Origin of the sequence: Shinella yambaruensis, from assembly GCF_050859155.1 — a bacterium.
Lineage (GTDB): Bacteria > Pseudomonadota > Alphaproteobacteria > Rhizobiales > Rhizobiaceae > Shinella > Shinella yambaruensis.
On the sequence record NZ_CP150638.1, the window covers coordinates 3,608,472 to 3,663,481 of the forward strand.

Below are 55,010 nucleotides of genomic sequence, written 5' to 3' on the forward strand. Positions count from 1 at the left end.
TGCGTGCTGCCGAGTGCGATACGTTCGGCATGGTCGGCATCGGCCGCATCTATGAGGACTATGCGAGCGGCCGACGCGTCGACGACGCCGATGTCGCCATGCTCCACGGTCCCGCCGAACTCGGCTATCCCGCCCTCTCGCTTCCACTCGTCAATGTCGAGGCGACGCTCGATCGGCTGGAGGCGAAAGAAACCCTTGAAAAGTATGACATATCAACACTTCGGACCGCTGCAAGGAGGCTCTTCTACAAGGAGCGGACCTGGTCCTCGGTCATAAAATCAGCCGGCGCGGCGGCAAACCGGAAGGGACTTCTGCAACTTCTCCACGCAGCCGCCGTGGACCAGAAGCGCGCGGATGCCCTCGCCCTTCTGCACGTCCTTGCCGATTTTGATGCAAAAACCCCCGTAAAACGAGGAAACTGGACGTTTCGGGCGACATCCCTGTGGCGTTCCGTTGCCGATCAACCCATAGCCTGAGAAAACGTGCAGTTTCCCATTCCGCGTGTGTCACGCTGGAGTCACGCGCATAGCCCCGGAGTCACGCCTATACTTCGCCGCAGGGGCTGAAAGTGAGCGTTGCTCAGGGGGGCACAGGACATGAAAATCGAAAGCGTTGAAACAGAAGACCGGGGCGCGGAACTGATGGCGCTGGCGCGGCTCGTCGCGTTCGCACTGGAATCCGCCAAGTCGCTGGATGCCGAGATCGCCGAGTTCTGCCTGGACAAGGCGCTGCGCGCGGTGCTGGAACAGATCGACGAACCGTCGCGCATGACGCTGACATCGAGCGACATCATGCTGATGAACCGGTCGGCGCTCTGCTGACCGGGTGGATGGGCCGGCCTGCCGGCCGGAGGATAGCCGCCGTCCTCCTCCGCGGCGCTGATCGTGCGGACGGCCCGAACCTGCGGGCCGCCGCCGATCTTCCTAAAATTCTCCGATTGCGAAACGAAAACACACGGTTGCGCTGATCGCGGAACTCTGAAAGGTTCTCTTCTCGAAAAACGCCCCGAAAACGGGCCGAAGGACAGAGGGAGAACAGCATGCGGAAGTTTCTGGCGGGCGGCGTGGCCGCTCTCGCGCTCGTGACGGCGGGCATCGCCCAGGCGGAACCGGTGAAGATCGGCGTCATCACAACGCTGTCGGGCGGCGGCGCGGGCCTCGGCGTCGACATGCGCGACGCCTTCCAGCTGGCGATCAAGCAGTCCGGCAACAGCGAGATCGAGCTCGTCGTGGAAGACGACGCCCAGAAGCCGGAACTTGCCGTGCAGATCGCCGAGAAGATGATCCAGAGCGACAAGGTCGACCTGATGACGGGCATCATCTGGTCGAACCTCGCCATGGCCGTGGTGCCGAACGCGGTTGCGCAGGACGTCATCTACCTCTCGCCCAATGCCGGCCCCTCGGCGCTCGCCGGCGCGAACTGCCATCCGAACTATTTCAACGTCGCCTACCAGAACGACAACTTTCACGAGGCGATGGGCGAATACGACAACAAGGACTACAAGAAGACCTTCATCCTCGCCCCGAACTATCCGGCCGGCAAGGACGCGCTGACCGGCTTCAAGCGCTACTACAAGGGCGAGCTCGCCGGTGAGGTCTATACCCAGGTCGGCCAGACGGACTATGCCGCCGAGATCGCGGAGATCCGCGCGTCCGGTGCCGATTCCGTCTATTTCTTCCTGCCCGGCGGCATGGGCATCGCCTTCATGAAGCAATATGCCCAGTCGGGCGTCGCCATCCCCGTCACCGGCCCCGGCTTCTCCTTCAGCCAGGACGTGCTGCCGGCGATCGGCGATGCCGCGCTGGGCGTCAAGAATTCCGGCACCTGGGCGAAGGACCTCGACAACCCCGCCAACAAGGCCTTCGTCGAGGCCTTCCAGAAGGAATACAATCGCCTGCCGTCGATCTATGCCGCGCAGAGCTGGGACACCGCCAACCTCATCCTCTCGGCCATCGGCAAGGCGAGCGTGAAGGACAAGGACGCCTTCCGCGCCGCGCTGAAGGAGGCGGATTTCGCTTCCGTGCGCGGAAAATTCAAGTTCAACACGAACAACCATCCGATCCAGGACATCTACGTGACCGAGGTCGTGAAGGAAGGCGACGTCCTGACCAACAAGATCATCGCCACCGCCTTCACCGATCACGGCGACGCCTACGCCGACAAGTGCTCGATGTAATCCGCGACCGGACATCCGCCCCCCCCCCCGGGCGGATGTCCCCGCATGACCTTCCGGACCGGCCATCTTGTCCCTCGCCCTCCTGATCGAACAGTTTTTGAACGGGCTCCAGCTCGGCGTGATGCTGTTCCTCATTGCCGCCGGGCTGACGCTGATCTTCGGCGTGATGGGGCTGATCAACCTTGCCCATGGCTCGCTCTACATGGTCGGCGCCTTCGCCTGCGCGACGGTCGCAGCCGCGACCGGCTCCTTCTGGCTCGGCCTCGTCGCAAGCCTTGCCGCGGCGGCAGCCGCAGGGGCATTGATGGAGGTCGCCATCATCCGCAGGCTTTATGCCCGCGACCATCTCGACCAGGTGCTCGCCACCTTCGCGCTGATCCTCATCTTCTCCGAGGGTACGCGCTGGCTCTTCGGCTCCTTTCCGCTCTATCTCGATATTCCGCCCCTGCTGCAGGGCGCCGTGGCGCTGCCCGGCGGCGGGCAATATCCGCTCTATCGCCTCGCCATCATCGGTGTCGGCGTCATCGTCGCCATCGGCCTTTACCTTTTGATCGGCCGTACCCGCCTCGGCATGCGCATCCGCGCCGGCGAATCCGACCGCGAGATGATCGCCGCGCTCGGCATCGACATCCGCTCGCTCTATACGATCGTCTTCGCCTTCGGGGCGGCGCTGGCCGGTCTTGCCGGCGCACTGGTCGGCGCGCTGCAATCGGTGCAGGTCGGCATGGGCGAGCCGGCGCTGATCCTCGCCTTCGTCGTCATCGTGATCGGCGGCATCGGCTCGATCAAGGGTGCGCTGATCGGCGCGATCCTCGTCGGCCTCGTCGATACGATGGGCCGTTTCCTGCTGCCCAAAGCGCTCGCGCTGATGATGCCGGCCACGCAGGCCGGTCCCGTCGGCGCCGCGCTCGCCTCCATGCTCATCTATATCGTGATGGCGCTCATCCTCGCCTTCCGGCCGAGCGGCCTTTTCTCGGCGAGGACATGACCATGGGAGCCCGCGAAACGACGGTCAACGTCCTCCTCGTCCTCCTGCTGCCGGCCGTCGCGCTCACCGCGCTCTTCATCGGCGAGGCCTTCTACATCACGCTTGCCACCCGCATCGCGATCCTGGCGCTGGCGGCGGTCGGGCTCAACATCGCGCTCGGGCTCGGCGGCCTCGTCTCCTTCGGCCATGCCGCCTTCTTCGGCCTTGGCGGCTATGTGGCCGGCGTGCTGGCTACCCATGCCTTCAACATGGAGCCCGTCGCCTTCGGCCTGCCGGGCACGACCGCCATGCCGGTCATCTGGCTCGTCGCGATCCTCCTTTGCGGCCTCGTCGCACTGCCGATCGGCCTCGTCAGCCTTCGGACATCCGGCGTCTACTTCATCATGATCACGCTCGCCTTCGCGCAGATGATCTATTATTTCGCGATCTCCTGGCCGGCCTATGGCGGAGAGGACGGCCTGTCGCTCTCCATGCGCAACGGCTTTCCCGGCCTCAACACGGCAAAGCCCTTCCCCTATTTCGTCGTGGTCTTCGTGCTGCTGCTCGCAGGCCTTCTCCTCTTCCACCGCCTGCGGGCCTCCCGCTTCGGCGCGGCGCTGGAGGCCGCGCGGCAGAACCCGGCAAGGCTCGCCGCCATCGGCATCTCGCCTTTCGCGATCCGTCTCGTCGCCTTCGTGCTCTCGGCCATGATCACCGGCCTTGCCGGTGCGCTGTTTGCCGATCTCAACCGCTTCGTCAGCCCTTCCATGCTGTCCTGGCACATGTCCGGCGAATTGATCGTGCTGATCATCCTCGGCGGCAAGAACCGCCTGTTCGGCCCGTTGGCCGGCGCGGCGCTGTACGTTCTCTTCGAATATGCGCTGGGTGGCCTGACGGAGCGCTGGCAGCTCTTCCTCGGCCTCGTCCTGCTCGCCGTCGTCTTTTTCGCGCGCGGTGGGCTGATCGGCCTTCTTGCCGGGAGGCCACGCCATGGTTGAACCGGTCCTCGACGTCAAAGGCCTCGAAAAATCCTTCGGCGCGCTGAAGGCGACGAACGGGGCGAGCCTCGATCTCAGGCCCGGGGAGATCCACGCGCTGATCGGCCCGAACGGCGCGGGCAAGAGCACGCTGATCAACCAGATTTCCGGCGCGCTCGCGCCCGATGCCGGCAGCATCCGCTTCCTCGGCACCGACATCACCATGCTCGACACGGCGCGGCGCGCCCGCATGGGCCTTGCCCGCACCTTCCAGATCTCCTCGCTCGCCCAGGAGTTTTCCGCGCTGCGCAACGTCATGCTCGCCGTGCAGGCGCGGCAGGGAACAAGCCTGCGCTTCTTCCGCCCCGTTGCGAGCGACGTCTCGCTCACCGAACCGGCAATGCGGATGCTGTCGCGCGTCGGCCTGGCCGACCGGGCGAACGTACCCGCCGCGGCGCTGTCCCACGGCGAACGCCGGCAGCTCGAGATCGCCGTTGCGCTTGCGATGGAGCCGAAAGCCTTCCTGCTCGACGAGCCGATGGCCGGCATGGGGCCGGAAGGCTCCAAGGCGCTGACCGGCTTTCTCGACGGGTTGCGTCGGGAAGCGCCGATCCTGCTGGTGGAGCACGACATGGACGCCGTCTTCGCGCTTGCCGACCGCGTGTCCGTGCTGGTCTACGGCCGCATCATCGCGACAGGCAGCGTCAGCGAGATCCGCAACGACCCCGAGGTGCGCCGGGCCTATCTGGGGGAGCCCGCATGAGCCTGCTCGTGCTTGAGGAGATCGAAACCTTCTACGGCGCTTCGCAAGCCCTGTTCGGCGTATCGCTGGCCGTGGGCGAGGGGGAGGTCGTGGCGCTGATGGGCCGCAACGGCATGGGCAAGACGACGACGATCCGCTCGATCCTCGGCCTGACGCCCGCCCGTGCCGGCCGCATCGCCTTCGGCGGCAAAGCCGTGACTTCCCTCCTGCCGCATCGCATCGCCCGGCTCGGCATCGGCCTGGTGCCTGAGGGGCGCCGATGCTTCGCCAACCTGACGGTTGAGGAGAACCTCCTCGCCTCCGCCCGGCGCGGCGCCTGGACGCTGGCGAAGGTCGTCGATCTCTTTCCCCGGCTCGGCGAGCGGCTGGGCCAATATGCCGATACGCTGTCCGGCGGCGAGCAACAGATGCTGGCGATCGGCCGCGCCCTGATGACCAATCCGAAGCTCCTCATCCTCGACGAGGCGACCGAGGGTCTGGCGCCCGTGATCCGGCAGGATATCTGGGCGGCGATCCGGCGGCTGAAGGCCGGGGGGCAGTCGATCCTCGTCGTCGACAAGACGCTCTCGGAACTCCTGCCGCTCACCGATCGCTGCTGCGTGCTGGAAAAGGGCCGCACCGTGTTTTCCGGCCCGCCGCAGGCCTTTACCCGCGACCTGCAGGACCGCTATCTCGGCGTCTGAAAACGGAGGACGGCATGCTCGGCTACAGGATCACCGACTGGGACGACGCCTACGAGAACGGCGGCAATATTCCGGGCGGCATGCGCTGGCCCGCCGCCTGGGTGGAACCGGCGCAGCAGATGCGCACGGCGCTTGCCGCCGAAGGCCGGGCAAGACTCGACCTTGCCTATGGCGAGGGCGAACGCAACCGCCTCGACCTCTTCCTGCCCGAGGGCGCGCCACGCGGCCTCGTCGTCTACGTGCACGGCGGCTTCTGGCTGCGGCTCGACCGGAGCTTCTGGTCGCACCTTGCCGCAGGCGCCCTCGCCCATGGCCACGCCGTCGCCATGCCCTCCTACACGCTCTGCCCGGCCATCCGCATCGGCAGCATCGTGCGGGAGATCGCAGCGGCGATCGAAACGGCGGCGGGACTGATCGCCGGCGAGCTCCGCCTGATCGGCCATTCAGCGGGCGGCCAGCTCGTCAGCCGAGTGGTGTCGCAGCCCTCGCCGCTTTCCGCCGAAACGCTCGCCCGCATCCGCCACGTCCTCTCGCTCTCCGGCCTGCACGACCTGCGCCCGCTCATGCATACCGCCATGAACGAACGGCTGTACATCGACGAGGCGGAGGCCATCGCCGAGAGCCCGGCCCTGCTGCGTCCTGTCGAGGGCACGCGGCTCACCTGCTGGGCGGGTGCCATGGAGCGGGCGGAGTTCCTGCGCCAGAACGCCCTGCTCGCCAACATCTGGACCGGCCTAGGCGCCACGACGGCGACCGTCGTCGAGCCGAACCGGCACCATTTCGACATCGTCGACGGCCTCGCCGATCCCGAGCATCCCCTCACCAGAACCTTGCTGTCGCCCTGACCAGATGAGCACGCTTGCCGCCTATGGCGGCCTTTTCCTCGCCGCGCTCGTCGCCGCCACCATCCTGCCGGCCCAGTCGGAAGCGGTGCTCGGCGGCCTGCTGGCCACCGGAACCTATTCCTCCGCGCTGCTGATCCTCGTCGCCGGCACCGGCAATGTCCTGGGGTCGGTCGTCAACTGGCTGCTCGGCCGCGGCGTCGAGCGGTTTCGCGGGTCACGATGGTTTCCGGTCAGCGACGGAAACCTCGATCGGGCCGGGCGGTGGTATCGCAGATACGGCTGGTGGAGCCTGCTCTTGAGCTGGATGCCGATCATCGGCGACCCGCTGACGGTGGCGGCCGGTATCATGCGCGAACCCTTCCTGCGCTTCCTGATCGTCGTTTCCATCGCCAAGTTCGGCCGCTACATCGTGCTCGCCGCCCTCGTGCTGCACTGGCTCTGAAATTTTTTCCGGAAGGAATGGAATGGGCGTCGCCCGGCTTTCGTATACTGGGGCATGAACGGAAAGACACCCGGCTTCAACGTGATCGGACAGCTCGCGGCGCTCAGGCGCTACGCGCTCTCCCTCGTGCGCAATCCGGACGAGGCCGAGGACCTCGTGCACGATGCGCTGGTCAAGGCATATGAGCGGCAATCGACCTTCCGCACCGGCGCCAGCGTGCGCAACTGGCTGATGTCGATCCTGCACAATGCGCATGTCGACCGCCTGCGCCAGCGCCGCTCGCAGGAACGCCGCCACGATGCAGCGGCGGAACTGGCGGAGGCGTCCGTCCCGGCGAACCAGGACCATTCGGTGCGCCTGACGCAGCTGCGCAACGCCTTCTTCGCCCTGCCGGAAGACCAGCGCGAGGCCCTGCACCTCGTCGCGATCGAGGAGCTTTCCTATCAGGAGGCGGCCGAAACGCTGGGCATTCCTGTCGGCACGCTGATGTCGCGCGTCGCCCGCGCCCGCCAGCGGCTGCGCGCCTTCGAACAGAGCGGCGCGGCCGCTCCCGTCACACATCTCAGGCTCGTCGGAGGCACTGGCGATGACAAGCAATGATCCCATTCTCGAAACCGATCTCAACGCCTATGTCGACGAGCAGCTCGCCGTCGGCCGGCGCATCGAGGTGGAGGCCTATCTTTCGGAACGGCCGGAGGTCGCGGCGCAGGTCATGAAGGACCTGCGCGTGCGCGACGAGCTTCGCTTGGCGCTCGCCGACCACCGCACGGTGATCCGGCAGGAAACGCGCGAGGCCGCGCGGCTTCTGGAGCGCTCGCTGTCGCGCCGCCGCATCTTCTCCGTCTTCCGCCGCGCCGCAGCCATCGCCCTGTTCGTTGCCGCCGGCTGGACGGCCCATGCCGTGCTCGGCCCCTTCGGCGCCACCGAGGTCGTGGCCTCCACGCCGCCGCCCGCCTTCGTGGAGGAGGCGGTGCGCGCGCACAAGACGACGCTGCTGCGCGACACGATGGCCTCCCAGCCGGAGACCGAGACCTTCGATCCGGCCGAGATCCGCTCGGCCACCGCGATCGTGCTGCCGGACCTGCCGAAGGGCTGGAGCGTGATCGACACGCAGGTCTTCCCCTCCGCCTACGGCCCGAGCGTCGAGCTGGTGCTGGAACCGCGCAAGGACGAGCGCCTGTCGCTGTTCGCGGTACGCCCCGGCTCGTTCGCCGTGCAGCATGTCCTGCTCTTCCACGCCGACAATGCCCGGGCCGCCTACTGGCAGATCGGCGACGTCGCCTATGCGCTTGTGTCGGAAAGCCGCAAGGCCGACGACCTGGCGCAAACCGCGCGCGATCTCTCGCGCACGCTCTACTGATCAACCGCTTCCAAACCGAAGGAGACATTCGATGGACCCCGTACAACAGCGATTTGGCTACGGCGCGCAGGCGCAGTCGGCCGCCCTCTTCGACGAGGGCCTGCGCCAGCACATGCTGCGCGTCTACAACTACATGGGCGCAGGCCTCGTCATCACCGGCCTCGTCGCCTTCATCGTCGGCTCGACGCCGGCCCTCTACGTGCCGATCTTCTCCTCACCGCTGAAGTGGGTGGTGATGCTGGCGCCGCTCGCCTTCGTCTTCTTCTTCTCGTTCAAGATCCAGACGATGTCGGCCAGCGCCGCGCAGATGACCTTCTGGGCCTTCTGCGCCGTCATGGGCCTGTCGCTCGCCTCGGTGTTCCTCGTCTTCACCGGCACGAGCATCGCCCGCACCTTCTTCATCGCCGCCACCATGTTCGGCACGACGAGCCTCTACGGCTATGTGACGAAGCGTGACCTGTCGAAGTTCGGCTCGTTCCTGATCATGGGCCTGATCGGCGTCATCATCGCCTCGATCGTCAACATCTTCCTCGGTTCGACCGCGCTGCAGTTCGCCATCTCCGTGATCGGCATCGCCGTCTTCGTCGGCCTCACCGCCTGGGACACGCAGAACATCAAGGAACAGTATGCCGAAAACATCGACCAGGAATCGCAGCAGAAGATGGCCGTGTTCGGTGCGCTTTCGCTATACCTGAACTTCGTCAACATCTTCCAGCTCCTGCTGAATTTCACCGGCGAACGCGAGTAGTTTTCGCAAGGGATTTCAAAGAGAACGGCGGGGCAAAACCCCGCCGTTTTCTTTTGTCAGAAGCCTGCACTCCGTTCCCCCCGGCGTCATCCTCGGGCTTGACCCGAGGATCCTGTGTGTTTGGTCTGATGTAAGATGGTTGCGGGAAGGAGGCCGAGAGGATCCAGGCCGCCGTTTGTGACGGCAGGCCGCGGCGTGGCTTGGTCCCTTCCCGCTTCGCCCATCAACCTGAACAGTTGCACGGGGCTGTCGCCACAGACCCCGCACACAGGAGCAGGCGCCATGACGATACACCATACCTTCATCGGCTGCGACATCGGCAAGGACATGATCGACATCTTCGATCCGAAAACGGCCAGGTTCTGCCGCATCCCCAACGAGCAGACCGCGCTGTCCGCTTTTGCCCGTGGTCTCGACCCGGCCACCGACCTGGTCGTCTTCGAGGCGACAGGTCATTGCGACCGGCTGCTGCGCCTGTGTCTTTCGCAGGCCGGCATCGCCTTTGCCCGCGTCAACCCGAAGACGGCCCGGCGCTTTGCCGAAGCGCGGGGACGGCTGGCCAAGACCGACCGCATCGATGCCCGCTCGCTTTGCGAGATGGGAACCATGTTCGGCCTGACGGCCGAGGCGCCGCCTTGCCCGGTGCGCGAGCGGCTGGCGGCCCTTGCCCGCCGCCGGGACCAGCTCGTCGATGCCCGTGCAACCGAGCGCCGGCATCTTTGCGATGCCTTCGATCCCGCCGTCCGCGCCGACATCGAGGCCATGATCGCCATCCTCGGCGAGAGGATCGCCTCGATCCAGGCTGCGATCGACGAGCAGATGAAGAATGGACATCTCGCTCAGCAGGCGCACCGCCTTACCTCCGCGCCCGGCGTGGGCAAGGTGACAGCCTTGACCCTGCTGGCCCATATGCCCGAACTCGGCAGCCTTTCGCCCAAAACAGCCGCAAGCCTTGCCGGCCTTGCCCCCTTCAATGACGATTCCGGCAGGAGATCCGGCCGACGCCGCATCAAGGGCGGCAGGCCACGCGTGCGAAAGGCCCTCTACATGGCGGCCCTCGGCGCCATCAAGGCCTCAGCGCGCCTGCGCGCCTTTCATCAGGCCGTCTCAGCCAGAACAGGCTCCGCAAAGGCCGGCATCATCGCCGTCGCACGAAAGCTCATCACGATCCTCAATGCAATGCAGCGCGACAAAACCAACTTCGCTTGAACACAGTTGCCATATCGCGGGTGCCGTGTGGATCCTCGGGTCAAGCCCGAGGATGACGGAGGAGTGGTTTTCGCACAATATAATGTAAGATTTTACTTACGTATTTTACCATGTTGACAAATCATCCCCGAGCGTCTTTGCTTAGGGCATTCACCAGGGGGGTCCCGACAAGGGGCTGAGATACTGCTGGCATTCGCAGCGCAGTGACCCGTTGAACCTGATCCAGTTCATACTGGCGTAGGGACGGTGCAAGCGCTGTAGAACCCGAAATCCGCAACCCGGATTCCGCCTACGCGTCCTTCCATCATTCCGGCTCTAGGACTGGGTCTCCAACCGCAAACTTGGAGCCTCACGATGAACATTGCCGCCCAGAAGCTCACCCCCACCGTCACGACGGGCGCCCTTCCCGCCTCGCGAAAGATCCACATAGCCGGCGAGCAGCACCCGGAGATCCGCGTGCCGATGCGCGAGATCGCGCTGCACCCGACCTCCGGCGAACCGCCGGTCATCGTCTACGACGCCTCCGGCCCCTATACCGACCCCGCCCATGTCGTCTCGATCGAGAGCGGCCTGCCGCGGCTGCGCGAGGCCTGGGTCGCGGCGCGCGGCGACACCGAGGACTATGAAGGCCGCCACATCCGCCCGGAAGACAACGGCTTTGCCACCGGCGAACGGCTGACGCCGGAATTTCCCGTGCGCAACCGGCCGCGCCGGGCGAAGGACGGCAAGGCGGTGACGCAGCTCGCCTATGCCCGCGCCGGCATCATCACGCCGGAAATGGAATTCATCGCCATCCGCGAGAACCTCGGCCGCAAGGCCGCCAAAGAGGCGCTCATCCGCGACGGCGAGAGCTTCGGTGCCCATATCCCCGACTTCGTCACGCCGGAATTCGTTCGCCAGGAAGTCGCGAGCGGCCGGGCCATCATCCCGGCCAACATCAACCATCCGGAAGCCGAGCCGATGATCATCGGCCGGAACTTCCTAGTGAAGATCAATGCCAATATCGGCAATTCCGCCGTCACCTCCTCCATGGCGGAAGAGGTCGAGAAGATGGTATGGGCGATCCGCTGGGGCGGCGATACGGTCATGGACCTTTCCACCGGCCGCAACATCCACAACATCCGCGAATGGATCATCCGCAATGCGCCGGTCCCGATCGGCACCGTGCCGCTCTACCAGGCGCTGGAAAAGGTGAACGGCATTGCCGAGGACCTCACCTGGGAGGTCTTCCGCGACACGCTGATCGAGCAGGCCGAACAGGGCGTCGACTATTTCACCATCCATGCCGGCGTGCGGCTCGCCTATATCCCGCTCACCGTAAGCCGCGTCACCGGCATCGTCTCGCGCGGCGGCTCGATCATGGCCAAATGGTGTCTCCATCACCACCGGGAAAGCTTCCTCTACGAGCATTTCGAGGAGATCTGCGACATCTGCCGCGCCTATGATGTCTCCTTTTCGCTGGGCGACGGGCTGCGTCCCGGATCGATCGCCGACGCCAACGACGCCGCGCAGTTCGCCGAACTCGAAACGCTCGGCGAGCTGACGCAGATCGCCTGGGCAAAGGATTGCCAGGTGATGATCGAAGGCCCCGGCCATGTGCCGATGCACAAGATCAAGGAGAACATGGACAAGCAGCTGAGGACCTGCGGCGAGGCGCCCTTCTACACGCTCGGGCCGCTGACGACCGACATCGCCCCCGGTTACGACCACATCACCTCGGGCATCGGCGCCGCGATGATCGGCTGGTTCGGCACGGCCATGCTCTGCTACGTCACGCCGAAGGAACATCTCGGCCTGCCCGACCGCGACGACGTGAAGGTCGGCGTCATCACCTACAAGATCGCCGCCCACGCCGCCGATCTCGCCAAGGGTCACCCGGCGGCGAAGATCCGCGACGACGCGCTGTCGCGCGCCCGCTTCGAGTTCCGCTGGGAGGACCAGTTCAACCTCTCGCTCGACCCGGAGACCGCACGCGCCTTCCACGACGAGACGCTGCCGAAGGAGGCGCACAAGGTGGCGCATTTCTGCTCCATGTGCGGCCCGAAATTCTGCTCCATGCGCATCTCGCACGATATCCGGGCCGAGGCGCAGAAGGAGGGGCTGGAGGCCATGGCGGCGAAATATCGCGACGGCGGCGACCTCTATATGCCGCTTGCCGGCGCCCCGGCGGGAGAATGACGATGCGCGTCCTCGTCAAGGGGGCCGGCGTGGCCGGCCTCACGGTCGCCTGGCAGCTCTATCGCCACGGTTTCGACGTCACCATCACCGAGCGCGCCGAAAAGGTGGGCCTCGGGGCCTCCGGCTTTGCCGGCGGCATGCTGGCACCCTGGTGCGAGCGGGAGAGCGCGGAGGAGCCCGTGCTCACGCTCGGCCGCTCGGCCGCCGACTGGTGGGAGGCGGCCGTGCCCGGCCATGTCAGCCGCCGGGGAACGCTGGTCGTCGCCGCCGGCCGCGATGCCGGGGAGCTCGACCGCTTCGCCCGCCGCACGAGCGGCTGGGAATGGCTGGATGCCGCGGCCATCGCCGAGCTGGAGCCGGATCTCGCCGGCCGCTTCCCCAAGGCCCTGTTCTTCCGGCAGGAGGCCCATCTCGATCCGCAACGGGCGCTCTCGGCCCTCACCGCCGGACTGGAGGAGGCGCGCATGCGCTTCCTCTTCGGCGCGGACGGCACGCAGGATGCGGCACGCTACGACCGCGTGGTCGACTGCACCGGCGCGGCCCGGATCGGCCAGCTGCCGGACCTCCGGGGCGTGCGTGGCGAGATGCTCTATGTGGAAACCCCGGAGATCAACCTCTCCCGCCCCGTCCGCCTGCTGCATCCGCGCCAACCGATCTACGTCGTGCCGCGCGGACGAGGTCGCTTCATGGTGGGCGCGACCATGATCGAGAGCGCCGACGGCGGCGGCATCACCGCCCGCTCGCTCATGGAACTGCTGAACGCCGCCTACACGCTGCACCCGGCCTTCAGCGAGGCACGGCTCACGGAAACCGGTGCCGGCATCCGCCCGGCCTATCCCGACAACCTGCCGCGCGTCAGCGAGCACGACGGCACGCTCCATGTGAACGGCCTCTATCGCCACGGCTTCCTGTTGGCCCCCGCCATGGCGGCAGAGGTCGCGCGGCGGCTCCTCGCGGAGCAGGCACAACCCGAAAGGAGGGCGTCATGACCTTCATCATCAACGGCGAGGAACAGGAGATCGCGGCGGCGACGCTCGCCGACCTCCTCTCCGCCCTCGATTATGAGGGCGAATGGCTGGCGACGGCGGTCAACGGCGAACTCGTGCACCGCGAGGACCGCGCCGGCTTCACGCTCGGCGCGCGCGATCGCATCGAGATCCTCTCGCCCATGCAGGGAGGCTGACATGCTGAAGCTCTACGATAAGGAGGTGCGCTCCCGCCTGCTGCTCGGCACCGCCCGCTATCCCTCCCCCGCGATCCTCGCCGAGGCCGTGCGCCGCGCGAAGACGGAGATCGTCACCGTGTCGCTGCGGCGGGAAACCGCCGGCGGCAAGGCGGGTGGCGCCTTCTTCGAGCTGATCCATGCGCTCGGCGTGCATGTCCTGCCCAACACCGCCGGCTGCCACAGCGTGCAGGAGGCCGTGCTGACAGCGAAGATGGCGCGTGAGGTCTTCCGCACGGACTGGATCAAGCTGGAGGTGATCGGCCATCACGACACCCTGCAGCCCGACGTCTTCGGCCTCGTCGAGGCGACGCGCATCCTGACGGGCGAAGGCTTCCAGGTCTTCCCCTATACGACGGACGACCTCGTCGTCGCCGAAAAGCTGATCGAGGCCGGCTGCCGCGTGCTGATGCCCTGGTGCGCGCCGATCGGCTCGGCCATGGGGCCGGTGAACCCGATGGCGCTGCGCGCCTTCCGGGCGCATTTCCCCGACGTGCCGCTGATCGTCGATGCCGGCATCGGCCGCCCCTCGCACGCCGCCGGCGTCATGGAGCTCGGCTATGACGCCGTGCTGCTCAACACCGCCGTCGCCGGCGCCGGCGATCCGGCGGCGATGGCCGAAGCCTTTGCGCTAGCCATCGATGCCGGCCGCCTCGCCCATGCCGCCGTGCCGCTGGAGCCGCGCGACATGGCCGTTCCCTCCACCCCCATCATCGGAAAGGCCGTCTTCTCATGACGCTCGATCCCTTCTACCTCATCGTCGACAGCGCCGACTGGATCGACAGGCTCGTGCCGGTCGGCGTGAAACTCGTGCAGCTGCGCATGAAGAACACGCCGGACTATCGCCTGCGCGACGAGATCCGCCGGGCGAAAGCCACCTGCGCCGAACATGGCTGCCAGCTCATCGTCAACGACTACTGGCAGATCGCCATCGAGGAGGGCTGCGATTACGTGCATCTCGGACAGGAGGATCTGGCGACCGCCGATGTCGGCGCCATCCGCGCGGCCGGAATGAAGCTCGGCCTTTCCACCCATGACGATGCGGAGCTCGACATCGCGCTTGCGGCAAGGCCCGACTATGTCGCGCTCGGCCCGGTCTGGCCGACGATCCTGAAGAAGATGAAATGGGCGCCGCAAGGCGTCGAACGCCTCCGGGACTGGAAGACGCGCATCGCGCCGCTTCCCCTCGTCGCCATCGGCGGGCTCAACCCGGATCGCCTGTCGGCCGTCTTCGAAAACGGCGCCGACAGCGCCGCCGTGGTGACCGACATCACGCTGAACGCCGATCCGGAGGCGCGCACGCGCGAATGGATCGCGCGCACGGCACGCTGGCGGTGATCACGCCTTCGGCGCGATCTTCCAGAGCCGCCCGGCATTTTCCGAGAGCACGCGGCGCTTGTCTTCCAGGCTGACGCCTGACAGCAGCGCCTGCGTCGCGCCGATCCAGGTGGAAAGCCCGCCGCCGAGCGTGCAGACCGGCCAGTCACTGCCCCAGACCATGCGCTCGAAGCCGAAATGCTCCGCCACATGGGCGAAATAGGGCTTCAGGTCCTCCAGCGTCCAGCCTTCCGCGCCATAGGCGGGGATGCCGGACAGCTTCACCGTGACGTTCGGCCGGCGCGCGATCTCCGCGACCGGCCCCTTCCAGGCATCGAAGCCGCCGCCCTTGATGTCGGGCACGCCGCAATGGTCGAGCACGAAGGAGACGTCGGGCGCAAGGTCCGCCAGCGCGATCGCCTTCTCGATCTGGTGCGGCAGGACGCAGAGATCGAAATTGAGGCCGGTGCCCGCCAGCCGTCCTATGTTCTCGCGAAAGAGCGCGCCTTCGGAGACATCGTCCGGCACGACATGCAGCACGCGGCGGAAGCCGCGCACGAACGGATTGGCGAGGGCCGCCTCGAGATAGGTCGAAAAATCCGGTGATTCCGGCCGGCAGGCGGCGATGGCGCCGACGAGCAGGCTGCCCGCCTCCCTTGCAAGCCCCTCGACCATGGCCGTCTCGCGCGCAATATCGCCCTCCGCCACGTCCACTTCCATATGCAGCGCCGCGACGATGCCGAGGCGGCGCGCTTCGCGCGCATAGGTCTCCTGCGTGAAATCGGCATCAAGCGGCGGCACGCCGGCAAGCCAGGGATAGGACAGCCGGTCCCGGTAGATGAGATGCAGGTGCGTATCGACGATCATGCGCGGCCTCCTCCAAGCACGGCGAACACTGCCATAGAAGAATTGTCCATTCAAATACGAATTGACCGGCGCGCGGCGCCCCGCTTCACCCGGCGGTAAACAGCGTGAGCAACCGCTAAGGCTACCAATCCGGCCCGCCCCTCCTACCTTCCCTTCCAGCAACAGGAGGAACCGCATGAAGATCAGCGCACGCAACCGCCTCAAGGGCAAGATCGTCGAGGTCGTTCTCGGCGCGACGACGGCCCATGTCCGCATCGATGTCGGCGGCTCGATCATCACCGCCGCCATCACCAACGATGCGGTGAACGAACTCGGCCTTGCCGCCGGCCGAGAGGCCTATGCGCTGATCAAGGCATCGGACGTGATGGTGGGCGTCGACGATTAGGATGTGCCGGCGCAATTCCGGGCGCAAGACCGCTTCGCACTTTCACTGGAATTGCTTCATTCGTCGATTTTCTTGCACATACGCACCGGCTCGGTCGCGAAATCGCCCTTCTGCGGCGGCGCGATCGGCTTGAACAGGCTGCGCTCCGGCTTCAGGTCGATCAGCGGCGTGCCGTCGAGGCAGTCGAGCCCGCGCACGAAGAGCCGGTTTCCCTCGATCTTCTCCAGGACGACGATCGACGTGCCGATCGGATTGGGCCGGACGGGCGAGCGCAGCGAGAAGGTGCCGTGCACCTCGCCATTCGAGGCCGGGCTCTGCAGCACGAGGTCGCGGCGCGACTGATGCAGCCAGTAGAGCACCTCCAGCCGCTCGAAACGCTCCGCCCCCTTCAATGCCTGCACCCAGGGCTCGAAGACCTCGATGGTGCAGACCGGTCCGTCGGGGCGCCCCTGGCGCGGCGTTTCCATGCGCGAGGTCCAGGGCGTCGAAATCCGGCCGATGAAGACGACGTGCGCATCCGCGGTCTCCGGCGGGGTGATGGCCACCTCGTTCTCGCGGATCTCATTCAACCGGACCATGCAACGCTCCATCGCTGTATTTCTTGAAATATGACGATACCCTCCGAACGCGATGAGGGAAAGATGCCCGGAGACGGGAAGACGGCGACAGATTGACCACCTTGGCGCAGGCAGCCTCAGCCGGCACCGGACGCCTCGGCATTCCGCGCACGCCAGTCCGTCGGGGAAAGGCCGGCCCGCTTGCGGAAGAAACGCGAGAAATAGGCGGGATCCTCGAAGCCGATCTCCCGGCCGATATCCTCCACCGGACGGATGGTGAAGCGCAGCAGGCGCTTGGCCTCCAGCAGGCGCCGTTCCAGCACCATGTCCTTCACCGTCTGGCCGAAGACCGTGCGCGCCGCCTTGTCGAGCAGGTGCGGCGTCGTCGCCAGCCGCTCGACATAGCGCCCGACCGGCCAGTCCTCCCGGTAGTGCCGGTCGATGGCGCGGCGCAGTTCCAGCCCCAGCGCGACCGCTGGCGAGGCCGCCGCAAAGCCGCCCGGACCGCCAAGCCGCGCCATCAGCGAGAGGACGACGCCGATCAGCCCGGCAAGCACCCGCTCGCTCGCCCCCGCGCCGCCGCGATATTCCTCCATCACCATGGCGAGCAGCGCGCCGATCCGCGTCCAGCCCGGGGCATCCGCCGCGCCGGAAAGCAGCACCGGCGCATCGAGCGCCAGGTCCACCTGCGGCGCCATCGCCCGCAGCTGGTCGTCCGAGATGGAGACGACGATAGCATCCGACTGTTCGCCGACATCGAAGCCGTGCACGACATTGCTCGGCACGAAGCTGATCGCCGGAGCAGAAAAATTCCAAGTCCGATCCTCGATCCGGTAGCGCCCCTCGCCCTTAAACCAGTAGGTGATCTGCCCCATCAGCGGATGCTTGTGCGGCGCGACCTGCCCGAAATGCAGGCTTTTCCGCTCCATCACCGTCTCGACATGGAGGAAGCCGACGTCGAGCGTGCGGCTCGGCTCGCCATAGACGAAGAAGGCAGGAACATCCTTGCGCGCAGTCATGCCGGAAAAAGTACCAGCGAATTGCCGTGTTTGTCCATGGTGCTCCTGGCGGCCCCGACTTAGCGTTTGTCAGGATTTTCAAGGAGGAGCACCCCATGCGCGCGGAAGACCATCGCAGCGACAAGACCCGGCCGTTCACCGGCGCCGAATATCTCGCAAGCCTGCGCGACGGGCGCGAGGTCTATATCAACGGCGAACGCATCGCCGACGTCACCAGCCATCCGGCCATGCGCAATTCCGCCCGCTCCATCGCCCGCATGTACGATGCGCTGCACGACCCGAAGCGCAAGGAGCGCCTGACATCGCCGACCGACACGGGCTCCGGCGGCTACACGCACAAATATTTCCGCGTCGCGCATTCCGCCGCCGATCTCGTCGCCCAGCAGGGCGCCATCGCCGATTGGGCGCGCATGTCCTACGGCTGGATGGGCCGCACGGCCGATTACAAGGCGGCGCTGATGAACACGCTCGGGGCGAATGCCGACTGGTACGGCCCGTTCAAGGACAATGCGCTTTCCTGGCACAGCCGCGCGCAGGAAAGCGTGCTCTTCATGAACCACGCCATCGTCAACCCGCCGATCGACCGCCACAAGCCGGCCGACGCGGTGAAGGACGTCTTCGTGCACATCACGAAGGAGACGGATGCCGGGATTTATGTCTCGGGCGCCAAGGTCGTCGCCACCTCCTCGGCGCTGACGCACTATAATTTCCTCGCCCAGAGCTCGGCCACCGTCACCGAGGACCCGTCGCTGTCGGTCATGTTCATCCTGCCGATGAATGCGCCCGGCGTAAAAATGTTCTGCCGCACCTCCTACGAGCAGACGGCGGCGACAGCGGCCCACCCCTTCGACTATCCGCTTTCCTCGCGCTTCGACGAGAACGACGCGATCCTGGTGCTCGACAATGTCTTCGTGCCCTGGGAGGACGTGCTGGTGCTGCGCGACGCGGCCAAGATCCTGTCCTTCCACCCGGCCTCGGGCTTCATGCACGGCTATTGTTTCCAGGGCTGCACGCGGCTTGCGGTGAAGATGGACTTTCTCGCCGGCCTGCTCGCGAAGGCCCTGCGCGCCACCGGGGGCGATGCCTTCCGCGGCAACCAGGCGATGCTCGGCGAAGTGATCGCCATCCGCCACCAGTTCTGGTCCTTCTCCAACGCCATGGCCTACAACCCGATCCCCTGGGCGAGCGGGGCGGTGCTGCCGAACCTGGAAGCCGCGCTCTGCTACCGCACCTTCATGTCGGAGGCCTATCCGAAGGTCATCGACATCGTGCGCCGCACGGTGGCCTCCGGCCTCATCTACCTGCCCTCCTCGGCAAAGGACTTCTCGAACCCGGAGATCGACCGCTATCTCGCGCAATATGTGCGCGGCTCGAACGACATGGGGCATGTGGAGCGCATCAAGATCATGAAGCTCCTGTGGGATGCGACCGGCACGGAATTCGGCGGCCGCCACGCGCTCTACGAATTGAACTATGCCGGCGCGCCGGAGGAGGTGCGCCTGCAGGTGCTGAAGGGCGCCGAGCGCGGCGGGCGGCTGAAGGAGATGGAGGCGCTGGTCGACCAGTGCATGGCCGACTACGACGAAGGCGGTTGGACCGGCGACACCTGGCTGCCGCCGCTTGGCGGCGATGCCGTCCGCGACGCGGCCGAATGAGGGGGCTGCCATGGACACCGGCATTTCCAGGACCGAGTTCCGCAATGCGATGGCCCGGGTCTGCGCCCCGGTCAACGTGATCACCACCAAGGGCGCCGCCGGGCGTGGCGGCTTCACCGCCACCGCCATGTGCTCGGTGACCGACGAGCCGCCGACGCTGCTCGTCTGCATGAACAGCCGTTCCGCACAGAGCGGGCTCTTCATCGAGAACCGCCGCTTCTGCGTCAACGTGCTGACGCAGGAGCACAAGGCGCTCGCCGCCTCCTTCGCCGGGCGCGAGGCCGATATGGAGGCGCGCTATGCCGATGCGGCCTGGACCGACCTTCCCTCCGGCAACCAGGCGCTGGCCGATGCCATCGTCTCCTTCGATTGCCGGCTGACGGAGGCCCGGCTGGTGGGCACGCACAACATCCTCATCGGCGAGGTCGTGGACATCCGTTGCCGGCGCGACGGGCATGCGCTCCTTTATTTCGACCGCAACTACGTGCATGTGCCAACCCAGGCCGGCAGCTTCGGCGGCTGAAGGCGGCGATAGCCCCTTGACAAGCAGCCTTCTATTTAACATGTTAAATAAAAAATGCCGTGCGCGGGAGGAACCATGCCGCATCTGACAGTGGAATATTCGGCCAATCTGGAAGGCCGCGCGGATCTCGGCGCCCTCTGCGCGGCGCTGCTCGAAACGATGCTGGAAACCGGCCTTTTCGAGATCGGCGCCGTGCGCGTCCGGGCGCTGAGGGCCGACCACTACGCTATCGCCGACCTTCTGCCGGAAAACGCCTTCGTCGACCTCAACCTGCGCATCGGCAAGGGCCGCAGCGCGGAGGAGAAGACGCGCACCGGCGAGGCGCTGTTTGCCACCGCAAGCCGGCTCCTCGCCCCGCTCTTCGAGACGCCGCACTTCGCGCTTTCGCTGGAAATCCGCGAGATCGACGCGGAGCTGAGCTGGAAGAAGAACGCCATCCATCCGCGCCTGCGCGCCAAATAACGGAAATTCCCAGGATACTCTCATGTCGAAACACCAGGAAAACATGGCGAAGGCGGCGGCCTATCTTGCCCGCTTCAAGGAGAAGGGCGTCCTCAACCGCATCGCCGGCGAAGACCTGCCGGCCGAGGGCGGCGCGACCTTCGAGACCATCTCCCCCGTCGACCTCGCGCCGCTCGCCACGGTGGCGAAGGGCACGGCCGCCGATATCGACCGCGCGGCGAAGGCCGCCAGGGCCGCCTTCGCCGACTGGGCCGCCATGCCGGGCGGAACGCGCAAGAAGCTCATGCACAAGATCGCCGATGCCATCGTGGCCCGGGCCGAGGAGATCGCCTTCGTCGAATGCATGGACACGGGACAGTCGCTGCGCTTCATGGCCAAGGCCGCGCTGCGCGGAGCGGAGAACTTCCGCTTCTTCGCCGACCGCGCGCCGGAGGCCCGCGATGGCAGGACGCTGCGCGCCGAGGGCCAGGTCAACATGACGACCCGCGTGCCGATCGGCCCGGTCGGCATCATCACGCCGTGGAACACGCCCTTCATGCTGTCCACCTGGAAGATCGCCCCGGCGCTCGCCGCCGGCTGCACCATCGTGCACAAGCCGGCCGAGTTCTCGCCGCTGACGGCGCGCCTGCTCGTGGAGATCGCCGAGGACGCGGGCCTGCCCAAGGGCGTGTGGAACCTCGTCAACGGCTTTGGCGAAGATGCCGGCAAGGCGCTCACCGAACATCCCCTCATCAAGGCCATCGGCTTCGTCGGCGAAAGCCGCACCGGCTCGATGATCATGAAACAGGGCGCCGACACGCTGAAGCGCGTGCATTTCGAGCTCGGCGGCAAGAACCCGGTCATCGTCTTCGCCGACGCGGACCTCGAACGCGCGGCGGATGCCGCCGTCTTCATGATCTATTCGCTGAACGGCGAGCGCTGCACCTCCTCCTCCCGCCTGCTGGTGGAGGAGAGCATCTACGATCGCTTCACCGCCCTCGTCGCCGAGAAGGCGAAACGCATCAAGGTCGGCCATCCGCTCGATCCGGAAACCGTCGTCGGCCCGCTCATCCACCCGGTGCATGAGAAGAAGGTTCTCGAATATATCGCCATCGGCCGGTCCGAGGGCGCGACGGTCGCGGCCGGCGGGGAAAAATTCGACGGGCCGGGCGGCGGCGGCTATGTCGCGCCGACGCTCTTCACCGGCGCGAACAACGGCATGCGCATCGCCCAGGAGGAGATTTTCGGGCCGGTCCTGACCGCCATCCCCTTCAAGGACGAGGACGAGGCGCTCGCGCTCGCCAACGATGTCCAGTACGGCCTCACCGGCTATCTCTGGACATCGGACGTCACCCGCGCCTTCCGCTTCACCGATCGTCTCGACGCCGGCATGATCTGGGTGAATTCGGAGAATGTACGCCACCTGCCGACGCCCTTCGGCGGCGTCAAGAATTCCGGCATCGGCCGCGATGGCGGCGACTGGTCCTTCGACTTCTACATGGAGACGAAGAACATCGCCTTCGCCACGAGCGCCCATGCCATCCCGAAACTCGGCGGCTGACCGCCGGAAGACCAGAATGCGCCCGTCCTCGCCTGCCGAGGCGGGCTTGAGGAGGAACCCATGCCCGTACCCCAGCCAAACCTCTACCCGCCGTTCAACATCGTGCGCCTCAGCCATGTCGAGTTCGGCGTCACCGACCTTGCAAAGTCCCGCGCCTTCTACGTCGACACGCTCGGCCTGCAGGTGACGGACGAGACCGCCGACACGATCTATCTGCGCGCCATGGAGGAGCGCGGCCACCATTGCATCGTGCTGCGGAAATCCGGCAAGCCGGAAGCCCGCGACCTCGGCTTCAAGGTCTTCGACGAGGAGGACCTCGAAAAGGCCGTGCACTTCTTCAAGGGCAAGGGTATGCCGGTGGAATGGGTCGAGCGCCCCTACCAAGGCCGCACCTTCCGCACGCGCGATCCGCACGGCATTCCCCTGGAATTCTACACGAAGATGGACCGCCTGCCGCCGATCCACCAGAAATATGCGCTCTATCGCGGCGTCAAGCCGCTGCGCATCGACCACTTCAACTGCTTCTCGCCCGATGTCGATGCCTCCGTCGCCTTCTACAACGAGCTCGGCTTCCGCGTGACGGAATATACTGAGGACGAAGAAACCGGAAAGCTCTGGGCGGCCTGGACCCATCGCAAGGGCGGCGTGCACGACATCGCCTTCACCAATGGCCGCGGGCCGCGCCTGCACCACACCGCCTTCTGGGTGCCGACGCCGCTCAACATCATCGACCTGCTCGACCTGATGGCGACGACCGGCTGGGTCGACCATATCGAGCGCGGCCCCGGCCGCCACGGCATTTCCAATGCCTTCTTCCTCTATATCCTCGATCCCGACGGGCACCGCATCGAGATCTACTGCTCGGACTACCAGACGGTCGATCCGGACCTCGAGCCGATCAAATGGGACCTGAAGGACCCGCAGCGCCAGACGCTCTGGGGCGCGCCGGCGCCAAAATCCTGGTTCGAGCACGGCAGCCTCTTCGCCGGCACCGAGGTGACGGAATCGCAGCTCAAGGCCCAGCCCATCATCGCGCCCTGAAGGGCGCGCCGACCGCATCGAGGACGCCGCCGGCAGAGGCCCCTGCCCGGTGGCACTGCCAGGGAACACCAGGATGAACCATCCCAGATTTGCCAGCTTCAGCATCGGCCCGCGCAAGGGCTACGGCCTGATCGCCGCGGACGGCGTGATCGACCTTTCCGCCCGGTTTGCCGGCCGCTTCCCGACGCTGAAGGAGGTCGTGGAAGCCGGTGCCTTCGGCGAACTGCTGAGTGCCGCAGCCGGGCAGAAGCCGGATCATGCGCTGGACGAGATCACCTACGAGATCCCGATCCCCGCGCCGGAGAAGATCGTCTGCGTCGGCGTGAACTTTCCTGACCGCAACGCGGAATACAAGGACGGCCAGGCCGCCCCCGCCAATCCCTCGCTGTTCATCCGCTTCCCGCGCTCCTTCACCGGCCACGACCGGCCGCTGATCCGCCCGCCGGAAAGCCCGCAGCTCGACTACGAGGGCGAGATCGTCATCGTCATCGGCAAGGGCGGGCGGCGGATCGCCGAAGCCGACGCGCTGAGCCACATCGCGGCCCTCTCGCTCTGCAACGAGGGCACCATCCGCGACTGGGTGCGCCATGCCAAGTTCAACGTCACCCAGGGCAAGAACTTCGACCGGAGCGGCTCGATCGGCCCCTGGCTCGTGCCCTATGCGGACGAAAGCCAGCTTGCCGACATCCGGCTCGAAACCCGCGTCAACGGCGAGGTGCGCCAGAGCGACCGCACCGGCCGCATGATCTTCTCCTTCCGCAAGATCATCGCCTATATCTCCACCTTCACGACGCTCGTGCCCGGCGACGTCATCGTCACCGGCACGCCGACCGGGGCCGGCGCGCGCTTCGATCCGCCGATCTGGCTGAAGCCGGGCGACGTGGTCGAGGTCGAGGCCGAGGGCATCGGCACGCTCCGCAACACCATCGCCGACGAGGTCTGACCATGATGACGCCAGAGGAGATCCACGCCGCCGCGGCCAGCCTCGACGAGGCCGAGCGCACCCGCATCCAGACAGGCCTTCTCTCGCTGAAGCACCCCGGCATCACCATGGACGACGCCTATGCGATCCAGGGGGCCTGGGTGAAGAAGAAGATCGCCGATGGCCGCCGGGTGATCGGCTGGAAGATCGGCCTCACCTCCAAGGCCATGCAATATGCGCTGAACATCGACATCCCGGATTCCGGCGTGCTCTTCGACGACATGGTCTTCGAGGACGGCGCGACCGTGCCGGCCGGCCGCTTCATCCAGCCGCGCGTCGAGGCGGAGATCGCTTTCGTGATGAAGGCGCCGCTGAAAGGGCCGGGCATCACCGTCTTCGACGTGCTGAACGCCACGGACTACGTCACCCCGGCGCTGGAAATCCTCGACACGCGCATCCTGCGCGTCGACCCCGAAACGAAGAAGGCACGCACCATCTTCGACACGATCTCCGACAACGCCGCCAATGCCGGCATCGTCACCGGCGGGCGCGCGGCGCGGCCGGACGCGATCGACATGCGCTGGATGGGCGCCATCGTCAGCCGCAATGCGGATGTCGAGGAAACCGGCCTCGGCGCCGGCGTGCTCAACCAGCCGGCGCGCGGCGTCGCCTGGCTCGCCAACCGGCTCGCGCAGTATGGCGACGGCATCGAGGCCGGCCAGATCGTGCTCGCCGGTTCGTTCATCCGGCCGGTGGAAGCCCGCCACGGCGATACGATCGTCGGCGATTTCGGCCCCTACGGCACCGTCAGCCTGTTCTTCGCCTGAGGTGGAAAGATGCCCGCTCCGAAAAATCGCTTCAAGCAGGCGCTCCGCGAAGGCCGCGCGCAGATCGGCCTCTGGCAGGCGCTCGCCAATCCCTACACGGTCGAGATCTGCGCCGAGGCCGGCTACGACTGGCTGCTGCTCGATGCCGAGCACGCGCCGAACGATGTGCCGCTGCTCGTCTCGCAGCTCCAGGCGATGAAGGGCACGGCAAGCCAAGCCGTCATCCGCCCGCCGGTCGGCGAGACCTGGATCGTCAAGCAATTGCTGGATATCGGCGCGCAGACGCTGCTCATCCCGATGGTCGACAGCAACGCGATGGCCGAGGCGATGGTGAAGGCCGTGCGCTATCCGCCGCATGGCGTGCGCGGCGTCGGCGCGGCGCTCGCCAGAGCCTCCGCCTTCAACCGCACGGCGGACTATCTGCAGACGGCGAACGCGGAAATCTGCCTGCTGCTGCAGGTCGAAAACCGCACCGGGCTGGAGGCGCTCGACGACATCGCCGGAACCGAGGGCGTCGACGGCGTCTTCATCGGCCCGGCGGACTTGGCCGCCGACATGGGCTTCCTCGGCAGGCCGGGCGCGCCCGAAGTGCAGGCCGAGGTGGAAAAGGCGCTGAAGAAGATCCAGGCGCACGGCAAGGCGGCGGGCATCCTGATCGGCGACCTCGGGCTTGCCAAGCGCTACCTGGAGCTCGGCGCCACCTTCGTCGCGATCGGCAACGACGTAACGCTGCTCGCCAATGCCACGACGAAGCTGCTCGCCGATTTCAGGGCCGCCGAGCCGGCGGAGGCACCGGCCGGCGCCAGGGTCTACTGATCCGGAATTGCCCTATTCCTCGCCGCCCGCCTTGCCGTCGAGCTTGAGGGCGGCGAGCTCTTCCAGCATGTCGAGCAGTTCCTCGACGCGCTCGGCGCCGAAACGAGCGTCGATATCCGCATAGACGCGGCGGGAATCCGGCATGACCTCGTCGATGACCGCCTGGCCGGCCGGCGCAAGCCGCAGCAGCACGCGGCGGCCGTCTTCCTTGTCCTTGTGCCGGGTGATCAGGCCGCGCTCCTCCAGCGAACGCAGCATGCGCGTCAGGCTCGGCGCCAGGATGAAGGCCTTCTCCGCCACCTCCGTCGCATCGAGCGTGCCGGCTTCCGAAAGCGCACGGATCACCCGCCATTGCTGTTCGGTCACGTCGTGGTCGGCAAGGATCGGCCGGAAATGGCTCATCACCGCCTCGCGCGCCTTCAGGAGGCCGATGGCCAGCGACCGGCGGCGTTCGCGCGGCAGGGCATCCTTCGTTTCGTCGGGAATGTTCATGTCCAAAGGGGCACCGTTCGTCATCCTGCCTCTATCCGCGATTTTTCCGGCCTGCGCAATGTGCCGGGCCGCATGGAACAGCGTCAACGGATCGATTGCGGCCGCCCGGCGTGCTAGCGTCGCCGATGAAGCCAGCCAGCGAAAGTGCAACAGCCCATGACGCCTGAAACATCCACGTCCGACACGAACCTTCTTTTTCCGCCCGCGCCCGTCCCCTGCCTGCCGATCCGGGGCAGCGCCGCGCTCTTTCCGGTTCACCGGATCTATTGCGTCGGGCGCAACTTCGCGGACCACGCCATCGAAATGGGCCATGATCCCGACAAGGAGCCGCCCTTCTTCTTCCAGAAGAATCCCGACACGCTGGTGCCGCCGGGCAGCGCCTTTCCCTATCCCGCCGCCAGCCGCGACGTGCACCACGAGGTCGAGCTGGTCGTCGCGCTTCACGGCGGCGGCACGGACATTCCCGTCGAGCGGGCGCTCGCCTGCGTCTACGGCTATGCCGTCGGTCTCGACATGACGCGCCGCGACCTGCAGGCGGAGGCGAAGAAACAGGGCCGGCCCTGGGAGGTCGCGAAGGCCTTCGAGCATTCCGCCCCCTGCGGACCGATCCACCCCGCCGCCGACATCGGCCATCCGGGCGAAGGCGCGATCCGGCTCACGGTCAACGATACGGTCCGCCAGGACGGCAACCTCAACCAGATGATCTGGAAGGTGCCGGAAATGATCGCCTACCTCTCGCGCCTCTTCACCCTGAAGCCCGGCGACCTGATCTTTGCGGGCACGCCGGCCGGCGTCGGCGCGGTGGCAAGGGGCGACAGGATGCTGGCGCATATCGACGGACTGGACGAGGTCGCCTTCACGGTCGCCTGAAAGCGGGTCGGAAACGGCGCCACGCCCGGCACCTGCCGGCGCCCCTCAAGGGCGCCTGCAGGACCTGCGACAGGACGCCACGCGCCATCGCCGCGTTGTTTGATTAAAGTCAAAGAGCAGGACCGCCGGCGGGTCTACTTCCTAGCTCATGAACGAGAGACGTTCGTCAGCAAGGAGAATTCCAGTGCGTACCATGGCAAAGAGCATCGTCGGCGCGGCAGCAGTCATTCTGGCGCTTGCGCTTCCGGCAGCAGCGGCAGATTTCGAAGTGCATATGCTGAACAAGGGCGCCGAGGGTGCCATGGTGTTCGAGCCGGCCTTCGTGAAAGTCGCCCCCGGCGATACCATCACCTTCATCCCCACCGACAAGGGACACAATGTCGAGACGATCAAAGGCATGATCCCCGAGGGGGCGGAGGCCTTCAAGAGCAAGATCAACGAGAATTTCAAGATCACCCTCGACAAGGCCGGCGCCTATGGCGTCAAGTGCACGCCGCATGTCGGCATGGGCATGGTGGGCGTGGTGGTCGTCGGCGATGCGCCGGCCAATCTCGACGCGGTCAAGACCGGCAAGCTGCCGAAGAAGGCCCGCGAGCGCATGGACGCGGCGATCGCGGCAGCGGGCCTGTAACAGCCCTTCTTTCGGGGCGGGGGCGGAAACCCGGGGCGGAGCGATCCGCTCCGGGTTTTCTTTGTCCGGTGGTGCGGTGCGATGTTCTGGTATTTCCGCGCAAGTTCCATCTTGTGCATGATGTGGATTTACACATTTAATTTTCTAATGGCATCCGCCCCTGCTAATTTGCCGCCGTGAACCAACGGGAACGCGCATGCTGAAACTTGCCCTGCTGTCGGCCTGGCTCTTCCTCGCGGCCCTCTGCCTTCCCCTTCTTGCCGCCGAAAACGCCATGGATACGCAACTGCACAAGGCAGCCGCCGCCGACGATGTCGCCGCCATCAAGACGCTGCTCGCCGAGGGCGCCAGCATCGACGCGCGGAATGCCCGCGGCGCGACGGCGCTGCTCGTCGCCACGCATGGCAACAAGGTGAACGCCGCCCGCGCGCTGATCGAGGCCGGCGCCGACGTCAATGCCAAGGACGATATCAGCGACAGCCCCTATCTCTATGCCGGCGCGCGCGGCCATCTCGAGATCCTGAAGCTGACACTGGCCCACGGCGCCGATCTCAAGAGCGTCAACCGCTACGGAGGCACCGCCATCATTCCGGCCGCCGAGCGCGGCCATGTCGAGACCGTCGACACGCTGATCAAGGCCGGCACCGATGTCGACCATGTAAACCGCCTCGGCTGGACGGCGCTCTTGGAGGCGATCATCCTCGGCGACGGCGGGCGGCGCCATGTCGAGATCGTCGCGCTGCTGATCGCCGCCGGCGCCGATGTCGAGCTTGCCGACAATGACGGCGTCAGCCCGCTCCAGCACGCCCGCGGCCGCGGCTATGGCGAGATCGCCGCGCTGCTGGAAAAGGCCGGCGCGAAAAGATGAGCGGGCGACGAACGCCCCGCCGAAGACTACGGGAAACACACAACCAAAGGGCCTGAGACGATGCAACGAAGCTACTATTCCTCCCTCGGCGGGCACCCCCCGCAGAGCGACCTCCTGACCGGCCGCGCCGTCTTCACCGAGGCCTATGCGGTGATCCCAAAGGGGGTGATGCAGGACATCGTCACCAGTTTCCTGCCCTTCTGGAACGACACGCGCTGCTGGGTCATCGCCCGCCCGCTTTCCGGCTTTGCAGAGACCTTCTCGCAATATGTCATGGAAGTGGCGCCGGGCGGCGGCAGCGACCGGCCGGAACAGGATCCCGAGGCCGAGGGCGTGCTCTTCGTCGTCGATGGCGAGGTGGAGCTGACGCTGCCGACCGGCAAGCACACGCTGCAGCCGGGCGGCTACGCCTTCCTGCCGCCGGCCCTGAAATGGTCGCTGCGCAACCGCTCCGGTGCCCATGCCCGCTTCCACTGGATCCGCAAGGCCTATGAGGCCGTCGATGGCCTTGCCCATCCCGATCCGCTGATCCTCGACGAGAAGGACATCACCCCCGCCGCCATGCCGGGCACGAACGGCGGCTGGGCGACGACGCGCTTCGTCGATCCGAACGACCTGCGCCACGACATGCATGTGACGATCGTCACGCTGATGCCCGGCGCCGTCATTCCCTTCGCGGAAACCCACGTCATGGAGCACGGGCTCTACGTGCTGCAGGGCAAGGCCGTCTATCGCCTGAACCAGGACTGGGTGGAGGTGGAGGCCGGCGACTTCATGTGGCTGCGCGCCTTCTGCCCGCAGGCCTGCTATGCCGGCGGCCCCGGCCCGTTCCGCTACCTGCTCTACAAGGACGTCAACCGCCACATGAACCTGCGCCCCTTCGGCGGCCGCCGTTAGGTCTGACATCCTTGCAAAGAAGCCCGCGCCGCCCGGCGCGGGTTTCCGGTCATGGAGCAAGGGGCATCGCCACCGGATAGTGTCGCGGGTCGAAGCGCAGATAGAGCAGCGCCGTTGCCAGCACGCAGCCGAGATGCAGCCCCCAGCCCGCCGCAAAGCCGCCCGTCCAGTCGTGCAGCAGCGCCATTGCATAGGGGCCGAGCGCGGCGATCAGGAAGCCGCCGCCCTGCATCAGCGCGGCCAGCGCACCGGCCTGTTCCGGCTGCGGCAGGTGGTCGAGCGCCGTGACGATGGCAAGCGCGAAGCTGCCGCCGAGGCCCGCGCCGCACAGCCCGGCCCACACGGCCGGCGCCATGCCGGGAAGGCTCGCAAGACCGAAGAAGCCTGCGGCCTGGAAGAAGATCGTCAGCCAGAGCCAGCGGCGGCGATCGACATTGCCGCGCGCCAGGATGGGAAGGCCGAGCGCGGCGACGGCCTGGCAGATCGCCATGATCGCGACAAGGCCGCTGCTGTCGGCACTCGTCCAGCCCTGCGCCTGGTAATAGGGCGAAAGCCAGGCGATCATCGAGCAATAGCCGGCATTGACCAGCCCGAAGGCACCCATCAGAGCCCAGGTCCTCGGCCGGCGCAGGAGCTGCCGCGCCAGAGCGCCGTCGGGCCGGCTCGACTGCACGGCCGGCAGGATGCGCCAGGACGCGGCGAGCGCGATCGCAACCGGCAGCGCCAGCCAGGCGAGCGCCGCCCGCCAGCCGTAGCCGGCATGCACGAGCACCGGCATCAGCCGCGCCCCGAAGGCGCCGCCGGCCATGATCATTGCCGAATAGAGCCCCGTCACCACCGGCACGCTTGTCGGGAAGCGCGCCTTGATGATGCCGGGAAAGGCCGCCTGGATGAAGGCGACGCCGATGCCGCAAAGCGCCGCCGTCACGATCAGCGACAGGCCGTCCCACACAACGAGGCGCAGCGCCGAGCCGGCGAAGAGCACGGCCAGCGCGATCAACAGGCCACGCCGCGCGCCGAGCCGCACCAGAAGACCCGGCGCCACGAAGGCGCCGAGGCCCATCAGGACCATCGGCAGCAGCGTCAGCATCGCGATGCCGCCATAACCGAGGCCGGTATCCGCGCCGATCTCCATGAGGATCGGCGCCGGGGCCGCGAGGAAGGGCCGGAGGTTGAGGCCGATCAGGACCACCAGTGCAAGCATTGCCCAATCGCGGCCGGAGCGCGTATCCGTCATGGTTCGACTTTCCTACTGAAAAGACGTGTCGGGCCGGAAGCGCAGCCGCCGGCATCGCCTACCGCTATCACCCGCTTGAATCATGCGCAAATTAGATGTTTAGATAGCTAACATTCTGATTTTCGATGGAGATCCCGTGCTCGATCCGCGCCTGCTCCGGGCTTTCGTGGCGATTGCCGATGCCGGCAGCTTCACCGCCGCGGCCGACCGCCTGCACATGACCCAATCGACGATGAGCCAGCAGATCGCACGCCTCGAGGAGGTGATCGGCCGGGAGCTGGTCGACCGCGCCGCGCGGCCGGTGCGCCTGACCGTGACGGGCGAGCGCCTGCTCGGCCACGCCCGGCGCATCCTCGCACTACAGACCGAGGCGCTGACGCTGGTCGCCGAGACCTCCGGCACCACCTCGGTGCGCATCGGCATGCCCGATGACATCGCGACGCCCGAAATGGCCCATGCCTTCGCCGCCTTCGCCAAGCGCCACAAGGAGGCGCGCCTCGACGTCACCACGGGACTGCGCGCCGACCTCGCGCGGCGCTACCGCTCCGGCGAACTCGACATCGTCGTGCTCAAGGAGGACACGCCGAGCACCGACAGCTGGGCAAGCTTCGCGGAACCGATCGCCTGGTTCACCGCGCTGGATGCGCCGGCGGACCTGCCCGACCCCGTCCCGCTCGTCACTTTTCCGCTGGGCGGGCTCTACCGGGACGCCATGTTCGAGCGGCTGGAACGGGAACGGCGGCGCTGGTATGTCGCCTTCACCTCCGCCAGCCTGCGCAACGTGCTGATGGCGATCGAGGCCGGCCTCGGCCTCTCGCTGCTGCCCGTCGATGCCGCGAAAGGGTGGCGCGTCAGGCCCTTCACCGATTTCCCGCCGGAACCGCCGGTCATCGCCTCGCTCTACTCCTGGGAACAGAACGGCATCGTCGGCGAGCTCGCAAACGAGGTCCTCGACATCCTCAGGCGGCATTTCGCGCACGAAAGGCACACTGCCTCATAACGCCCCCGCCCATCTCGCCGCCCTCTTCCCCAACCGGGAGGCAGACGAAGCGAGACGGGGAACGCACCCGCAAGACGCTTTGGAACAATTCGGGAGGATTTGCGTTTTCTGGGCGAGAAAACGCACATTCCAGGACCCTATGACCCGCCCTTCCTCCACCTATCGCCTCCAGTTTCGAAATGGCATGGACTTCGGGAGGGCGCGTCAACTGGTGCCCTATCTCCAGCATCTCGGCATCAGCCATCTCCACGCCTCGCCGGTGATGACGGTCGTGACGGGCTCGTCCAACGGCCACGATATCGTCGATCCCAACGCGATCGATCCCGCCCTCGGCGGTCTCGATGGCCTGCGCCGGCTTGCCGGCGATCTTAAGGCACGCGGCCTCGGCCTCCTCCTCGACATCGCGCCGAACCACATGGCCGCGAGCCTCGAAAATCCCTGGTGGCACAGTGTCGTCACCTGGGGCGAGGCAAGCCCGTTTTCCCGGCATTTCGACATCGACTGGTCGAAAAAGCTGGCCTTGCCCGTTCTCGAAAAGGATTTAGCAACGGAGGTCGCGAACGGCGCGATCCGCCTCGCGCTGGACCCGGAGCGGGACATCCTGGCGCTGCATTATCGCGGCTCCTTCTATCCCCTGCATCCCGAGACGTGCCGGCAGGCACTCGCCGCATATGAGGAACTGCTCCTGGTCACCGCCCCGGCGGCGGCCTTCGAAGGCGCGGCCGCCCTTGCCGGCCCGCTCGCCTTCCTCGACGAGCAGGAGGTCGTTGCACGGATACTTGCCGAAATCTCGCACGACCCCGGGCGGATCACGGCGATTCACGCGGCACAGCCATGGCGGCTGGTGGAACGAAAGACGGCGCACCGGCAGGCCGGCGACCGGCGCCTGTGCGGCTCCGCCCACCTTGTCCGGCTGCGCCTCGAGGATGCCCGGGTTTTCGACGACAGCCACCGGCTGGTCCTCGACCTCGTCCGCGAAGGCACGGTGGACGGGCTGGCCATCCTGCATATCGACGGGTTCGCCGATCCGCATGCCTATCTGCAGCGGCTGCGCGCTGCCGTCGGCTCCGCCTACCTGATCGTCGACAAGCACCTTGCGGGAAGCGAACAGCTTGCCGCGGAATGGCCGGTCCACGGCACGACCGGGGGCGAGATCATCACAGCCCTCACGGATATGATGGCCAGTCGTCCCCACCAGGCATCCAGTCCTCCCGATGGCAGCCCGCGGACGGAAACGGCGAGGGAGACCGGCAAGCGGCAGATCTTCGGGACGGAACTCGAAGGCGAGGCTGCCCGCCTGACTCTTCTGGCGAAGGCTCTCGCCGACCAGTCCCACGCCGACCTCTCCCGCAGCGCCCTTGCCGAGGCGATCCGCGCCCTGATCGTCGCCCTGCCGGTCACGCGGACCTATGCGACGGCCACGCATGTCAGCGAACGCGACCGCGAGATCATCGCGACAGCCCGGCAGCAGGCACAGGAGGGCAACCGGCCGGAGGTCCGCGAGGCGATCGATTTCATCTGGGAATTGCTGGCCGACGACAGGATACCGGCCACTCTGGCGGGCTGCGCCGAATTCCGCGCCCGCTTCCAGCAATTGAGCGGCTGCGTTGCGGCAGGGGCGCCGGATGACCTGCTTCTCTCCCGGATCTCCCGGGAGAATGCCGCCGGCCGGCCGAGCGAGCCGGCGGACGGCCCTGCGGCGTTCCACGCGGTGATGCAGGCCCGTGCCGAAACCATGCCGCATGGCCTGTCCGCGATATCCCCGTCCGGTGTTGCCTATGGCGGAGACGCCAGGGCCAGGCTCCATGCCCTCGCCGAGGCGCCGGATCGCTGGCACGCGGCGCGGCAACGCTGGTCCGCCCTCGGCGCCGACATGATCCGCAACCATGCCGGCCGGGCTGCTCCCGAGCCTGATACGGAACGGCTGCTCCACAATGCGATCGCAGCCCTCTGGCCGGTCACGGGCCTTCAGGATACCGCGGCGATCCGGTCCCTTGCCGCCGATCTGAAGATCTTCATAAGAAGCGAAGGGCAAGTCAGCCCGCATGGCTACGCATCGGGCAGCAATCCTGCGCAGGTGCTGGCCGGCGTCATCGAAGGCCTGTTCGGCAACGACGCATTTCTCCGGGAACTCGACGCGACACTCTCGCCCTTCGTGGATGCCGGGCTGATGAACTCTCTCGCACAGACGCTGATCAAGCTGACCATGCCGGGCATCCCGGACATCCGGCAGGGCAGCGAACGCGGCGACTTCTCCTTGCGGCAGGCCGGCGCCCGGATGTTCGACACGCCCTCCCGCGTCATGCCGGAAAAGCCGTCCGCGACGCGGGCATCCTTCGCTTCCTACAAACAATGGCTGGTCGCGACCGTCCTCGCCATGCGGGCGAAAGACCCGGATGGTCCGTTCGCCGGCCCCTATCTTCCCCTCGACCTTTCCGATGGCGGGGCCCAGGCCCTCGCCTTCCTGCGCGGCGCGCCGCAGGCCTTCGCCATCACCGTCGTCCCGCACCACACCTTCGGCAAGACACGGCCCGGCAGCCTGCACCTGACGGAGGACGCCACGCGGGGAATTTCCATCACCATCCCCGATCGCTTCTACGGCCAAACGGTGCGATCCGTGCTTGACGACCGCCGATTGGTGCTGGGCAGCGGCATGCCGCTCGCCGAGGCGCTTGCAGGCGAGCCTGTCGCCCTCTTCGTCAGCGCCTGAAACCGTTTCTGCAGGCCACCAGGCGGCCCCGCGAAAAAACAGGCGCCTACCGGATCGCCCGTGCCAATGCCTGCAGCCGCGTGAAGGCGTCGTAGCGCTTGGCATGCAGGGCCGCGATATCCGCGCCGGCCGGCCGAAAGGTGCGGTCGGTCGCCGAAAGAGCCGCCATCGCCGCGCGCACGTCCGGAAAGGCGCCGGCGGCGACACTGCCGAGAATGGCGGCGCCGAGCAGCACCGGCTCTTCCGCCCGTGTTGCGAGCAATGTCTTTCCCGTCGCGTCCGACAGGAGCTGGCGGATGAGATCGAGCTGGCCCGCACCCCCGCTGATCACGATCCTGTCGATCGGCGCACCGGCGGCCGCCTGCGCATCGATGATCTGGCGCAGGCCATACCCGATGCCGCAAAGCCCGGCAACGTAGAGCGAAACGAGATTGGCAAGGTCCCGCTCCATGCCGAGGCCGACGATCGCCGCGCGCGCATGCGGATCGGCGAAGGGGGCGCGGTTGCCGAGGAATTCCGGCACGACATGCAGACCGTCCGCCAGCCCCGCCACGGCCGAAAGCGTCGGTGCCCCCTCCGCCGCAAGCCCTGCCAGGAAGACGGGCAGGGAAAGGCCCCGCGCCTTCGCCAGCGCCGCGGCCTCGCCGGCCGCAGGGTGGAAGGACAAGAGCTGCTCGATGGCCGCGCCGGCCGCCGATTGCCCCCCTTCGTTCAGCCACATGCCCGGCACCATGGCGGAATAGTACGGGCCCCAGACGCCCGGCACGAAGACCGGCTCGCGGGTCGAGGTCATGGTGCAGGAAGAGGTGCCGAAGACATAGCCGAGATTGTTTTCCGGCGGGCCGTCCACCCCCACCGTGCCGATGCCGCCCGCATGAGCATCGATCATGCCGGCGCCGACCGGCGTGCCGGCGACAAGGCCGAGTTCCGCCGCCGCCCGTGCCGTCAGGCCGCTGCCGAGCGGCGTGCCCGGCTCGACGACACGCTGGCCGATGCGGGCGAAATCCTCCTCCGCGAGGACCCCGAGGCCGATGCCGTGGAAGTAGCTCGGATCCCAGCGTTTCTCATGCGCGAGATAGGTCCATTTGCAGGTGACGGTGCAGGTGGAGCGCGCAAGATCGTCCGTTGCGCGCCAGGTCAGGAAGTCCGCAAGGTCGAAGAATTGCCAGGCGGCATCGAAGACCTGCGGGCGGTTCTCCTTCAGCCACAGCAGTTTCGGCGTCTCCATCTCCGGCGAGATGATGCCGCCGACATAGCGCAGCACATCGTGCCCCTCGGCATTGATGCGTTCGACCTGCTCGACCGCCCGGTGGTCCATCCAGACGATGATGTCGCGCTCCGGATCTTCCGACAGGCCGACGGGCAGCGGCTTTCCCCCTTCTCCCAGCACGACGAGCGAGCACGTCGCGTCGAAGCCGAGGCTGGCGACCTGCTCGGGTGCGACGCCCGCCTTGGCGACGGCCTCGCGCACCGAAGCGCAGACGGCGGCCCAGATCTCCGTGCTCGACTGCTCGACCATCGCGCCGGGTTCGCGGAACAGCGAGATGTCGCGTTTTCCCGAGGCCAGCATGCGGCCGGTCATGTCGAAAAGGCCGGCTCGGGCGCTTCCCGTACCAACATCGACGCCGACAAGGTAGCGTTCGCCGCCCGCGGGGCGTGCGGAGGATGGAGTGCTCATGGATCTACCGCCTGCAATCAGGAGTTCCTCGGGCAGGCGGCCTCATGCCGCCCGCGGGCTTTGCTTCAGAGATCGACGCTGTTCGGCAGGATCACCAGGTCGCGGACCGTGACATTGCGTGGCCGGGTCAGCATGAAGAGCACGGCGTCGGCCACCTCCTTCGGCTGCATCAGACTGCCATTGGCCAGCGCCTCGTCCATCTTCTCCTTCGGCCAGTCGTCGAGCAGCGCCGTCACGACCGGGCCGGGCAGCACCGCGCCGACACGCACGCCGTGCTGTGCCACCTGCCGGCGCGTCGAATGCACGAAGGCCTGCACCGCGAATTTCGAGGCCGTATAGATCGGCTCCCAGACGACCGGCACGACACCGGCGATGGACGAGGTGAAGAGGATGTCGCCCGTCTTCCTCCCGATCATGTAGGGCAGCACCGCATGAACGGAGCGGAAGGCCGCGTTGATGTTGAGGTTCAGCATGCGGTCCCAGGCATCGGGATCCCCCTCCGCCACCGGTCCGCCGATATAGGCGCCGGCATTGGCGTGGAAGACGTCGAGCCCGCCGGCAATGTCGAGGATGCGCGGCAGCATGCCCGAGACGTCCTGCGGGTTCAGGAGGTCGACGACGAGCGGCAAGGCATTCGGGCCCAGCTCCCTGCAGAGCTGTTTCAGCTTGTCCTGCGCCCGGTCGACGAGCACCACCGTCGCCCCTTCGGCAAGGAGGGTCCTGGCGCATTCGAGGCCGATGCCGGAGGCGGCACCGGTGATGGCGGCGATCTTACCCTTCATGAGGTCAGCCATGATCTAGAACTCCATTCCAGTATTCGTTAGGCGCGGCCGTGGCTGACGCGCGAGCGTCGGGCGAGCGAATCGACGATGACGGCGATGGCAAGGACGCCGCCGGTGATCATGTAGCGCAGCGACGACGAGAGGTTGAGCAGCGTCAGGCCGTTCGAGATCGCCTGGATCACGATGATGCCGAGGAGAGCCGAATAGGCGCTGCCGCGTCCGCCGAAGAGGCTGGTGCCGCCGATGACCGCCGCGGCGATGGCGTTGAGGTTGACGTCGCCTGTGCCGGCCTGCTGGCTGGAGGAGGCAAGGCGCGAGGCCGAGAGGATGCCGCCGAGCGCCGCGAGCGTCGAGCAGAGCATGAAGGCGCTCATGTAGATGCGGCGCACATTGATGCCCGAGCGGCGCGCCGCCTCCTTGTTGCCGCCGACGGCGAACATGGAACGGCCCCATTTCGTGCGCGTCAGCGCATAGTTGAGGATGACGGCGAGCGCGATGAAGAGCGCGAACATCCACGGAATGCCGCGGCCGAGATTAAGGTAGAAGACGGCGATTTCCAGCGCGGCCATCAGCACGACGGCCTTCAGGATCAGCGCCCGCATCGGCTGGGCCGAGAGGTTGGCGGCAAGGCGCTGGGTGCGGGTGCGAAGGCCCCGGCCGATCATCACAAGGCCGGGAACCAGCGCCAGCGTGTAGGACAGCCAGTCGGGCATGATGAGGATCTGACCGAAACGCACCAGCGAGGAGGCATAGGGCAGGTTGATCGAGCCCGTCGGGCCGAGGATGTAGAGCTGCATGCCGAGCAGCGCCAGCAGGCCGGCGAGCGTCGCGACGAAGCTCGGCATGCCAAGCCGGTTGTAGAGCGTGGCATAGAGGAGGCCGACGGCCGCGCCGACCACGAGGGCGGCAAGGATGGCCCCGACGATCGGCCAGCCCTGATTCACCCAGAGCACGCCGACCATGGCGGAGGCGAGGCCGCTCATCGAGCCGACCGAGAGGTCGATCTCGCCGAGCACCAGCACGCAGACGATGCCGAGCGAGATGACGCCGACGGTGGCACAATCGAACAGGAGGTTCACGAGGTTGTTCGGCGCAAGGAAGATCGGGTTCAGCGCGGAAAAGACGACGGAGATGACGACGAGGCCGACGGCGACCGGCAGCATGCCGAGGTCGCCGGAGCGCACGCGGTCGATGAAGCCGCGCGCCATGGCGGAAAGGCTGTCGTCATGGCGTACGCGCTCGTCGCTGCGGTCCAGCATCGGCTGGGAAGAGTTCTGGCTCATGCGGCACCCCCGTGGTTTTCCTGGACATGGGACTTGCGCTCGGCGCGGCGCGAGACGGAATTGTCCGTCGCGCCGGTAATGGCGGAAACGAGTTCCTGGTTGGACGAATCCGGCGTGAAGATGCCGTTGTTGCGTCCGAGCCGGAGCACGACGATGCGATCGGCGACGGCCCGCACGTCCTCCATGTTGTGGCTGATGATGATGACGCCGAGGCCGCGGTCGCGCACGCGCTCGATGAGGTTCAGCACCTCAGCCGTCTGCGCCACGCCGAGGGCGGCCGTCGGCTCGTCCAGCATGATGAGCCTCGGGTTGAGCAGCAGAGAGCGGGCGATGGCGACCGTCTGGCGCTGACCGCCGGAGAGCGAGGCGATCGGCTCGCGCACGGACGGAATGCGCGCGGCAAGCTCGCGCAGCAGCGTCCAGGCGCGCACTTCCATGGCCACTTCGTCGAGCGCCCAAGGCGACATCTCGTGGCCGAGGAAGAGGTTGGCGACGACATCGAGGTTCTCGCAGAGCGCGAGGTCCTGGAAAACGGTGGCGATGCCGAGGTCCAGCGCCTTGGCGGGGCTGTCGAGCGTCACCTGCTGGCCGCAGAATTCGATCGTGCCCGAAGAGGGCTGGTGCACGCCGGCGAGCACCTTGACCAGCGTCGACTTGCCGGCCCCGTTGTCGCCGACCAGCGCGACGACCTCGCCGGCCTTCACGTCGAGCTCGATATCCGTCAAGGCGGAGACGGCCCCGAAATTCTTGGACACGCCGCGAAGACGCAGCACCGGTTCTCCCTTGGCGGGAGCATTTTGAAGCGTGGCTGTCATGGCCCCAGAACCTTCAGACTTACGGCGGATCGGAATGCCCGGCCGCAAAAGCGGCCGGACACGGATGGCGACGCTTACTGGATGATGCCCAGTTTGCGGCAACCTTCAACATATTCGCCGGTGCACACTTCCTCCGGCTTGTTGATGCCCTTGTCGAAGATCTCGGCCTTGATGTTCTCCGCCGTCACCACCGCCGGAACGAAGAGCTGCGAGGGCGTTTCGTAGAGCTTGTGGGTGGCTTCCGGCGTTTCGCCCTTCAAGAGCTGGACGGCGACATTCGCCGCTGCGGCGGCCACGATCTCGGACGGCTTGGAGATCGTGTTGTACTGGTCGCCCGAAATGATGAGCTGCAGTGCCGCGATGGTCGCGTCATTGCCGGTCACCGGCGGCATTTCCTTGACGCCGGCCGCCTTCAGCGCCGCGATCGCGCCGCCGCCCGTGCCGTCGTTCGCCGCGACGATGCCCTTGATCTCGTCGCCGAAGCGGGTGATCTGGCCGGCCGCCCATTCCTGCGCCTTCGGCGGCGCCCAGTCCGGGGTGTCGAATTCGGCGAGCGTCTTGTAGGGCGAGGCGTCGAGCGCGGAATCGATGCCGTCGCGGATGAGGCCGGCGGCCGCGTCGGTCGGCGAGCCGTTGATCTGAAGAACGCCGGCACCGTCCGGAACGCCCTTGGCCTTCAGGTGGTCGACGAGCGACTGCGCGATGGCCTGGCCGATACCCTGGTTGTCGAAGGAGACGTAGTAGTCGGCCGGCTTGTCCGGGATCGGGCGGTCATAGGCGATGACCTTGACGTCCTGCGACTGGGCGATCTCGACGAGCGCCGCGGCGGCGGCGGAATCGACCGGATCGAGCACGACGACCTTGGCGCCCTGGGCGATCACCGAGTTGAACTGCTGCTGCTGGAGCGCGACGTCGGCATTGGCGTTCTGGTAGATCACCGTGCAGCTCGGGCACAGCTTCTCCATCTCGGCCTTGAAGCCGGGATAGTCGTGCTGCTCGTAGCGGGTCGAGGCCTGGTCGGGCATCAGGAAGGCGACGGTCGCCCCTTCCTGGGCAAGGGCGGCACTGCCGAGCGACAGGACGAGGCCGGTCGAGGCGAGCAGATGGGTAAGCGTCTTCATTGGGTTCCTCCACGGTTGATTTTTCGCCAATTCCCTCAAGCCTCCCAGGGCGACAGGACCGACGGCCTCCACGCATCGAAAGGGCGCAGATCATCGTTCGCCACGGCAATGCCGCAACGTCCGGCTCGTCGATGCTCCGTCTGACTCCTCCCTTGGGTCAGCCTTGCTGTTCAGGCAACTTCATCGATGGAGCACGCTTGCTCAATCGATGAAGCAAGAATTGCCACCAATCGCCATTGGTGTCAAGGTGGCCCGTGAAACGGAGAGGACATGTGAACAGGACGACGCAGACGAAAAGGACGACGATCTACGATCTGGCAGAGCTGGCGGGCACCTCGGCCAGCGCCGTCAGCGCCGTTTTGAACGGCAACTGGAAGAAGCGGCGCATCAGCGCGAAGCTTGCCGACAAGATCACCAAACTCGCCGAAGAACAGGGCTACGCGCTCAACATGCAGGCGAGCGTGCTGCGCCGCGAGCGCTCGAAGATCATCGGCATGATCGTGCCGAAATACGACAACCGCTATTTCGGCTCCATCGTCGAGCAGTTCGAGACGCTGGCGCGCGAACGCAGCCTCTTCCCGATCATCACCTGCACGCGGCGCGATCCGGCGCTGGAGGTGGAGGCGGCCCGCGCCATGCTTTCCTACCAGGTCGATTGCCTGATCGCCACGGGCGCGACCGATCCGGACCGCATCGTCGATCTTTGCGCCGCCGCCGGTGTGCGCACCATCAATCTCGACCTGCCCGGCGCGCGCGCGCCCTCGGTCATCTCCGACAACTATGGTGGTGCGCTGGAGCTGACGCGCCGCGTGCTCGCCAATTGCGAGAAGGAATATGGCGAGAAGACGCCCCTGCTCTTCGTCGGCGGGCGTGGCACTGACCACAACACGATGGAGCGCGTGCGGGGCTTTCGCGATGCCCATGCCGAGGCCGGCGTCACGGTCGACGAAACGCTGATGCTGACCTGCGGCTATGCCCCCGAAAAGGCCGAGAGCGCCATGAGGCAGCTTGCCGAGCGGCTCAACCCGCTGCCGCGCGGCATGTTCGTCAACTCCACCATCTCGTTGGAAGGGGTGATGCGCTGGATCCGCCGCTCCGGCCACTATGCCGACCGGGTGCCGCAGCTGGGCTGCTTCGACTGGGACCCCTTCGTCGCCATGCTCGGCGATCATATCGAGATGGTCCGGCAGGACGTGCCGAAAATGCTGGAGGCCGTGTTCGGCATCATCGATTCCGGCGCGACGGACCTCACCGTCGTGCAGATCCCCCCCATCGTCGAGAAGATCGGCTGACGAGGTTTCGAGCATTGCCGGCCGAAGCGAAGTCGCTTCGACGTCGGATAATGCGGAAAGAGCAAGAATCGAGAGCATTTCCGGTGAACCGGAATGCTCTAGAAACTCAGTCGCCCTCGACGACGAGCCGGTATCCGACGCCCGGTTCCGTGCGCACGACGGCCGGACGGGTCGGCTCGCGCTCGATCTTCTGGCGCAGCTGGCCGATGAAGACGCGGAGATAATGCAGGTCCTCGCCATGCGCCGGCCCCCAGACGGAGGTCAGCAACGTCTTGTGCGTGACGACCCGCCCGGCATGCCGCGCGAGCAGCGTGAGGAGATCGTATTCCTTGGGCGTCAGCCGGATCGCCTCCCCGTTTCGCGACACCAGCCGCCGCACCGTGTCGATGACGAGGCCGTCGGTGACGAGCGTCGCCGGGGCCGCCTCCGCCCGCTCGCGATGGCGCAGCGCATTGCGGATGCGGGCGGTGAGCTCGCCGATGCCGAAGGGTTTTTCGATATAGTCGTCGGCACCGAGATCGAGGGCGGCGATCTTCTCGCTCTCCCGCTCGCGGGCGGAGAGGATGATGATCGGGATCTGCGTCCAGCCGCGCAGGCTGGTGACGACCTCCTTGCCGTCCATGTCCGGCAGGCCGAGATCGAGGATGACGAGATCGGGCGCGGCCGTCGCCACCGCCTTCAGCGCCTCGCCGCCGGTCGCCGCCTCCACCACGTCGTAGCCCGCCGCCTTGAGGGCAGGCTTGAGGAACCGCTGGATCTGCGGCTCGTCGTCAACCACCAGAATGCGCTCGTTCGTCATGTCGCCTTGCCAGTCCTTGCCTTTTCACCCGCCGGGAAGCGGATGACGATGCGCGTGCCCTTCTTCTTCACCGCCGGGCTTTCCGCATGGATCCTGCCGCCCATCGCCTCGACGAAGCCGCGGGCGATGGAAAGGCCGAGGCCCGTTCCCGGCGCGCGGCCGTCCGGCCTGCCCCGACGGTAGAATTTCTCGAAGACACGGTCGATCTCGGCCGGCGGAATGCCCCTGCCGAGATCGGTGACGGAGATGAGCACATCCTGCCCGTCCCGCCGCGCATAGACATTGACCGGCTCGCCGCCGCCATATTTCACCGCATTGTCGAGCAGGTTGAACAGAACCTGGCCGAGCAGCACGCTGTCGCCCTCGATGAGCGGCAGGTCGGCCGCAATGCCGGTCTCGATCGTCTTGCCGGGAAAATACTTGCGCGCCCGCTCCACGGCGGACTGCACGACGTCGGAGACGTCGATCCAGTCGCCCTTGGGTTTCAGCGTGCCGGATTCGATGCGCGTCATGTCGAGCAGGTTGGAGACGAAGCGGCTCATGCGGCTGCCCTCCTCCTCGATCGACTGCAGAAGATCGTCGCGGCTCTCGGCGGTCATGCGCTCGCCGAGCTGGCGCAGGCTCGTGACGGCGCCCATGATGGTGGCGAGCGGCGTCCTGAGGTCATGCGAGATCGAGGAGAGCAGCGCCTCCCGGTAGCGTTCCCCCTCGAGCTTGGCCGCCTGCATCACGCTCTCCTCCGAAAGCCGCGCCCGGTCGAGCGCGATCGCCGTCTGGTCGAGGATGGCGGACAGCGCCCGCTCCGCATTGAGGTCGAGGCGCTCCTCTCCCTGCTGGATGCCGCAGACGCCGACAAGACCGTGCGGCCCCATCAGCGGGCGGAATTCGAAGCGGCTGTTCGGCAGGGTACCGGTGCCGAAGCCGGCCTTCTCCTGCTTGTCGCAGGTCCAGCGCGCCGCCGTGAAGTCGGTGACGTCGAACTCGGTATCCGGCGGCCAGACGGCGGCGACCTTGAGATCGTTCTTCTCCGGCAGGAGCAGCGCGATATTGCGCTTGAGGCTCGCCTGCAGATGCGACACCGCCACCCAGTTCGCATCGTCGGCCTTGCCCGTCGTCGAAAGCTTTCGCGAGAAATCGTAGAGCGATTGCAGCGCCGTTGCGCGCACGCGGGCGACCTCCGCCTGCTCCTTGATGCGCGAGGCGAAGCCGCCGGCGATGATGGCGACCGACAGGAAGACGATCAGCGCGAACACCTCGTGCGGCGCGGTGATCGTAAAGGTGTGCAGCGGGTCGATGAAGAGGAAGTTGTAGGCGAGCGCCGAAAGGAAAGCGGCGATGAAGGCGGAGGCATACCCGCCCAGCACCGCCGCACCGAGCACGGCAAGCAGAAAGAGCAGCGAGATGTTCGGCAGCTCGGCAAAGAGATAGACCAGCTTGCCCACCGCCGCCGTGGCGACGACGAAGGCCGCCGCGATGAGCGCCGATTGCCGGAACGAAGCGATGGCCGGAAGCGCGAGCCGCGCCGGCACCGGCGCCCTCTCCTTCCTGTCGGGCGTCACGAAATAGACGCCGAGGCCGGCCGCCTTGCGCGAGAGCGCATCGGGCAGGGACGGTGAGACGAACCGCCGCCAGCCACGATCGCGCCGGGCGCCGATGACGATCTGCGTCGCGTGCTCGCGGCGCGCCAGCTTCAGGATCTCCTCGACGAAATCATTGCCGACCACCCGGCGCGTCTCCGCGCCAAGCTGCTCGGCGAGCCGGAACAGCGCCTCGATGCGATGCAGGTGCTCGGTCGTGCCGACCTCCCGGTCCGCCCGCTCGATTGACACGACGATCCAGGGTGCATTGAGGCCGGAGGCAAGCCGGCTCGCCACGCGCACGACCTTTTCCGACAAGTCGTCCGGCCCGACGCAGACGAGCAGGCGCTCGCCCGTCGCCCAGGGGCCTTCGATCGCATGCTGCTTGAGATAATCGACCATCTGGTCGTCGACCCGGTCGGCCGTGCGCCGCAGCGCAAGCTCGCGCAAGGCCGTCAGGTTGCCCAGCCGGAAAAAGCGGTCGATGGCGCGGCTGGCGCTGTCCGGCAGGTAGACCTTGCCCTCCTTCAACCGCTCGATCAGCTCCGTCGGCGGCAGGTCGACGAGCAGGATCTCGTCGGCCTTCTTCAGGACGACGTCGGGCACGCGTTCGCGCACCGTGACACCGGTGATCTGCACGACAAGGTCGGCAAGGCTTTCGAGATGCTGGATGTTCAGCGCCGTCCAGACATCGATGCCGGCCGCGATCAGCTCCTCGATATCCTGGTAGCGCTTGGGATGCCGGCTTCCCTCCGGGTTGGAATGGGCCAGCTCGTCGACGAGCACGATGCGCGGGCGGCGGGCAAGCGCCCCATCGAGATCGAATTCCTCCAGCGCGCGACCACGATGGGCGATCTGTCTGCGCGGCAGAACCTCCAGCCCGTCCAGCAGGGCGGCCGTCTCCCCGCGCCCATGGGTCTCGACGAGGCCGACGACGACATCGACGCCCTCGGCCTTGAGGCGGCCGGCGCGCGACAGCATGGCATAGGTCTTGCCGACGCCGGGAGCAGCCCCCAGGAAAACGGTCAACTTGCCCCGGCGGTCTTTCTCCGCCAGGGCAAGCAATGTGTCGGGGTCCGGCCTGCGGCTGTCGTCGTCCGCCATTCGTCTTCTCATGATCCGAGCGCGTCGAGCGCCATGTTGAGCTGCAGCACGTTCACCCGCGGTTCGCCGAACACGCCCAGGAGCCGGCCTTCGACCTGCCGCCCGACAAGCGCCTCGACCGTCGTTTCCTCCATGCCCCGCGCCTTTGCAACCCGCGCGACCTGCGCCCGCGCGAAATCGGGCGAGATATGCGGATCGAGGCCCGAACCGGAGGTCGTGACCGCATCGGCCGGGATCGGCACCGCCATGCCCGTCGCCGTCAGCCGGCCGACATCCGCCGCGACACGATCCCTGAGCTTGGCCGAGGTCGTGCCGAGGTTCGAGCCGGACGAGGCGGCCGCGTTGTAGGCTTCCGGCCCCGTCGCCGAAGGACGCGGCCAGAAATATCTGTCCGAGGCGAAGGCCTGGCCGATCAGGTCGGAGCCGACCACCACCCCGTTCCTTTCGACGAGCGAGCCATTGGCGGCAGCCGGCATCAGGACTTGCGCGATGCCGGTCACGGCGAGCGGATAGGCAAGGCCGAGAAGCGCCGTCAGGGCGAGGACGAGGGTGAGGGCCGGGCGAAGTTGTTTCAGCATGATCACACCAGATTTAGGGCGCTGACGGCAAGATCGATAGCCTTGATGCCTGCAAAAGGCAGGACAAGGCCACCGAGACCATAGACGAGGAGGTTGCGGCGCAGCAGCGCGGCCGCCCCCGCCGGACGATAGGCGACGCCGCGCAGGGCCAGCGGAACGAGCGCCACGATGATCAGCGCGTTGAAGATGACGGCCGAGAGGATGGCCGATTGCGGCGAGGCGAGATGCATGATGTTGAGCGCATCGAGCGCCGGATAGGTGGCAACGAAGAGGGCCGGAATGATCGCGAAATATTTGGCGACGTCGTTGGCGATCGAGAAGGTGGTCAGCGAACCGCGCGTCATCAGCAACTGCTTGCCGATCTCGACGATCTCGATGAGCTTGGTCGGGCTGGAATCGAGGTCCACCATGTTCGCCGCCTCGCGGGCCGCCTGCGTGCCGGTCTGCATGGCGACGCCGACATCCGCCTGGGCGAGCGCCGGGGCGTCGTTGGTGCCGTCGCCGCACATGGCGATCAGACGGCCGCCCTGCTGTTCGCGGCGGATATAGGCGAGCTTATCCTCCGGCGTCGCCTGGGCGAGAAAATCGTCGACGCCGGCTTCCGAGGCGATGGCCGCGGCCGTCACAGGGTTGTCGCCCGTCACCATGACGGTGCGGATGCCCATGGCGCGCAGCGCCGCGAAACGCTCCTTGATGCCCGGCTTGACGATGTCCTTGAGGTGGATGACGCCGAGCAGGCGCGAACCATCGGCAACCGCGAGCGGCGTGCCGCCGCTGCGCGCGATCGTCTCGACGGCGCGGCGGAACTCGGCCGGCGCATCGTCCTCCTGAAGGCCGGCAAAGCGCAGCACGGCGTCGACCGCACCCTTGCGCAGCCATCGGCCACCGAGATCGACGCCGGAAAGGCGGGTCTCCGCCGTGAACTCGATCACGGCATCGAAGCGCACCCGCGGCATCGCCACCGAAAATTCACCCGTGGCAAGCGCCACGATCGACCGGCCCTCGGGCGTCTCGTCGGACAGGCTGGCAAGCAGCGCGGCTTCGGCCAGGTCCGAGGGGCTTACGCCCGGTGCCGGCAGGAAGTCGCTCGCCATGCGGTTGCCGAAGGTGATGGTGCCGGTCTTGTCGAGCAGCAGCGTGTCGACGTCGCCCGCCGCCTCCACCGCGCGCCCGGAGGTGGCGATGACGTTGAAGCGCACGAGGCGGTCCATGCCGGCAATGCCGATGGCCGAGAGAAGGCCGCCGATGGTCGTTGGGATGAGCGTGACGAGAAGGGCGGCGAGTACGGTGACCGTCAGCACCGTGCCGGAATAGCCCGCAAGCCCCCAGATGGCGACGCAGACGAAGAGGAAGATCAGCGTCAGGCCCGAAAGCAGGATCGACAGCGCGATCTCGTTCGGCGTCTTCTGCCGCTGCGCACCCTCGATGAGCGCGATCATGCGGTCGACGAAGGAGGAGCCGGGCGCGACGGTGATCTTCACCGTGATCTCGTCGGAAAGCACCTGCGTGCCGCCGGTGACGGCCGAGCGGTCGCCGCCGGATTCGCGGATCACGGGAGCGGATTCGCCGGTGATCGCGCTCTCATTGACCGAGGCGACGCCCTCGATCACCTCGCCGTCGCCGGGAATGAGCTCGCCGGCGGCGACGAGCACGATATCGCCGATGGCAAGGCTGGTGGCCGGGACCGTCTCGACCGTGCCGGAAGCCGTGCGCCGCCGGGCAACGAGCTCCGACTTGGTGCGCTTCAGGCTGTCGGCCTGGGCACGGCCGCGCCCCTCGGCAACGGCCTCCGCGAAGGTTGCGAAGAGCACGGTGAACCAGAGCCAGGCGGCAATCTGGCCCGAAAAGCCGGCCTGCGCGCTGCCGGTGACGAGATCGCGCAGGAAGAGCACAGTGACGACGGCCGCGACGGCCTCGGTGACGAAGATCACCGGATTGCGCACGAGCTGGCGCGGATCGAGCTTTGCGAAAGCGTCGCGCGCGGCCGGCAGGAGGATGGCAGGGTCGAGAAGGCCCGGCGCGTGGTGGTCCTTTGACATAGTCTGTTCCTTCAGAAGGTCTGGCCGGCAAGCATCGCCAGGTGCTCGACGATGGGGCCGAGGGCAAGCGCGGGGAAGAACTGCAGGCCGCCGAGAATGAGGATGATGCCGATGAGGAGACCGACGAAGAGCGGCCCGTCCGTCGGGAAGGTGCCGGACGACGGCGGCACCTTCACCTTGGCCGCCAGCGAGCCGGCGATCGCCATGACGGGCACCACGTAGGCGAAGCGGCCGAGCAGCATGGCGATGCCGAGCGTCGTGTTGTACCAGACGGTGTTGCCCGTCAGCCCGCCGAAGGCCGAGCCGTTGTTCGCGGCCGCGGACGTGTAGGCATAGAGGATTTCCGACAGGCCATGCGGGCCGGCCGTGCCGATGCTGGCGACGGCCAAGGGCAGCATGGCGGAGATCGCGGTGAAGCCGAGGATGGCAAGCGGCAGGACGAGCACGGCGAGCATGGCATATTTCATCTCGCGGCCCTCGATCTTCTTGCCGAGGAATTCCGGCGTGCGGCCGACCATCAGGCCGGACACGAAGACGGAAAGCAGCGCGAAGACGAGCATGCCGTAGAGACCGGACCCGATGCCGCCCGGCAAGACCTCGCCAAGCTGCATCAGGAACATCGGCACGAGCCCGCCAAGCCCGGTGAAGGAGCCGTGCATGCCGTTGACGCCGCCATCCGAAAGGCCGGTCGTGACGGCGGCATAAAGCGCGGTCATGGCCTGGCCGAAACGCACTTCCTTGCCCTCCATGTTGCCGGCGGCGGCATCGACGCCAAGGGCGGTCAGGATCGGGTTGCCCGCGGCTTCCGCCCAGTAGATGGCGGCGACGCCGGCAATCAGCAGGATCGCCATGGCGCTGATGATCGCCCAGCCCTGGCGACGGTTGCCGACGAGCTGGCCGAACGTGTAGACCAGCGCGGCCGAGATCGACAGCATCGCGAAGATATTGAGATAGTTGGAGAACGTCGTGGGGTTCTCGAAAGGGTGGGCGGCGTTGACGTTGAAGAAGCCGCCGCCATTGGTGCCGAGCTGCTTGATCGCCTCCTGCGAGCCGACGGGGCCGAGCGCGATCGTCTGGCTGGCGCCCTCGAGCGTGGTCGCCGTCACGGCACCGTCCAGCGTCTGCGGCAAGCCCATGGCGACGAAGGCGAGCGCGACGACGATCGCCATCGGCAGCAGCACGTAGAGCACCGCCCGCGTCATATCCACCCAGAAGTTGCCGAGCGTTGCGGCCTTCGAGCGGACGAAGGCCCGTGTCAGCGCCATGGCGAGCGCCATGCCCGTTGCGGCGGACAGGAAGTTCTGCACCGTCAGCCCGGCCATCTGGCTGAAATGGCTGAGCGTGGTTTCCCCGCCATAGTTCTGCCAGTTGGTGTTGGTGACGAAGGAGACGGCCGTGTTGAAGGCAAGGTCCGGCGCCATGCCGGCAAAGCCTTGCGGATTGAGCGGCAGATGGGCCTGGAGGCGCAGGATCGCGTAGAGCGCGAGGAAGCCGGCGACGGAGAAGGCGAGCATCGAGGCCGTATAGGCGAGCCAGCCCTGCTCCTTGTTCGGGCTTATGCCGGAAATGCGGTAGAGATCGGCCTCCAGGCGCCCGAGGACCGGCGACAGCGCGGTGCGTTCTCCGGCAAAGACGCGGGCCATGTACAGTCCGAGCGGCTTGATCGTGACAAGCACCGCGAGGAAGAAGAGGGCGATTTGCAGCCACCCGATCATGGTCATCAGGGTTTCTCCTCGAAGATCAGAAGCGTTCGGGCCGCAGCAGCGTGACCACGAGATAGGCGCCGAGGACAAGCGCGACGAAAAGGCCGAAAAGGGGTTCGAGCATCGTTGCCTCCTCAAAGCCGGTCGAGCGCGCGGGCATAGGCGGCGAACACGGCGAACGTGGCGCAGCCGAGCGCGAGGAATATGAAATCGGACATGGCCGTCTCCTGTTTATGCTGGCGGCACACTAGGAGCGGACGGGATCAGGTTTCGATTGGGAAGGCGGGAAGGCGACGTAAGGAAAAGATAAAGAGGCGCTGTCCGGTTCTCGATCGGTTTTTTCAAGGCGGTCGGGAATAATCCGGCAGGCACCGGTGTCTTGGCAGGGGCGGCTCAGGAAAGTCGCCGTAACGATGGGAGACGACCATGAAGTTCCTAGTCCTCGTGCCATTCGCCGTCGCGGCCCTTGCGGGTACGGCCTTCGCCGCCGAGCCGTTCACGACCGTCAAGACCGACAAGGGCGAGGTGCTTGCCGGCGAGAAGGGCATGACCCTCTACACCTTCAAGAACGACACGCCCGGCACCTCGAACTGCTACGACAAGTGCGCGACGAACTGGCCGCCGGCCATCGCCGCTTCCGATGCGGTGGCGGAGGGTGCATATTCCCTCGTCACCCGCAAGGACGGGGCGAAACAATGGGCCAAGGACGGCATGCCGCTCTACTACTGGATCAAGGACACCAAGGAAGGCGATACGACCGGCGACGGCGTGAACGGCGTCTGGGATGTCGCAAAGCCCTGACCCGCATGGCGCCGAGGCGGGCAGCGGGCAGGAGGGCGCTCCTGCCCCGCCCCTTTCCTTCGACGCCGAGATCCTTGCCCTCCTGCCACAGCTTCGGCGCTATTCCCGCAGCCTGACGCGATCGGACGCGGAGAGCGAGGACCTGTTGCAGGACTGTGTCGAAAAGGCCCTCAGCCACCGGACGCAATGGCGCGGCGCGAACATCCGCGCCTGGGCCTACCGGATCATGACCAACCTGCATCTCAATGCCCGCCGCGCCGTTGCCCGGCGGCCCTCCGTCGGCATCGAGGCGGCGGAGAGCCTCGCCGAAAGCGTGCCGCCCTCCGATCCGCTGGCGAGGAACCGCCTCGTCCAGGCGCTCGACACCCTGCCGAAGGAGGCAAGGGCCGTGCTGATGCTGGTCGCCGTCGAGGGCCATACCTATCAGGAAGTGGCCGAAATCCTGGATGTCCCTGTCGGCACCGTCATGTCGCGCCTCTTCCGCGCCCGGCAGATGCTGCGGGAGAAACTGGCAGCCGAAAACGTCATTCACCTGCGGAGCCCCCGATGAGCGAGAGCCGCCCCGTGACCGAAACGGACCTGCACGCCTATGCCGACGGCTTCCTGGATGCGGCCGAGCGCGAGCGCGTGGAGGCCCACCTTGCCCATAATCCCGAGGCCGCACGCCGCGTGTCCGACTGGCAGGCACAGAACGACGGCCTGCGGGACGCCTTTGCCGCCTATGCCTCGGCCCGCCCCTCCGATCTCCAGCTCATCGCCGGCCACCGGGCCGCAACAAAAGCAGCAACACCGCGCCTTGCGATGGCGGCCGCGGCCGCGCTCGTCTTCATGCTCGGTGGCCTTGCCGGCCATTTCGGCCCGATGCTCTTTGAAAAGGCGCCGACGGCGACGGCCATGGATGCCCTGCCGCACGAGGCGCGCAACGCCTATCTCATCTATGCGAGCGAGGTGCGCCATCCGGTGGAGGTCTTCGCCGACGAGGAGGCGCATCTTGCGCGCTGGCTGGGAAAACGCCTCGCCATCGACGACCTGAAGGTCCCGGACCTCAAGGCGATCGGCTTCAAGCTGGTCGGCGGGCGCCTCCTTCCCGTCACCGACAAGCCGGGCGCCCTGTTCATGTACGAGGACGAGACCGGCCGGCGCGTCACGGTCCTCGTCGCCCGCAACGAGGAGAACCGGACGACGAGCTTCCGCTTCGCCGCCGCCAGCGGCGTGGAGACCTTCTACTGGATCGACGGCGACCTCGGCTACGCGGTGACCGGCGACATTTCCCGCGAACGGCTCCAGCAGATCGCGGAGGAGTGCTACCGACAATTCCCGACATGAGGCCTCCGCAAATCCGGGCATTGCAACCGGAAAGCCGGATTTGACGCGCGGCCTGCCGGTCAAGGTGATGGCGGTCGATGCGATCAGGCCCGGCCGGCGCGGATCATCGAAAAATAGTCGTCGCCACCGACCTGCCCGCCCTTCAGCGCGATCTCGAGGCCATCCGCTGCCCCGCCATGAGCGATGCAGAGCGGCGAGCCCGGCGTCTGCGGCAAAGGCATTTTCAGCGTAAGCGCCGCAATGCCCATCTCGCCGAGCGCATGGCTGGATGTATCACCGCCGGCGACAACCGCGCGGGCAAGCCCGGCACGCGCGACGAGTTCCGACTGGATACGTCCCAGCGCACGTCCGAGGCGATGGCGGGCGCCGGTCGAGGAATCGAGCGCGCCGCCGCGATCCGCCGCCGGTCCGAGCGCGGTGTAGAGCACCACGCTGCGCCCCTCCCGCAGAACGCCGAGACCGGCCTCGACGGCCGCCTCCACCGCCGCCTCGCTCCCCTCGCCCGACAGCGCAAGCGGATCGAGCGTGACCCCGGCAAAGCCGTTTTCCAGCGCGTGGCGGATCTGCCGCTCGGTGGTGGGCGAGACGCTGCCCGAAACGACGGCGATGCGATCGACCGGCCCGGCTGCCGGGAAGCCGGGTTTTTCCCCGATCAGGCCCTGCTCCCGCCAGGTCGGGATCAGGGCATATTCGAGGCCGGAGGAACCGCAGGCGAAGCGGCTCCTTTCGCGCAGCCGGTTCCACAGCAATGCGCCGGCAGCGGCCTGCGTCGCCGCGTCGAGCACGTCGATGAGCAGGATATCGGCGTCCTCGGGCTGCAGGCCGGCCAGCAGCGCGACCATGTCGATGAGCGCGGAGGAGAGCGTCGTCTGCCGCGAGAGATGCAGCAGCAGGTTAGCCTCGTCCATCGGCGTCACCGGATGGCGCGCCATGACCGGGTGGCGATCGATGCGATAGTTGCGCCCCTGATAGGCTGCGAAAAGTTCCCCGAAGGCCGTGTAGCGGCGGATCTGCGGCGCGCCGACGATGAGCGGCACGGTCGCCTTGCCGAAGACGGCGCGGCCGATCTCGATGGCCCTGCCGATATTGCCGACATGGGGGGCGGAATCGAAGGTCGAGCAGACCTTGTAGTGGCAAAGCGCGGCATCGAGCGTCTTCAGCCAGCTGAAAGTCGCGCGAAGGTGCACGTCCATCCAGTCCGGCGTCTCGCTGCGGCTGGTGCCGGCAAGGCCGAAGGCCCGCGCGCCGGCAAATCGCGACAGGAGATCCGCATCCGGCACGTCAAGGAAAAGCACGGTCTCCACGCCGTTCGAGGCAAGCGCTTCCATGACGTCGGTCGAACCGGTGAAATCGTCGCCGTAATAGCTGATGAGGGGACGCGTCATGGTCTAGGCCGCCTTGCCATCGGAAAACTTTGCGATGGATTGCGCAAGTTCGGCATGGTCCTTCGCATAGGTCTCAAGCGGCACGCCCGCCACGGCCGCCTCCCAGGCCTGCCGCACGGCCTTCACGCCCGCGCCCGGTCCGCCCGGATGGCTGACGATGCCGCCGCCGCACAGATAGAGGAGGTCCGTCGAGCCGCCCGTCGCCGCGATCGTCTCGGGCGCCTGTCCGCCCCATTGGCCGGAGCCGATGACCGGCAGCGCCACGTCCCCTTCCGAAAACAGCGGCGTGCTCACCGCCTCGTAGGAGCGCACGAAGCTCTCGTCCGGCTCCCAGTATTTCACGCGGATGCCGTTGATCTGGAACTGGTCGATGCCGAGCAGACGCCAGAACTGCTGCCAGACGGAGAATTCGAAGCCGAGGCCGGCATGGCGGGTCAGGATATCCCAGCCGTTGCGATGGGCATGCAGCACGAGGCCGGAGCGCTTGCGCAGGAAGGAAAGGCCGCCGAAGCCGATGGAATTGATGTTGACCACGGCGCAATTGCCGCCGGCCGCAAGCACCAGATCATGGTTTCGCATCATCTCGTCGGGATCGGCATGGCTGATGCCGAAGGCATACATCACCTTCTTGCCGGTCTTCTGCTCGTGGTCGAGGATCCTCGGCATGATCGCCGCCACGCGGTCCTTCAGCGGCGAATAGGCCGGGCTCATCAGCTTCTCGTCGTCCTTGATGAAATCGACGTCCGCCTCGATCAGCTCTCCGACCATCTCGGCCGTCTCGTGCGGCCGCAGGCCAAGCGCCGGCTTGACGATGGTGCCGATGATCGGCCGGCCCGTCACGCCCGTCAGCGCAAAACTGCCGGGAACGCCGAATTGCGGACCGGGATGGGCGGCGGCGAATTCCGGCGGCAGCTTCATGCCGACGATGCGGATGCCCGTCATGCCCTTGATGGAGAACACGCCGCCGATCGCGATGGTCATCAGCGCGGAAAGATCGGTGCCGACCGCATCCATCGGAAAATCGATATCGGCATCCGCCCGGTGGAAGAGACCGGCCCCACCGGCCTCGTCGGGGAAAGAGGCCCGCTCGACGGGCGGCAGGGGACGGATGGCGACGACGCGCGCCGCAACACGCGCCTTCAGCTCCTCCGTCTCGCCGGGCAGGGCCACGAAGGTGCCGGTCGACTGGTCGCTGGCGATCTTCCGCGCCATGGCCTCGGGCGAGCCTGCGGTTTCTATCCTATAGGTCAGACGGATCACGTTTTCTCCTCCCGCTTCTGCCGCGTCCCGCTTGTGCAAATACATCAACTGGTATAATGAGTATTTATGTTATTGCAAGCCGACTTTCGCGAAAGCTGTTGCGGCAATGGAACTTGATGCATATTCAAACCTGTCGAAACCAGGTGCCCCATGAACGTCGCTTCCGAACCGATCGTCCGCAAGAAACTCTCCGACGAAGTCTTCGCCCGGCTGAAGAACATGATCGAGACCGGCGAATTGAAGGCCGGCGACGACATGCCCTCCGAACGCGAGCTGATGGAGCGCTACGGGGTCGGCCGCCCGGCTATCCGCGAGGCGATGCAGGCGCTCGCCGGCAAGGGCCTGGTCGAGATTTCGCAGGGCGAGCGCGCCAAGGTGCTGCGCATCACCGCCGAATCCATCATCCGCCAGGTCGACCTGCCGGCCAAGCTCATGCTCTCCGGCTCCTCGGACACGCTGGAGCACCTGAAGAGCGCCCGCATCTTCTTCGAGCGCGGCATGATCCGCGAGGCCGCCACCAAGGCGAGTCCCGCCCACATTGCCGAATTGCGCGCCCTGCTCGACAAGCAGAAGCAGAGCCTCGGCGATGCGGACGCCTTCATCGAGGCGGACATGGAGTTTCACCAGTGCATCGCGCGGATTTCCGGCAATCCGATCTTCGCGGCCGTCAGCGGCGCGATGCTGGGATGGTTGAAGTCCTATCATACGGAAATGCTCATCTGGACGGGCCGCGAGAATTTCACGCTGGCCGAACACGAGGAAATCATCCGCACCATCGAGAAGGGCGATGCCGACCTTGCCGAAAAGGCGATGATCAAGCATCTCGAACGCTCCCGCGCGCTCTATGCCCTCAAGAAATAGGGCTCAGAGCACGACCTCGACCGCACCATAGGGCAGGCCGATCCTTTCGGCCGCCGGCAGCTCCGCGCCATCGCCGCCGATCAGCGACACCTTGCGCGGCAATGCGGGAAGAACAACCGTCTGCATGTCCCGCGTGATGTTCGCCAGCAGCAGCCGGTCCGCCGTGGCAAGGCCCAGCACCGCATCCGGACGGGACGTCTCGACGGCGACCAGCACCGCGCCCGAGAGGCTGCCGAGCCGCGCCAGCACATGCGTGAGCGGCCGTAGCCCCCCTCTGGGTGTCGCCTCCCCCTCGCCCGCCACGAGCCCGAACGGTCCTGCCAGCGTCGACAGCGTCAGCACCTCCGGTTCGGCCGGAGCGACCGTCGCGGCATAGGCGAGCGTCCAGGCCGCGCCGAAT

General features: G+C 66.7%; 57 protein-coding genes, 1 pseudogene and 1 riboswitch (2 of these 59 cut by a window edge). Of the genes and pseudogenes, 39 read left to right on the forward strand and 19 right to left on the reverse strand.

From position 1 onward, the window contains the following. The 19 genes and pseudogenes from WMC41_RS17640 to WMC41_RS17730 form a co-directional block, all read left to right on the forward strand. A protein-coding gene (locus WMC41_RS17640; protein ID WP_432345231.1) for a TfuA-like protein crosses the window boundary here: on the forward strand, positions 1-476 show its 3' portion. The gene continues 238 nt to the left of window position 1, outside the view; 476 of the gene's 714 nt are visible here — the last part of the coding sequence; its start codon lies beyond the left edge, outside the window; the stop codon is at positions 474-476. 120 nt (positions 477-596) lie between these two features. After that, positions 597-821, forward strand: a complete 225-nt coding sequence (locus WMC41_RS17645) for a hypothetical protein (protein ID WP_244768132.1) — start codon at positions 597-599, stop codon at positions 819-821. A 218-nt stretch (positions 822-1,039) separates the two neighbouring features. Continuing rightward, positions 1,040-2,176: an ABC transporter substrate-binding protein gene (locus tag WMC41_RS17650; protein WP_432345233.1), complete on the forward strand. Its 1,137-nt coding sequence runs from the start codon at positions 1,040-1,042 to the stop codon at positions 2,174-2,176. A 67-nt stretch (positions 2,177-2,243) separates the two neighbouring features. Next, complete coding sequence (locus tag WMC41_RS17655) at positions 2,244-3,164, forward strand: branched-chain amino acid ABC transporter permease (RefSeq protein ID WP_244768131.1); 921 nt, start codon at positions 2,244-2,246, stop codon at positions 3,162-3,164. A gap of 2 nt (positions 3,165-3,166) precedes the next feature. After that, positions 3,167-4,141, forward strand: coding sequence for a branched-chain amino acid ABC transporter permease (locus tag WMC41_RS17660; RefSeq protein WP_288079701.1), 975 nt, complete (start codon positions 3,167-3,169; stop codon positions 4,139-4,141). Positions 4,142-4,205: 64 nt separating this feature from the next. Further along, positions 4,206-4,604, forward strand: a pseudogene (locus tag WMC41_RS17665) (ATP-binding cassette domain-containing protein); the annotation flags it as partial. Between the two features lie 147 nt (positions 4,605-4,751). Then, positions 4,752-4,883 (forward strand): hypothetical protein, encoded by a 132-nt coding sequence (locus tag WMC41_RS17670; RefSeq protein WP_430440692.1) that lies wholly within the window; start codon positions 4,752-4,754, stop codon positions 4,881-4,883. Further along, positions 4,880-5,566 (forward strand): ABC transporter ATP-binding protein, encoded by a 687-nt coding sequence (locus WMC41_RS17675; protein ID WP_432345238.1) that lies wholly within the window; start codon positions 4,880-4,882, stop codon positions 5,564-5,566. The genes WMC41_RS17670 and WMC41_RS17675 overlap by 4 nt, the downstream gene beginning before the upstream one ends. Positions 5,567-5,580: 14 nt before the next feature. Next, positions 5,581-6,411, forward strand: a complete 831-nt coding sequence (locus WMC41_RS17680; protein ID WP_432345240.1) for an alpha/beta hydrolase — start codon at positions 5,581-5,583, stop codon at positions 6,409-6,411. 4 nt (positions 6,412-6,415) lie between these two features. Continuing rightward, the gene (locus WMC41_RS17685; protein WP_432345243.1) at positions 6,416-6,853 is read left to right on the forward strand and encodes a YqaA family protein; all 438 of its coding nucleotides are present in this window, start codon (positions 6,416-6,418) and stop codon (positions 6,851-6,853) included. 54 nt (positions 6,854-6,907) lie between these two features. Beyond that, positions 6,908-7,453: a sigma-70 family RNA polymerase sigma factor gene (locus tag WMC41_RS17690; protein WP_244768125.1), complete on the forward strand. Its 546-nt coding sequence runs from the start codon at positions 6,908-6,910 to the stop codon at positions 7,451-7,453. Next, a complete protein-coding gene (locus WMC41_RS17695) occupies positions 7,440-8,213 on the forward strand; it encodes an anti-sigma factor family protein (protein ID WP_432345245.1) in 774 nt (257 codons plus the stop codon). The genes WMC41_RS17690 and WMC41_RS17695 overlap by 14 nt, the downstream gene beginning before the upstream one ends. Before the next feature lie 31 nt (positions 8,214-8,244). After that, the gene (locus WMC41_RS17700; RefSeq protein ID WP_064331329.1) at positions 8,245-8,961 is read left to right on the forward strand and encodes a Bax inhibitor-1/YccA family protein; all 717 of its coding nucleotides are present in this window, start codon (positions 8,245-8,247) and stop codon (positions 8,959-8,961) included. A 282-nt stretch (positions 8,962-9,243) separates the two neighbouring features. Further along, positions 9,244-10,170 (forward strand): IS110 family transposase, encoded by a 927-nt coding sequence (locus tag WMC41_RS17705; protein WP_432343682.1) that lies wholly within the window; start codon positions 9,244-9,246, stop codon positions 10,168-10,170. A 145-nt stretch (positions 10,171-10,315) separates the two neighbouring features. Then, positions 10,316-10,432: riboswitch (TPP riboswitch) on the forward strand. A gap of 92 nt (positions 10,433-10,524) precedes the next feature. After that, complete coding sequence (gene thiC / locus WMC41_RS17710; protein WP_432345249.1) at positions 10,525-12,348, forward strand: phosphomethylpyrimidine synthase ThiC; 1,824 nt, start codon at positions 10,525-10,527, stop codon at positions 12,346-12,348. 2 nt (positions 12,349-12,350) lie between these two features. Continuing rightward, entirely contained in the window at positions 12,351-13,337 is a 987-nt protein-coding gene (gene thiO, locus WMC41_RS17715) for a glycine oxidase ThiO (RefSeq protein ID WP_432345251.1), read from the forward strand. Then, the gene (gene thiS, locus WMC41_RS17720; protein ID WP_432345253.1) at positions 13,334-13,531 is read left to right on the forward strand and encodes a sulfur carrier protein ThiS; all 198 of its coding nucleotides are present in this window, start codon (positions 13,334-13,336) and stop codon (positions 13,529-13,531) included. Before thiO ends, thiS begins: the two co-directional genes overlap by 4 nt. A gap of 1 nt (position 13,532) precedes the next feature. Next, a complete protein-coding gene (locus WMC41_RS17725; protein ID WP_432345255.1) occupies positions 13,533-14,306 on the forward strand; it encodes a thiazole synthase in 774 nt (257 codons plus the stop codon). Then, the gene (locus WMC41_RS17730) at positions 14,303-14,908 is read left to right on the forward strand and encodes a thiamine phosphate synthase (protein ID WP_432345257.1); all 606 of its coding nucleotides are present in this window, start codon (positions 14,303-14,305) and stop codon (positions 14,906-14,908) included. Before WMC41_RS17725 ends, WMC41_RS17730 begins: the two co-directional genes overlap by 4 nt. Here WMC41_RS17730 and WMC41_RS17735 read toward each other — a convergent pair whose 3' ends face one another. Then, positions 14,909-15,754, reverse strand: coding sequence for an amidohydrolase family protein (locus tag WMC41_RS17735; RefSeq protein WP_432345259.1), 846 nt, complete (start codon positions 15,752-15,754; stop codon positions 14,909-14,911). Between the two features lie 175 nt (positions 15,755-15,929). Between WMC41_RS17735 and WMC41_RS17740 the strand changes: the two genes are divergently transcribed. Beyond that, positions 15,930-16,139, forward strand: a complete 210-nt coding sequence (locus WMC41_RS17740; RefSeq protein WP_244769878.1) for a TOBE domain-containing protein — start codon at positions 15,930-15,932, stop codon at positions 16,137-16,139. Between the two features lie 56 nt (positions 16,140-16,195). On the opposite strand, the gene tsaA is transcribed toward WMC41_RS17740, so the two are convergent. Together tsaA and WMC41_RS17750 are read right to left on the reverse strand one after the other, a co-directional pair. Then, positions 16,196-16,717 carry a tRNA (N6-threonylcarbamoyladenosine(37)-N6)-methyltransferase TrmO gene (gene tsaA, locus WMC41_RS17745; RefSeq protein ID WP_272806669.1) on the reverse strand — a complete coding sequence of 174 codons (522 nt, stop codon included), beginning with the start codon at positions 16,715-16,717 and terminating at the stop codon, positions 16,196-16,198. Positions 16,718-16,833: 116 nt separating this feature from the next. Further along, the gene (locus WMC41_RS17750) at positions 16,834-17,715 is read right to left on the reverse strand and encodes a helix-turn-helix domain-containing protein (RefSeq protein WP_432345262.1); all 882 of its coding nucleotides are present in this window, start codon (positions 17,713-17,715) and stop codon (positions 16,834-16,836) included. A 95-nt stretch (positions 17,716-17,810) separates the two neighbouring features. Between WMC41_RS17750 and WMC41_RS17755 the strand changes: the two genes are divergently transcribed. The 8 genes from WMC41_RS17755 (at position 17,811) to hpaI (ending at position 25,501) form a co-directional block, all read left to right on the forward strand. Continuing rightward, entirely contained in the window at positions 17,811-19,370 is a 1,560-nt protein-coding gene (locus WMC41_RS17755; protein ID WP_432345264.1) for a 4-hydroxyphenylacetate 3-hydroxylase N-terminal domain-containing protein, read from the forward strand. 10 nt (positions 19,371-19,380) lie between these two features. Beyond that, on the forward strand, positions 19,381-19,893 hold the full coding sequence (locus WMC41_RS17760; protein WP_064331339.1) for a flavin reductase: 513 nt from the start codon (positions 19,381-19,383) through the stop codon (positions 19,891-19,893). Positions 19,894-19,968: 75 nt separating this feature from the next. Then, the gene (locus WMC41_RS17765) at positions 19,969-20,355 is read left to right on the forward strand and encodes a 5-carboxymethyl-2-hydroxymuconate Delta-isomerase (RefSeq protein ID WP_432345268.1); all 387 of its coding nucleotides are present in this window, start codon (positions 19,969-19,971) and stop codon (positions 20,353-20,355) included. Positions 20,356-20,377: 22 nt separating this feature from the next. After that, positions 20,378-21,895, forward strand: coding sequence for a 5-carboxymethyl-2-hydroxymuconate semialdehyde dehydrogenase (hpaE, locus tag WMC41_RS17770; protein WP_432345270.1), 1,518 nt, complete (start codon positions 20,378-20,380; stop codon positions 21,893-21,895). A 60-nt stretch (positions 21,896-21,955) separates the two neighbouring features. Then, the gene (hpaD, locus tag WMC41_RS17775) at positions 21,956-22,936 is read left to right on the forward strand and encodes a 3,4-dihydroxyphenylacetate 2,3-dioxygenase (protein WP_432345272.1); all 981 of its coding nucleotides are present in this window, start codon (positions 21,956-21,958) and stop codon (positions 22,934-22,936) included. A gap of 73 nt (positions 22,937-23,009) precedes the next feature. Next, positions 23,010-23,879, forward strand: a complete 870-nt coding sequence (locus WMC41_RS17780; protein WP_432345274.1) for a fumarylacetoacetate hydrolase family protein — start codon at positions 23,010-23,012, stop codon at positions 23,877-23,879. Positions 23,880-23,881: 2 nt separating this feature from the next. After that, positions 23,882-24,685, forward strand: coding sequence for a 2-oxo-hept-4-ene-1,7-dioate hydratase (gene hpaH / locus WMC41_RS17785; RefSeq protein ID WP_432345276.1), 804 nt, complete (start codon positions 23,882-23,884; stop codon positions 24,683-24,685). A gap of 9 nt (positions 24,686-24,694) precedes the next feature. Next, on the forward strand, positions 24,695-25,501 hold the full coding sequence (gene hpaI, locus WMC41_RS17790; RefSeq protein ID WP_432345279.1) for a 4-hydroxy-2-oxoheptanedioate aldolase: 807 nt from the start codon (positions 24,695-24,697) through the stop codon (positions 25,499-25,501). Positions 25,502-25,513: 12 nt separating this feature from the next. Here the strand turns inward: hpaI and hpaR are convergent, their stop codons facing one another. Next, a complete protein-coding gene (gene hpaR, locus WMC41_RS17795; protein WP_244769868.1) occupies positions 25,514-26,017 on the reverse strand; it encodes a homoprotocatechuate degradation operon regulator HpaR in 504 nt (167 codons plus the stop codon). A 132-nt stretch (positions 26,018-26,149) separates the two neighbouring features. Between hpaR and WMC41_RS17800 the strand changes: the two genes are divergently transcribed. The 4 genes from WMC41_RS17800 to WMC41_RS17815 all read left to right on the forward strand — a co-directional run bounded on the left by WMC41_RS17800 (position 26,150) and on the right by WMC41_RS17815 (position 29,259). Next, positions 26,150-26,863: a fumarylacetoacetate hydrolase family protein gene (locus WMC41_RS17800; protein WP_432345282.1), complete on the forward strand. Its 714-nt coding sequence runs from the start codon at positions 26,150-26,152 to the stop codon at positions 26,861-26,863. 193 nt (positions 26,864-27,056) lie between these two features. Next, positions 27,057-27,494 (forward strand): pseudoazurin, encoded by a 438-nt coding sequence (locus tag WMC41_RS17805; protein WP_244769890.1) that lies wholly within the window; start codon positions 27,057-27,059, stop codon positions 27,492-27,494. Between the two features lie 196 nt (positions 27,495-27,690). Further along, complete coding sequence (locus WMC41_RS17810) at positions 27,691-28,362, forward strand: ankyrin repeat domain-containing protein (RefSeq protein ID WP_432345285.1); 672 nt, start codon at positions 27,691-27,693, stop codon at positions 28,360-28,362. A 60-nt stretch (positions 28,363-28,422) separates the two neighbouring features. Further along, complete coding sequence (locus WMC41_RS17815) at positions 28,423-29,259, forward strand: bifunctional allantoicase/(S)-ureidoglycine aminohydrolase (RefSeq protein WP_244769866.1); 837 nt, start codon at positions 28,423-28,425, stop codon at positions 29,257-29,259. A 49-nt stretch (positions 29,260-29,308) separates the two neighbouring features. Here the strand turns inward: WMC41_RS17815 and WMC41_RS17820 are convergent, their stop codons facing one another. Continuing rightward, entirely contained in the window at positions 29,309-30,496 is a 1,188-nt protein-coding gene (locus WMC41_RS17820; protein WP_432345289.1) for a cyanate transporter, read from the reverse strand. A 136-nt stretch (positions 30,497-30,632) separates the two neighbouring features. Here WMC41_RS17820 and WMC41_RS17825 point away from each other — a divergent pair, with 136 nt between their 5' ends. Together WMC41_RS17825 and treY are read left to right on the forward strand one after the other, a co-directional pair. Next, a complete protein-coding gene (locus WMC41_RS17825; protein ID WP_272806683.1) occupies positions 30,633-31,496 on the forward strand; it encodes a LysR family transcriptional regulator in 864 nt (287 codons plus the stop codon). 184 nt (positions 31,497-31,680) lie between these two features. After that, positions 31,681-34,206: a malto-oligosyltrehalose synthase gene (treY, locus tag WMC41_RS17830; protein WP_432345292.1), complete on the forward strand. Its 2,526-nt coding sequence runs from the start codon at positions 31,681-31,683 to the stop codon at positions 34,204-34,206. Between the two features lie 46 nt (positions 34,207-34,252). Here the strand turns inward: treY and WMC41_RS17835 are convergent, their stop codons facing one another. The 5 genes from WMC41_RS17835 to WMC41_RS17855 all read right to left on the reverse strand — a co-directional run bounded on the left by WMC41_RS17835 (position 34,253) and on the right by WMC41_RS17855 (position 39,885). After that, on the reverse strand, positions 34,253-35,884 hold the full coding sequence (locus tag WMC41_RS17835; RefSeq protein WP_432345295.1) for an FGGY-family carbohydrate kinase: 1,632 nt from the start codon (positions 35,882-35,884) through the stop codon (positions 34,253-34,255). A gap of 65 nt (positions 35,885-35,949) precedes the next feature. Further along, positions 35,950-36,678, reverse strand: coding sequence for an SDR family oxidoreductase (locus WMC41_RS17840; protein WP_432345298.1), 729 nt, complete (start codon positions 36,676-36,678; stop codon positions 35,950-35,952). Positions 36,679-36,704: 26 nt separating this feature from the next. After that, positions 36,705-37,949, reverse strand: coding sequence for a sugar ABC transporter permease (locus tag WMC41_RS17845; protein WP_432345301.1), 1,245 nt, complete (start codon positions 37,947-37,949; stop codon positions 36,705-36,707). Continuing rightward, complete coding sequence (locus WMC41_RS17850; RefSeq protein WP_272806686.1) at positions 37,946-38,764, reverse strand: ATP-binding cassette domain-containing protein; 819 nt, start codon at positions 38,762-38,764, stop codon at positions 37,946-37,948. The genes WMC41_RS17845 and WMC41_RS17850 overlap by 4 nt, the downstream gene beginning before the upstream one ends. Positions 38,765-38,838: 74 nt before the next feature. After that, a complete protein-coding gene (locus WMC41_RS17855) occupies positions 38,839-39,885 on the reverse strand; it encodes an ABC transporter substrate-binding protein (protein WP_244769858.1) in 1,047 nt (348 codons plus the stop codon). Between the two features lie 272 nt (positions 39,886-40,157). Between WMC41_RS17855 and WMC41_RS17860 the strand changes: the two genes are divergently transcribed. After that, positions 40,158-41,177 (forward strand): LacI family DNA-binding transcriptional regulator, encoded by a 1,020-nt coding sequence (locus tag WMC41_RS17860; protein ID WP_432345306.1) that lies wholly within the window; start codon positions 40,158-40,160, stop codon positions 41,175-41,177. A gap of 106 nt (positions 41,178-41,283) precedes the next feature. Here the strand turns inward: WMC41_RS17860 and WMC41_RS17865 are convergent, their stop codons facing one another. From WMC41_RS17865 to WMC41_RS17890, 6 genes are read right to left on the reverse strand one after another with little or no spacing between them, the layout of a single operon-like run. Further along, the gene (locus WMC41_RS17865; RefSeq protein ID WP_272806688.1) at positions 41,284-41,976 is read right to left on the reverse strand and encodes a response regulator; all 693 of its coding nucleotides are present in this window, start codon (positions 41,974-41,976) and stop codon (positions 41,284-41,286) included. Beyond that, a complete protein-coding gene (locus WMC41_RS17870) occupies positions 41,973-44,657 on the reverse strand; it encodes an ATP-binding protein (RefSeq protein WP_432345308.1) in 2,685 nt (894 codons plus the stop codon). Before WMC41_RS17870 ends, WMC41_RS17865 begins: the two co-directional genes overlap by 4 nt. An 8-nt stretch (positions 44,658-44,665) precedes the next feature. Then, the gene (kdpC, locus tag WMC41_RS17875; protein ID WP_432345311.1) at positions 44,666-45,235 is read right to left on the reverse strand and encodes a potassium-transporting ATPase subunit KdpC; all 570 of its coding nucleotides are present in this window, start codon (positions 45,233-45,235) and stop codon (positions 44,666-44,668) included. A gap of 2 nt (positions 45,236-45,237) precedes the next feature. Next, positions 45,238-47,274, reverse strand: a complete 2,037-nt coding sequence (gene kdpB, locus WMC41_RS17880; RefSeq protein WP_432345314.1) for a potassium-transporting ATPase subunit KdpB — start codon at positions 47,272-47,274, stop codon at positions 45,238-45,240. 11 nt (positions 47,275-47,285) lie between these two features. Continuing rightward, a complete protein-coding gene (gene kdpA, locus WMC41_RS17885; protein WP_432345316.1) occupies positions 47,286-48,995 on the reverse strand; it encodes a potassium-transporting ATPase subunit KdpA in 1,710 nt (569 codons plus the stop codon). Between the two features lie 19 nt (positions 48,996-49,014). Continuing rightward, positions 49,015-49,137 (reverse strand): potassium-transporting ATPase subunit F, encoded by a 123-nt coding sequence (locus tag WMC41_RS17890; protein ID WP_288079665.1) that lies wholly within the window; start codon positions 49,135-49,137, stop codon positions 49,015-49,017. 266 nt (positions 49,138-49,403) lie between these two features. Between WMC41_RS17890 and WMC41_RS17895 the strand changes: the two genes are divergently transcribed. From WMC41_RS17895 to WMC41_RS17905, 3 genes are read left to right on the forward strand one after another with little or no spacing between them, the layout of a single operon-like run. Then, positions 49,404-49,778, forward strand: coding sequence for a COG4315 family predicted lipoprotein (locus WMC41_RS17895; RefSeq protein WP_288079664.1), 375 nt, complete (start codon positions 49,404-49,406; stop codon positions 49,776-49,778). Next, the gene (locus WMC41_RS17900) at positions 49,762-50,328 is read left to right on the forward strand and encodes an RNA polymerase sigma factor (protein WP_432345323.1); all 567 of its coding nucleotides are present in this window, start codon (positions 49,762-49,764) and stop codon (positions 50,326-50,328) included. Before WMC41_RS17895 ends, WMC41_RS17900 begins: the two co-directional genes overlap by 17 nt. After that, positions 50,325-51,104 carry an anti-sigma factor family protein gene (locus tag WMC41_RS17905; RefSeq protein ID WP_432345325.1) on the forward strand — a complete coding sequence of 260 codons (780 nt, stop codon included), beginning with the start codon at positions 50,325-50,327 and terminating at the stop codon, positions 51,102-51,104. The genes WMC41_RS17900 and WMC41_RS17905 overlap by 4 nt, the downstream gene beginning before the upstream one ends. Positions 51,105-51,187: 83 nt before the next feature. On the opposite strand, the gene WMC41_RS17910 is transcribed toward WMC41_RS17905, so the two are convergent. Together WMC41_RS17910 and oiaX are read right to left on the reverse strand one after the other, a co-directional pair. Beyond that, positions 51,188-52,489 carry a four-carbon acid sugar kinase family protein gene (locus WMC41_RS17910; RefSeq protein ID WP_432345328.1) on the reverse strand — a complete coding sequence of 434 codons (1,302 nt, stop codon included), beginning with the start codon at positions 52,487-52,489 and terminating at the stop codon, positions 51,188-51,190. Between the two features lie 3 nt (positions 52,490-52,492). Beyond that, complete coding sequence (gene oiaX, locus WMC41_RS17915) at positions 52,493-53,749, reverse strand: 3-oxo-isoapionate-4-phosphate decarboxylase OiaX (RefSeq protein ID WP_432345330.1); 1,257 nt, start codon at positions 53,747-53,749, stop codon at positions 52,493-52,495. 150 nt (positions 53,750-53,899) lie between these two features. Between oiaX and WMC41_RS17920 the strand changes: the two genes are divergently transcribed. Then, complete coding sequence (locus WMC41_RS17920; protein ID WP_432345332.1) at positions 53,900-54,610, forward strand: transcriptional regulator NanR; 711 nt, start codon at positions 53,900-53,902, stop codon at positions 54,608-54,610. Between the two features lie 3 nt (positions 54,611-54,613). Here the strand turns inward: WMC41_RS17920 and apnL are convergent, their stop codons facing one another. Then, a protein-coding gene (apnL, locus tag WMC41_RS17925) for a D-apionate lactonase (RefSeq protein WP_432345334.1) crosses the window boundary here: on the reverse strand, positions 54,614-55,010 show its 3' portion. Its footprint extends 1,469 nt past the window's final position; 397 of the gene's 1,866 nt are visible here — the last part of the coding sequence; its start codon lies off the right edge, out of view; its stop codon occupies positions 54,614-54,616.

What these genes read in the sequence shown, in the direction of transcription:
- WMC41_RS17645 (WP_244768132.1), top strand. Translation starts at nt 597, where the DNA reads ATGAAAATCGAAAGCGTTGAAACAGAAGACCGGGGCGCGGAACTGATG.
- WMC41_RS17650 (WP_432345233.1), top strand. Translation starts at nt 1,040, where the DNA reads ATGCGGAAGTTTCTGGCGGGCGGCGTGGCCGCTCTCGCGCTCGTGACG.
- WMC41_RS17660 (WP_288079701.1), top strand. Translation starts at nt 3,167, where the DNA reads ATGGGAGCCCGCGAAACGACGGTCAACGTCCTCCTCGTCCTCCTGCTG.
- WMC41_RS17670 (WP_430440692.1), top strand. Translation starts at nt 4,752, where the DNA reads ATGGACGCCGTCTTCGCGCTTGCCGACCGCGTGTCCGTGCTGGTCTAC.
- WMC41_RS17675 (WP_432345238.1), top strand. Translation starts at nt 4,880, where the DNA reads ATGAGCCTGCTCGTGCTTGAGGAGATCGAAACCTTCTACGGCGCTTCG.
- WMC41_RS17680 (WP_432345240.1), top strand. Translation starts at nt 5,581, where the DNA reads ATGCTCGGCTACAGGATCACCGACTGGGACGACGCCTACGAGAACGGC.
- WMC41_RS17685 (WP_432345243.1), top strand. Translation starts at nt 6,416, where the DNA reads ATGAGCACGCTTGCCGCCTATGGCGGCCTTTTCCTCGCCGCGCTCGTC.
- WMC41_RS17690 (WP_244768125.1), top strand. Translation starts at nt 6,908, where the DNA reads ATGAACGGAAAGACACCCGGCTTCAACGTGATCGGACAGCTCGCGGCG.
- WMC41_RS17695 (WP_432345245.1), top strand. Translation starts at nt 7,440, where the DNA reads ATGACAAGCAATGATCCCATTCTCGAAACCGATCTCAACGCCTATGTC.
- WMC41_RS17700 (WP_064331329.1), top strand. Translation starts at nt 8,245, where the DNA reads ATGGACCCCGTACAACAGCGATTTGGCTACGGCGCGCAGGCGCAGTCG.
- WMC41_RS17705 (WP_432343682.1), top strand. Translation starts at nt 9,244, where the DNA reads ATGACGATACACCATACCTTCATCGGCTGCGACATCGGCAAGGACATG.
- thiC (WP_432345249.1), top strand. Translation starts at nt 10,525, where the DNA reads ATGAACATTGCCGCCCAGAAGCTCACCCCCACCGTCACGACGGGCGCC.
- thiO (WP_432345251.1), top strand. Translation starts at nt 12,351, where the DNA reads ATGCGCGTCCTCGTCAAGGGGGCCGGCGTGGCCGGCCTCACGGTCGCC.
- thiS (WP_432345253.1), top strand. Translation starts at nt 13,334, where the DNA reads ATGACCTTCATCATCAACGGCGAGGAACAGGAGATCGCGGCGGCGACG.
- WMC41_RS17725 (WP_432345255.1), top strand. Translation starts at nt 13,533, where the DNA reads ATGCTGAAGCTCTACGATAAGGAGGTGCGCTCCCGCCTGCTGCTCGGC.
- WMC41_RS17730 (WP_432345257.1), top strand. Translation starts at nt 14,303, where the DNA reads ATGACGCTCGATCCCTTCTACCTCATCGTCGACAGCGCCGACTGGATC.
- WMC41_RS17735 (WP_432345259.1), bottom strand. Translation starts at nt 15,754, where the DNA reads ATGATCGTCGATACGCACCTGCATCTCATCTACCGGGACCGGCTGTCC.
- WMC41_RS17740 (WP_244769878.1), top strand. Translation starts at nt 15,930, where the DNA reads ATGAAGATCAGCGCACGCAACCGCCTCAAGGGCAAGATCGTCGAGGTC.
- tsaA (WP_272806669.1), bottom strand. Translation starts at nt 16,717, where the DNA reads ATGGTCCGGTTGAATGAGATCCGCGAGAACGAGGTGGCCATCACCCCG.
- WMC41_RS17750 (WP_432345262.1), bottom strand. Translation starts at nt 17,715, where the DNA reads ATGACTGCGCGCAAGGATGTTCCTGCCTTCTTCGTCTATGGCGAGCCG.
- WMC41_RS17755 (WP_432345264.1), top strand. Translation starts at nt 17,811, where the DNA reads ATGCGCGCGGAAGACCATCGCAGCGACAAGACCCGGCCGTTCACCGGC.
- WMC41_RS17760 (WP_064331339.1), top strand. Translation starts at nt 19,381, where the DNA reads ATGGACACCGGCATTTCCAGGACCGAGTTCCGCAATGCGATGGCCCGG.
- WMC41_RS17765 (WP_432345268.1), top strand. Translation starts at nt 19,969, where the DNA reads ATGCCGCATCTGACAGTGGAATATTCGGCCAATCTGGAAGGCCGCGCG.
- hpaE (WP_432345270.1), top strand. Translation starts at nt 20,378, where the DNA reads ATGTCGAAACACCAGGAAAACATGGCGAAGGCGGCGGCCTATCTTGCC.
- hpaD (WP_432345272.1), top strand. Translation starts at nt 21,956, where the DNA reads ATGCCCGTACCCCAGCCAAACCTCTACCCGCCGTTCAACATCGTGCGC.
- WMC41_RS17780 (WP_432345274.1), top strand. Translation starts at nt 23,010, where the DNA reads ATGAACCATCCCAGATTTGCCAGCTTCAGCATCGGCCCGCGCAAGGGC.
- hpaH (WP_432345276.1), top strand. Translation starts at nt 23,882, where the DNA reads ATGATGACGCCAGAGGAGATCCACGCCGCCGCGGCCAGCCTCGACGAG.
- hpaI (WP_432345279.1), top strand. Translation starts at nt 24,695, where the DNA reads ATGCCCGCTCCGAAAAATCGCTTCAAGCAGGCGCTCCGCGAAGGCCGC.
- hpaR (WP_244769868.1), bottom strand. Translation starts at nt 26,017, where the DNA reads ATGACGAACGGTGCCCCTTTGGACATGAACATTCCCGACGAAACGAAG.
- WMC41_RS17800 (WP_432345282.1), top strand. Translation starts at nt 26,150, where the DNA reads ATGACGCCTGAAACATCCACGTCCGACACGAACCTTCTTTTTCCGCCC.
- WMC41_RS17805 (WP_244769890.1), top strand. Translation starts at nt 27,057, where the DNA reads ATGGCAAAGAGCATCGTCGGCGCGGCAGCAGTCATTCTGGCGCTTGCG.
- WMC41_RS17810 (WP_432345285.1), top strand. Translation starts at nt 27,691, where the DNA reads ATGCTGAAACTTGCCCTGCTGTCGGCCTGGCTCTTCCTCGCGGCCCTC.
- WMC41_RS17815 (WP_244769866.1), top strand. Translation starts at nt 28,423, where the DNA reads ATGCAACGAAGCTACTATTCCTCCCTCGGCGGGCACCCCCCGCAGAGC.
- WMC41_RS17820 (WP_432345289.1), bottom strand. Translation starts at nt 30,496, where the DNA reads ATGACGGATACGCGCTCCGGCCGCGATTGGGCAATGCTTGCACTGGTG.
- treY (WP_432345292.1), top strand. Translation starts at nt 31,681, where the DNA reads ATGGACTTCGGGAGGGCGCGTCAACTGGTGCCCTATCTCCAGCATCTC.
- WMC41_RS17835 (WP_432345295.1), bottom strand. Translation starts at nt 35,884, where the DNA reads ATGAGCACTCCATCCTCCGCACGCCCCGCGGGCGGCGAACGCTACCTT.
- WMC41_RS17840 (WP_432345298.1), bottom strand. Translation starts at nt 36,678, where the DNA reads ATGGCTGACCTCATGAAGGGTAAGATCGCCGCCATCACCGGTGCCGCC.
- WMC41_RS17845 (WP_432345301.1), bottom strand. Translation starts at nt 37,949, where the DNA reads ATGAGCCAGAACTCTTCCCAGCCGATGCTGGACCGCAGCGACGAGCGC.
- WMC41_RS17850 (WP_272806686.1), bottom strand. Translation starts at nt 38,764, where the DNA reads ATGACAGCCACGCTTCAAAATGCTCCCGCCAAGGGAGAACCGGTGCTG.
- WMC41_RS17855 (WP_244769858.1), bottom strand. Translation starts at nt 39,885, where the DNA reads ATGAAGACGCTTACCCATCTGCTCGCCTCGACCGGCCTCGTCCTGTCG.
- WMC41_RS17865 (WP_272806688.1), bottom strand. Translation starts at nt 41,976, where the DNA reads ATGACGAACGAGCGCATTCTGGTGGTTGACGACGAGCCGCAGATCCAG.
- WMC41_RS17870 (WP_432345308.1), bottom strand. Translation starts at nt 44,657, where the DNA reads ATGGCGGACGACGACAGCCGCAGGCCGGACCCCGACACATTGCTTGCC.
- kdpC (WP_432345311.1), bottom strand. Translation starts at nt 45,235, where the DNA reads ATGCTGAAACAACTTCGCCCGGCCCTCACCCTCGTCCTCGCCCTGACG.
- kdpB (WP_432345314.1), bottom strand. Translation starts at nt 47,274, where the DNA reads ATGTCAAAGGACCACCACGCGCCGGGCCTTCTCGACCCTGCCATCCTC.
- kdpA (WP_432345316.1), bottom strand. Translation starts at nt 48,995, where the DNA reads ATGACCATGATCGGGTGGCTGCAAATCGCCCTCTTCTTCCTCGCGGTG.
- WMC41_RS17890 (WP_288079665.1), bottom strand. Translation starts at nt 49,137, where the DNA reads ATGCCCGCGCGCTCGACCGGCTTTGAGGAGGCAACGATGCTCGAACCC.
- WMC41_RS17895 (WP_288079664.1), top strand. Translation starts at nt 49,404, where the DNA reads ATGAAGTTCCTAGTCCTCGTGCCATTCGCCGTCGCGGCCCTTGCGGGT.
- WMC41_RS17900 (WP_432345323.1), top strand. Translation starts at nt 49,762, where the DNA reads ATGTCGCAAAGCCCTGACCCGCATGGCGCCGAGGCGGGCAGCGGGCAG.
- WMC41_RS17905 (WP_432345325.1), top strand. Translation starts at nt 50,325, where the DNA reads ATGAGCGAGAGCCGCCCCGTGACCGAAACGGACCTGCACGCCTATGCC.
- WMC41_RS17910 (WP_432345328.1), bottom strand. Translation starts at nt 52,489, where the DNA reads ATGACGCGTCCCCTCATCAGCTATTACGGCGACGATTTCACCGGTTCG.
- WMC41_RS17920 (WP_432345332.1), top strand. Translation starts at nt 53,900, where the DNA reads ATGAACGTCGCTTCCGAACCGATCGTCCGCAAGAAACTCTCCGACGAA.